The organism is Microcoleus sp. MOSTC5 (assembly GCF_036701825.1).
Taxonomy (GTDB): domain Bacteria; phylum Cyanobacteriota; class Cyanobacteriia; order Cyanobacteriales; family Microcoleaceae; genus Microcoleus; species Microcoleus asticus.
This window is the reverse complement of record NZ_JAUBRK010000035.1, coordinates 1-57,278: the sequence shown is the minus strand read 5'-3', so window position 1 is coordinate 57,278 and position 57,278 is coordinate 1. Positions and strand designations below refer to the sequence as shown.

Genomic DNA, 57,278 nt, shown 5'->3' with positions numbered 1-57,278 from the left:
AAACACAAATCGACCGCATTGATACTGTTGCTCAATCAGTTCAAGAGTCCGATTATCTTGATTCTAATTTTTGCTGCGGTGCTAGAGATTTTCCTTCAAGATGCGGCATCTGCCACGCTCATTCTGACGAGCGTCATTATCAGTGAGTTATTAGGGTTTTCGCAAAAGCGCGGAGCCTGGAACGCCGTCGAAAATTATTGGCTTTAGTGCAAGTTAAAGCAACTGTTTTGAGCAAGGGTAAATTGAGTCAGGTTATGTAAATCCGATCGATTTGATGGCAACGCTGGCGAACATTGGAGTGAGAATAATCCTTCCCTGGACACCTTTGGCAACCCGGCTCGGATTTCAACCGTTGCCGTTGAGTTTTGTGTTGTGGGGGCGATAGTGGTGTTTTACTTTAGTGCGGTCGAGAATGTAAAAGAAGTGTTTTACAGTCGCGTACAGTTTTAGTTGTTAATGCGAAGCAGTTATGACTTTGGACAACTGAGAAATGTAACGGTAATGTTCTAGACGTATAGTATTTTTAGCTTCATTTAAATTAAATTTCATTGTGTAATTTTTATATATCGAGGTTGACTTTTTACGCGATCGATCCAAGTTTGAATTGCTGGAAATCTGGTTAAGTCAAATCCGCCTTCGTCAGCAACGTGAGTGTAAGCAAATAAACCGATGTCAGCAATAGTATAGCGATCGCCCGCAAAAAACTCATTTTCTGCTAAATGCTGTTCCATCACCCCCAAAGCAGCATAACCCGGTGCTTGTTTTTGTTTAAGTGCTTCCTGATATTCTTCAGCTTTCCCTATCAAATACCAAAAACGAGAAGTAGCAATAAAAGGTTCGTGGCTGTACTGTTCAAAAAACAACCACTGCATAACTTGAGCGCGTTCAAATTTATCCGTGGGGAAAAACTCAGTTTCTTCGCTCAAGTAAAACATAATTGCATTCGATTCAAACAGAAATTTACCCGGTGCGATTTCTAACACCGGAATGCGGCAATTGGGATTTTTGACCAAAAATTCAGGTGTGCGGGTTTTTCCTTCGAGAATATTAATTTCTGTGCGATCGAACGCAATATTGAGCTGAGTTAACAGTAAGCGAACTTTATAGCAATTGCCCGAGGGCGAATACTCGTAAAGTTTAAACATGAGTCTTGAGAAGATTTTACGTTCTTAAATTATCTCATAAATTAGATAATTTAAACACGATGAGTTAACAGTTATTTGCTAAAATTATTTTGGCGATCGGTGGCGATCGCCAAAACCAGCCACTTCTGCCAAAGTATAAAGCGGCCGGCCCTTCACTTCCTCGTAAATACGCCCTATATACTGGCCCAAAATCCCAATACTAACCAACTGCACCGCACCCAAAAAGAAAACCGCCATCATCACAATTGTCAAACCCGTTAAGGCAGAATTTGGAGAAAAAAGCCGCCAATACAAAATCAAAAAAGCCATTAACACAGATACAAATGCCGCAAATAACCCCAGATAAATCGAAAGTCGGAGAGGAACTTTTGAAAAAGACACTAAACCGTTCATCGCCAAAGCAAAAGATTTACTGAACGTATACTTAACAGCGCCAGCAAAACGCGGATCGCGTTCAAACTTAACCGCCGTTTGTTTAAAACCAATCCAAGCGCGCAGTCCCCGAATGTAGCGGTTGCGTTCAGGCATCGCATTGAGTACGTCCACGACGCACCTATCCATCAAACAAAAATCTCCCGTATCTATCGGAATATCAACATCAGCAAGATGGCGCAAAATGCGATAATACATATAAGCAGGCAACCGCTTAAACCAACCTTCTTGACGGCGTTGAGTGCGTTGAGCGTAAACAACTTGATAGCCCTGCTGCCACTGTTCTACCATATCTATAATTAGCTCTGGTGGGTCTTGCAAGTCGCCGTCCATGATGACTACAACTTGACCGCTAGAAAAGTTTAGACCAGCAGTTACAGCTATTTGATGACCGAAATTGCGGGCCAAACTGAGGTAACAAATTCGCGAGTCTTTTTCGTGCAATTCTCGCAAAAGTTCGAGAGAGCGATCGCGGCTACCATCATTGATTAAAATTAATTCTACTGGGCCGTCCATTCGATCCATCACGGCACTAATTCGCCGATACAATTCAGCGAGATTTTCTTGTTCGTTATAGATAGGAATTACCAAGGAATACTTAGGTGTATCGTTCATTGCAGTTTCTGTTTAAAAATCGGCTTTTCAACCCTTAAATCAAAAGTTTCTTTTTCCCAAAACACGCTGGCTGCTTCACGAGAGAGGTTCGGCACCTAATTTCGCTCTTTGAGCCAGACAACAGCAGCCGACAAAATAGCAGCATACCAAAACTTATCTATTTTCTTAAATACGAAAAATAAAAGACACCATAAGACTGACGCACAGCGAAAATATTTGTTATCATAGATGTTTAGTCAGAGTATAAAAATTACAATCATAACCCATAGATTCCCAATTGCATGACAAATTCCAATGATCTTTGGCAAGCAAATCAAGACTTAAGCGAAGCTTGTCTGCAACATCCCTTTGTTAGAGGCATTGCTGACGGCAGCCTGCCCTCAAATAGTTTTGCATATTACATTGCACAAGACGCATTTTTTCTGGGAGCATTCGCTCGCGCTTACAGTATCGCTGCGGCAAAAGCACCCGACTGGGAGGGGTTTGAAATTCTCCACAATCTCGGCAGCGGTGTTTTAGAAGAACTTCGGTTGCATCAAGGATATGCAGGTAAATGGGGGGTAAACTTGCAAGAGGCAAAACCGGGAATTGCTACCCGTCGCTACACAGATTTTTTATTAGCGACCGCCTGGGGAAACGGTGTGGGTTTGACAGCAGCCGCGATGACTCCTTGCTTGCGGTTGTATGCTTTTTTAGGACAGCAGCTAGCTAAACCTAATATACCGGAACACGCCTTTAGCGAGTGGATTTCCACCTATAGCAGCCCTGATTTTGAGATTTTAGCAAAACGGCTGGAAAGTTTGGTCGATCGCTACGCAGAAGCTACGCCCGAAGTAGAAGCAACCTATCGCTACGCCATGCTGTGCGAAAGAGACTTTTTTCAGGCAGCTTGGGAAATAGAGTAAATTAAGTTTGTGCAAAAGATATGGAGAACTATCTTAAGCTACCTACGCCCACGCAGCAAATTTAACAGCCATGTACAGCAGGAATGTAGCAAATAATGTCATAACAGCATATCCCCAGCGAGGCTGACTACTCAACACTAAACCGAGTCCGATTGAGAGCGACACAATGCCGTAAGCGTATCGGTGAACCGATTGCAGAGCACCGGAGTTGATCAGTAGCGCTAAAGAGCAAAAACCGAAACAGAGGACTGTAATGCTCAGCCTTTTTCGCAAATACCACAACAAATAGCCACCGCCAAAAATCATCGCAACTTTACTAACAGCTTGCAAGCGGAAACTGAAAAAGTCCTTCAATATCTCCAACCAAGTAGGCTGAACCCAGGCTTTTTGGACGTAAACAAATGCTAAAGCATCTCCAAAACGAATAGCACAATATAAACTAAATGAAAAGAAACCGATAGCGCTAGCAAAACCAGCAGCATAAGCGAGGGGAGGTCTTTTTTCCCTCCAAGCTGTCAGCAAAAAAGTAGGTATCAGGGCTACTCCTGGCCCTCTAGTAGCAGTCGTCAAAGCTCCCCACAAAGCCGCCCAAATATACTCGCCCCTCTCAAAAGCTCGTAAAGCCGATGCTGTCAGGAACAAAAACAATCCTTCTGTGTATATGACAGTGCAAAATAGTGAGAACGGACACCAAGCTAGCACAGCAGTTGTCCGCCTTGCTGCACCAGCATCGTATCGCTCCTCCACCCAAAAGTAGACCAGCACTAAGGCACCCAGAAAGGCCAAACTATTGATGAGTACCCCTGCTAATTCCACTTGCATTCCCAGAGTCGTCAACCCACGCATCAGCAAAGGAAACAGGGGATAAAAAGCCACAGAATGGTGCTGCCCGTCATCTGCATAGCTGTAGCCTAAATTAGCGATTTGGACGTACCATTTACCGTCCCAGTGCGAAAAGAGTTCCCAGCCACTTGTGGGAAGGAAGCCACTGACAAAACCCAGAGGCGGCCAATTGTACACTGGCGGGTTCTGGCAGACTAAAGGAGCAATTACCTGCATCCCGATCGCAATTACCGATCGGCTCAGAAACCACATAGAACTTACAAAAATTAACCCGTCCCTGCTTTTGGAGCGCGGACGGTGCGGAATTACTTCTAGCCCTAAATCATTATTTGTCATGGCTAAAACAGCGCAAGACTCTAGATTTAAAATTAAAGTATAGTCCGCTGCCGAGTGCTCGCCAAATATATACGTAAGTACAGCGGTACTGCTAATTTTAACGTCCGAGTTTATTGGGAATCCCTTCGCAGCCGCCGGGAATAGTCTCTCTCGACTTCGAGCCACACCAAGCGCAGCAGTAATAGCGCTGCTCCTCCGACAGCCGCTTGACAGCGGTGAAATCAGCACGTTCAACCACAGCGCCGGTATGTTCGCCCGTTTGATAGTTGGGAAATTGGGTACGGCTGCGGGGGGATGCAATTTCTGCCGAGCCGTAGAACAATGCGGCCGCTCTCATGTCGGCGCGAGCGAGGTTGGCGTCGTACAAGACAGCGCGCGAGAGGTTGGCTTTGACTAAATCGCACTTGCTGAGATTGGCACGGACGAGGTTGGCTTCGCTCAAATCCGTCCACCGCAAATCGGTGCCAGCCAGGTCAGCACCCGCTAACATGACATTGAGATCGATAACGCGGATACCGTGATCTCTGTCTTCAGCGTAGCCGCCGTCCCCGTCAAGGATGGGGCGGCCTAAAAGCCGATCGCGCTTCAGAGGAGTAACCAATCTAGACTGCGACAAAAACCGCAGAATTTTAGCTTTACCTTCAGCATCTACACTGCTCATAATCGCAGCGGTGCGGCCTTCTGCGATCGCCCTTTCCTGCGGCCAGTCTTCCAAAAACCCTTGTTCGTCAAGGGCTAAGTCGGAAACCCCTTGAAAATAAGCATCGATCGTTTGCTGCTGCGTAATTCTGTTTTGCTGAATCGTCAAATCTTTCGAGATCACGTACTGCCGCCAAGCCACGTAAACGCCCAAAATCGCGATTAAAATTTGGCCCAAAGCGCCGATCAACTCGCCGAGAGCGCCGATGGCGTCCCAGTTGATTTGGATGTTGCGGCTTCCCGGTTCAGTATTAGTACCGCTGAGCATTAGCAAGCCCACAATCCCAGCTAAAAGCCCGAAGCAGGCGACGATCAGCGTGCGCCAAGTCGGCGGAATTACCTGCGCCCAGATTTTGCCCCAACTCGGCCACATCAGCCGCAGCGATATGCCGATCGCACCGACGGCACCAATTAAGCCCAGCCAAATGTTGTCATTGGCCAGCCCAAAAATCATCGCTGCGATCAACCCCAGCGTCAGCGCCGACGCCGACTTTTCAATAGTCGTTTGTTCCGGCTGCTGCGGCAATAAAACCTTGCGAGTTGCAGGCGGCGGCACCGGTTTTTCGGGTTCAGCAGTAGCGACGATTGTCCCTGATTCTGGTGGCACAGTAGGGCTCGCACCGTTCTGACTTTCTACAGTCACGTTCGATTCAGGGCGATTGGGTTGAGAAGAGTTGTTTTCTGGTGTCATGCGTTGAGGCAAATTCTAATTTTGGCCGGTCACTAAAACGATTTTAACTAACCAAGGAGGATTCTAGATAGTATTACCATAGAAATATCCACTAATTACACTCAAAGAGGTAACATACTATGACCCTGGTACTCCCCAATCTGCAAGCAAAACAAATGGGTCAAGTAATCACTACAATCACCGTCACGAATCGCATCGATCGAGTTATGGCTGAACGGGGATTTATTTCTGCTGAGGAAGTTCGTTCTGTTATGCTCGATAACGTTGTTGTCGATACCGGAGCAACTTTGCTTTCTTTGCCAGCTCGCATTATTAGCCAGTTAGGCTTAATACAAGTAGGAGAAAGAGATGTAGAAACATCAGCGGGCATAAAAAAGGGTCGAATTTTTGCCGACGCTCAAATTATTGTAGAGGGGAGAGAAGGGAGATTTGATTGTTTAGAGTTACCCGAAGGCGTTACTGCTGTTTTGCTGGGCGTGATTCCAATGGAAGAACTAGGCTTAGAACCTGATTTGAAAAATCGACGGTTGCGAGTATTGCCGATGAACAATCAGCAAACATATCTGATGGGTTAGTCGATCGGTGTTTACCGCAGCACAAACCTCTCGCCTGTGACTCCTATCATCTCCAGTCAATTACCAGCCATCAAAAATGTTTGTAGTGAGGACTGAATTCCTCATAAAAAATTGCTGAATAAATTCCTCATTACAAAGTAATTTTCTTTATTCTTGAGCGGTTATATATTATTAACTGCGTTTAAAAAAATCTATCAAAAAACTTGTTGTTTGGGTATATGTAAGTTTTTTGCCCTACCTCTAGCGAGCAGAATAAGCCTTGAGCAAATACACCCCAACCGTCCCAAACATCAAAACAACTAACCCTAAAAGTACCTCGATACTAAACCTTTGAGCATTGCCCAAAGCGACAAGAATTTGCTGCCGAACCACAAACGCCAACAGCCAGCAAATCTCCGCCTTCAGCCAAACCAAAAGGCCTCGCCCCAACAGATATTGCCGGCGAGCGTTCTCAGAAGTAATTGGTACGGGATAATTAAAAGTATGCGGATAGCGCGATACCGCAGTTAAAACCGCAAAAATAATGGCAGCCACCGCGGGCACGATCCAAATCGTCACCTTGTCGCCCCAAGCATCAGCCGGCCCCTCCAAGCCGAAATGAATCGGAATTCGATCGGGCAAAACCGCCCAAAACTGTACGATGAGTAAAACAGCCAGCAAAATCGCGATCGCAGCTAAAAGCTCTACCGCCACTAAAACAGGCGAAAGGCCCAGAGAAATAACCGGCCTTTGGTTTGGTGCGTTTCCAGTCATGGCTACTTAAAACTATAATTAAGATTGGAAATAATAGTATTGGTTCCAATTTCATTCCCCAACAGCTTTCGTTGGGGTTTCCAAACATCCCGCGAGGTTTTATGACGGCTCAGGTTTTGGTTGAAAAGAAAAAGTTAGAAAAACCGCCCCTAACCATACACACATTAGGCGATCGCGTCCTGCGGCAGCCAGCGAAGCGCGTCAAAAGCGTCGATGCAGAAATTCGGCAGCTAGTCCGAGAAATGCTGCAAACCATGTACAGTGCTGATGGCATCGGTTTGGCCGCCCCCCAAGTCGGAGTCAACAAACAAGTAATCGTGCTCGACTGCGACCCGGAAAACCCCGCCACACCCCCCATGGTGTTGATCAACCCCACCATCAAGGCTAGCAGCAGCGATGTCTGCATTTTGCAAGAAGGGTGTTTGAGCATTCCGGGAGTTTATTTAGAAGTCAAACGCCCAGAAGTCATTGAAGTGTCCTACCGCGACGAATACGGTCGCCCGCAAACCCTGATAGCAACAGAGTTACTGTCTAGGGCAATTCAGCACGAAATGGATCACCTCAACGGAGTGCTGTTTGTAGACAGAGTAGAAAACAAGCTCGCACTAACTGAAGAATTAGTCAAGCACAAATTTTCGCCAAAGGCAGTAAAGTCAGTATGATGGCAGGAACTCCTAAAAGTAGTTTATTGTTAGCTCTTTCGTGTATCGCCGCGATCGCAGCAGTCGGCTCCATCTTTGAGCTATCTTCGGGAGAAGCTCAACTCGGCAATTTAGTCACCGGGATCATCCTCGCCCTCAGCGTACCGCTAACAGGCATATTTTTCTATGCAGCCGTTCAGGATGCCAGAGCCAATCTATAAGCAGAGTCATTAGTTATTAGTCATTAGTCAGCAGTTATTAGTCATTAGTCATTAGTCATTAGTCAGCAGCTAACAACCAATAACTGTGGAATAAAGACTGCCCAAAAATAACATCAGCTAACAGCTTGCGAGCTCATGACCAATGACTAATGACTGAGGACTAATGACTCATAACTCATGACAAATGAAATCGGATTTCTGCGACAAGTGCCCGCTAAAGGCGCTGCGGGAGCGCCAGCGTCCAAGTACCAACTTTCTGAAGATGGGGAAGTGGCGATCGGACGCGATCGAAATTGTCAAATAACTTTAGAGTCGATCGCCCACGGCATGGTTTCCCGCCGCCACGCCGCAATCCGTCCGCTGACTCAGGGTACTTTGACGAGATGGGAAATTTGCGACCTCAACAGCGCTAACGGAACTTATATCAACGGGAAAAAGCTGCAAGGTTGCCAAACTTTAGAAACAGGCGATCGCATCAGTCTCGGGCTTGACGGCCCTGAATTCATATTTGAATCTCCCCTAACCCCTTACCCAACTAAACCTGAGTTCCCAGCAAAAAGTGGCAATTTTGCTGCTAGTGAAAAAGACACTCTCACTTTAACTCAATTATTCCCGATCGCCTCGACGGGCAAACAATTAAGCCAAAAAGCTTACTTATATCCAGGTATTGCCACAGTTATTGTTGTCGTGTCGATGTTTGTCGCCGTTGGAAATTCTGCAGCATTCAACTTGTTGCTGTCAGCTTACCTCGCCGGTGCGGCTTACTACTTTATCTATCAACTGTGCGGCAAACACAAACCGTGGTGGGTATTGCTTGGTTCGGCTTTAGCTACAGTCCTGATTGTGATCAGCCCCCTATTGATTGGATTTATATTAGTATTTAGAGAAATTTTGCCCGGCCGCCTGCCAGCCGAAGGCGAAGCAATCAGTTTTTTGCCTTTTTTGACCAGAATGTTTTTCGGGGCGGGTCTGATGGAAGAATTGCTGAAAGCCCTGCCCGTTTTGGGAGCGATGTTGCTGGGAAATTGGCTAAAAAATCCGTGGCGCGATCGAGTCGGCGTTTGGGAACCTTTAGACGGCATTCTGTTAGGAAGTGCCTCCGCAGTCGGCTTTACACTGTTAGAAACTCTGGGACAGTACGTTCCCAATGTCATCCAAAATGTCACCCTGCAAGCAGGCCCAGAAGCCGGACAATTAGTAGGATTGCAGTTGCTAATTCCCCGCATTTTGGGTTCCGCCGCCGGACACATGGCTTACAGCGGCTATTTGGGATATTTTATCGGTTTGAGCGCCCTCAAACCCAGAAAGCGCTGGCAAATTTTGGGCGTAGGTTATTTCAGTGCTTCCGCACTTCACGCTTTGTGGAATGCGTCAGGAGCAGCCAGCGTACTTTTGCTGGCTTTGGTGGGAGTTTTGTCCTATGCGTTTTTGGTAGCCGCGATTTTGAAAGCCAGGGCTCTGTCTCCGAATCGATCGCAAAATTTTGCAACTCGAATATTTTCTGAAAAGTGACTGCTGAGCGATTAATTGTTGAAGTGCGATCGCACCTCAAGCTGCCATTTTTTTCTTGTGTTTTAACCAGGTTAAACCTGCCAATGCTAAAGCTGTCCCCCCAGCAGTGAGAGGTTCGGGAACTGGTTCGGCTTCGGTATCCACTAGAGTGTAAGAAAACTCGCCATTGTAGAAATTTCTATCGGTTCGCTCTGTTCTACCGTCGCGGTTGGTCGTATATTGCTCGTAATACCCAAAAAACGCAGAGACCGGCGGTGCATCCAAATAAGGCACAGGGAATGTCTCGATAAACCAAGATATCCTGCTGTCCAGTATAAACCATACAGGCGGTTCGCCTGGATCTTGATAGCTTACTTCTGTGATCCAATCGTCGCCGCCGCTTGTATTCAGTCCGCGAAAATCCCCTTCATAAAAGAAAGCTGTAACCCCTGCCAAATCCTGGTATTCTTTGCTTGTTCGGAAAGTGTAACCGTAGAATCTTCCCTCGGAAATCGCAATTTCTTCAATTCCTATTCCTGTAAGGGAGGAGTTATCCACCTTCAAAAAACTTCTAGACCCAGGGGGGGAATAGAAGGCATTGCCCGCATCGAAAGTGTAGGTTAGTAAGGCGGCTTGTGCTTTGTCTACTTCTACCAATAACACAGATGAACACAAACTTAAAATTGTCGTAGCGATCGCGCTTCCTAATCTCGGCCTTTGTTTTTGACTCATTCTTTTCTTTATTAGGCGTTACGTAATTGTAATTTATTTGAGTGAGCGATCGCCCGTAATTATCCGCATTGTTAACGTCAATTTTTTATAATTCAAAGATTGCCAAATGTAAATAACCGAAGTAATACTGATGCGGCACCTGTAATATTTGTATAATTTATGATTTTCACTATTACTTTTGAACCGAAACCAGAAAAATGTTTGCTCGTAACCGCCAAATATTCCGACGGGTTTATGTTGTTGCGATGCTGCAGACGATCGCCCAGCTTTGTTTGCATACTTAATAAATTTTGTCAATACGTAATTTCCACAGATTTTACCCGGTATTCTGCCCTTGTGTATGAGTAGCTTCTGTTTAATTGCCTGACGTTATAATCCTAAAACTGAACTTAGAAATTCTTCACAAATAGTTTGACTGTGGTACTATCTGGATGGCTGTGAGTAGCTGAGGGAAGCCAAGGGGCTTGATTCCTGTGGTGGTGGAGGAGAATCCAGGAGTGCTAGATAGGATGTCATTGGGATACGCAAACGTTTTCGCCCAGCGAAGTCAACCTGAACCCCTCCGCATTGGGGTGATTGGGGTTGGCAATATGGGCCAGCACCACACGCGAGTTCTGAGCTTGCTAAAAGATATCGAACTCGTGGGTGTTGCAGACATAAATGTAGAGCGGGGAATAGATGTAGCAAGCAAATACCGGGTTCGCTTCTTTGAAGACTACCGGGATTTGCTCGCCCACGTAGATGCAGTTTGCGTCGCCGTTCCAACTCGCCTGCACCACGCTGTGGGGATGTCTTGTCTCCAAGCGGGAGTTCACGTTTTAATTGAAAAGCCGATCGCGGCTAGCATTGCCGAAGCCGAATCTTTGGTCAACGCGGCTGCTGAGGCCCACCGGATTTTGCAAGTGGGTCACATCGAGCGCTTCAATCCAGCTTTTCAGGAACTCGGCAAAGTGCTGAAAACTGAAGAGTTACTGGCATTGGAAGCTCACCGGATGAGTCCTTATTCCCAGCGGGCTAACGACGTATCGGTAGTTTTGGATTTAATGATCCACGACATTGACTTGCTCCTGGAATTGGCAGATTCCCAAGTGGTGAAGCTGACGGCCAGCGGCAGCAGGGCCTCAGATTCAGGTTATTTAGACTACGTGACAGCGACGCTGAACTTTGCTAACGGCATTGTCGCCACCTTGACTGCTAGTAAGGTGACGCACCGCAAACTCCGTTCAATCGTGGCTCACTGCAAAAATTCTCTGACAGAGGCAGATTTTCTCAACAACGAAATCTTGATTCACCGACAAACAACCGCCAATTACGTGACGGATTACGGTCAGGTGCTTTACCGTCAAGATGGGTTGATCGAGAAAGTTTACACCAGCAATATTGAACCGCTCCACGCAGAGTTGGAGCATTTTATTAATTGCGTGCGGGGTGGAAATCAGCCTTCTGTGGGAGGAGAACAAGCTCTCAAAGCTCTGCGGCTTGCGAGTTCGATCGAGCAAATGGCTCTCGACGGTCAAGCTTGGTATCCCAAAGAGCTAGAGTCTACTTTGCAAGTTAGCTAAATCGAGACAAATCGTGTCGTTTCCGGGTGCTTTTACAGTTTGGGTTTGTTGTTCGTTGAAGACAGTAACTGTTCCCATGCAACCGGATTCGATGTCAGTCGATTTGAGATTGTAGATTTTAGATTTTAGATTGACTCCACAGATCTATCTGGGGGCTTGATTTGTCGATTCGAGACTGTAGATTTTAGATTTTAGATTGACTCGATATCCCCATTGGGGGATTAAACTGTCGATTTGAGATTTGAGATTGCAGATTAGAGATTGACTCCACAGATGAATTTGGGGGCTTGGACTAAGGTTTAAATTTTTTTGCTCTCCACAATCTAATTCGGGGGCAAGTATCCGTTTTGGGGTTAAATCACGATTTGTGCCAAAAAAGAGCGACTATTTGACGACTGATGGTTTTGCTCACTAGCTGATTTCCTTGAGGACTCAGGTGAATGCTGTCTCGATACAAAGTTGGAATTTGCGCCGCACAATTGAAAATGGGAAGAAAATCTATGTAAGTAATTTTCTCTGTTTCCACGAGTTCGGCGAGACGCTCTCTAGCCTTGACTTCCCAGTCGCGAGGGCCCAGGTCGCCGAATTCGCCCAGCTTGGGCGTCACCGCAAGCAAAAACCGGACGTTGGCGGATATAGCTATTTTCTGGATTTGGCGAATAGCTTCTAAGTTGCAGCCGACTACATCTGGGCTTTGAGCTCCGGGTGCTGCTAATTGGCGAGCCGGCACTGCAGGTAACAGATAGCGGCTCAATAAATCTAGTGTGGCCGATCGGGGTTTGCGATCCGGGTAAGAGCGATCGCGGCCCACAACCTCCCCACAGGGAGCGGATGCAAACAAATCGTCCGTATTGAGCAGCAACACCAAAGCCTTGGCCCCAAAAACACCGAACCGCTTGGCGTAAGCAAGTTGATTCCTCGGCCCCCAAGAATTGGCTGAGGCGTTGAGAACTTCAAAATCTGAATAGTTGACTTTTGAAGCTAATTGTGCATCGCTCGCCAGATTCTGTACTTGCAGTCTCAACTGCCGAGTCATAATTTCCGAGATCGTATTGGTCTGATGTGTCCACCAACCGCCGTTGGCGACAGAATCTCCCAACAGCAAGACACGCAGAGTTTCTGGAGGGGGTATCGGGGCGATCGCTCCGGTACGCATCGAATACTCGTTAATCTCAATCCGGTTGCCCAAGCGGCGCACCTTCTGGTTGGGCGCCAACAAATAGCCGCACTCGGCATCGGCAATGTAAATCAAGGGATTGCCAAAACCCAGCAGCACCCGCAGCAGCACTTCGATTGCTGCCCACAATCCGGAGATGGCAGCCAAAATTATGAGAACAACTTTCACCACTTAACCTCGATAGAGAAGGAAAAACCCCTGCCGACACCAAGGTATAAAAAAGAATGCAACTGCACTCAAGCTCTCAAACCCGATTGTGGCCAGTCGATTTTAGATTAAAGATTAAAGCATTCACTCCACAGATGAATCTGGGATATCTCCCTAAAATCTCAACTTTTTTGCTTTACAGGATTCCTGTCTTGAAGCAAGTATCCGTCTTTGAGTGAAATCAGTAGGTCGCCCTTGGAAAATCTAAAATCTAAAATCTAAAATCTAAAATGTTATGGCTTAGGGGTTTGAGGCACTTGGCCGCCCGATTAACTCAACCGAATCGCCCCCGTGGATATAGAATTCTAGAATATACCGTCAAAATCCGCCGTCAGCCGTCAGTGAACTTGGTGGTTTCAGGAAAATCCGTGGACTTAAAACAAATATTCAAAACGCCGAATCCCATAATCGGTGTCGTACATTTACAGCCTCTGCCAACTTCTCCCCGCTGGGGCGGAAACCTCAAAGCTATTATCGGAAGAGCCGAGCAAGAGGCTACAGCGCTGGCTTCTGGTGGCGCAAACGGTATCATAGTCGAGAACTTTTTCGACGCTCCTTTTGCCAAAGACAGCGTAGACCCGGCTGTGGTAAGTGCCATGACTCTGGTAGTCGAGAGGCTAACAAATCTCGTGACGCTGCCGATCGGCGTTAACGTGCTGCGAAACGACGCCCACAGCGCGATCGCCATCGCCTCCTGCAGTGGTGCTCAATTCATCCGTGTCAACGTCCTCAACGGCATCATGGCTACAGACCAAGGCTTAATTGAAGGCCAAGCTCACCAGCTACTGCGCTACCGCCGGGAATTGGGCAGCGATGTCAAAATACTAGCAGACGTGTTAGTCAAGCACGGGCGACCTTTAGGCAGCCCCAACTTGACCACAGCCGTCCAAGAGACGATCGGGCGCGCTTTAGCCGACGCCGTGATCCTTTCCGGCTGGACAACTGGCAGCCCTCCCAATCTCGAAGACTTAGAACTCGCGAGTGCAGCAGCGGCGGGAATTCCAGTTTTCATCGGCAGCGGCGCCTCGTGGGAGAACATTTCCACCCTCATGCAGGCGGCTGACGGCGTAATTGTATCCAGTTCCCTGAAGCGAAACGGCCGCATCGAGCAGCCGATCGATCCGATCCGCGTTAGTCAGTTTGTAGAAGCCGCCCGCCGCAGCTTGTCACAGAAAGAACGCGAACAGGAAAACAGAGACGCTAATGGCTCAAGAGGGCCAACACCGGAACCGGGCAAAGTCAAAAGTAAAACGTAAAATGGGAAGGGGTAATCGGTAATCGGTAATCGGTAATAGCTGAAAACAAAGACCTAATAGTGAAATAAAGCACCAATTATCTATTCCCAATTATCAATTATCAATTCCCAATCACCAATGTCAAATTATCAATTCCCTTGATTCACGGCACGGAAGTCACATATACACGGATAGCTCTTTTTTTTGCTCTGACTTCTGACTTCTGAATTTTGACTTTTTCCTTCAATATCCATCCGTTTAATTTGTTAAATCCCGTACATTGCTCGTTGCCCAACTTCCTTCTTCTTTCAACGTCCCAATTACCAATTACCAAATCAAAAAATGATTCGCCGACGTTCAACCCCTTGGATTCATCGCTGGTCTAGGACTGTGATAGGAGCGATCGCAGCCATCGGCGTCGTAGAAACGGCCTATCTCACGATCGCTAAATTCACGACAGGCTCGGTCATTTGTCCCACCAGCGGCTGCGACAAAGTTCTCAACAGTCCCTATGCTACAGTCTTTGGCACAGTGCCTTTAAGTTTGTTAGGCTGTCTGGCTTACCTGAGCATAGCAATCCTGGCATTGGCTCCCAAAGCCGTCAATCCCAACACCAATAAAGGACTGCACTCTCAACTAGAAAACAAAACTTGGCAAGCGCTATTTATCATCACCGCTGCGATGGTAATTTTCAGCAGCTATTTGATTTATTTGATGGCTTTTGAAATTCAGGAACTGTGCATTTATTGCATCAGTTCCGCCGTATTTTCACTGTCGCTGTTTGTGCTGGTGCTAGTCGGGCGCGAGTGGGAAGATATCGGACAGTTGGTATTTACAGGCATTTTGGTGGCAATGGTGAGTTCGATCGGCGCCTTGGGACTTTATAACAGTGTCAACTCACCTGCTGCTTCTGTCTCTACCCCCGGAATTGTACCCCCTGCCGTCACTACAACCTCCGGCCCGGCACAACTTGCTTTGGCCCGCCACCTCAGACAAATCGGGGCGAAACAATACAGCGCTTACTGGTGTCCCCACTGCCACGACCAAAAAATGCTTTTTGGTAAAGAAGGTGCTGCGATAATCGATTACGTTGAATGCGATCCCAAGGGGCAAAATTCCCGCGCTGAAATTTGCCAAGCTGCTGCTGCGAATATTAAAGGTTTCCCTACTTGGGAGATTAAAGGTCAGTTTTATTCCGGGACGCAATCTTTGGAGAAACTCGCGGACTTATCGGGTTACACCGGCCCGCGCAACTTTCAAAACTGATAGAAAAAGTTTGAGATTATAGATGGCAGATTTTAGGTTTATTGCCAGGAAATATCCTGATTTTTAGCTTAGTTGATAGTTGTCTCGTGCTGCGAAATTAACCTAAAATTTCGCCTCTATAATCAATAAAAAATTAGTAAAAACTAGGTAGATAGCGGCGATCGCAAAAATCAAATACGCCGAAACCAGTGTTGCTAAGCTTTTTAGTTTTTAAGTGTGATTATGTACCTCATCTACCCAAGAACCTCTATAGCAACTGTGCCCGACGTTGAGAAAGTTCTTAATTGCTGAAACCATTGCCGTTGATAGCAACTTCGATCTTCCTTCTTCCTTCTTTTTACCCTGTCCTTCGACTTCGCTCACGAACCGCGACTTGCCCGCTCGCGGAGCCTAAGGGCCTTCAACATCTGCTATACACAAAAACTCAAGAAACCGGATTTCTGCTTCCAGACTCATTGTTGAAATCATATATTTTGGTTGAGCAACCCGGTTTATGTTGTTGCAGCCCGATCGCAACGAAAAATAAAAAATAAAATCTAAAATCGACTCGCCCGCACCGAAAAATCAAAAAATTGGATAATCTAAAAAATAAAAAATAAAATCTAAAATCGACTGAGCCGATAGTCCCGGAGATCTAAAAGCTATATGTAGTAGTAGCTTAGATGCTCGAAGAGCGAGGCAAAAATCCCGAAAATATGCTAAAAACTCTCAAAAAATGGCTCGATCGAGAACGCCGAGTATTGATTACTGCGAGTGCCGTTGCTGGTACGGTCATTGTAATGCGCTGCTTCGGCTTTTTTCAGGTGTGGGAATGGGCTGCTTTCGACTACTTTGTGCGCTGGCGGCCGGCCGAACCAATTGACTCGCGCATCGTCATTGTAGAAATTAAGGAAGCTGACTTGCAAAAATACGGCTACCCAATTTCCGATGCTGTATTGGCCCAATTGCTGAAAAAATTGCACGCTGGCAAGCCGCGGGCGATCGGCCTCGACGTTTACCGAGATTTGCCAACTCAACCGGGTAACGCCGAATTGCTCAACACTTTTAAAACTATTCCCAACTTAATCGGCATTGAGTTGATGCCAGACGAAGCCAGGTTCGGAGTTCTGCCGCCTCCGGTACTTGACAAGCTCGATCAAATCGGTTTCAACAACGTTGTCATCGACGCTGACTCAAAAGTGCGCCGAACTTTGCTCTATTCTTGGCCCGGAGACAGCGAAACTCATGAAAGTTTAGCGCTGACACTGGCTTTGCGTTACCTCGAAAGCGAAAAAATTTTCCCTCAACCAGCAACAGTCAATCCTCAATACTTGCAGTTAGGTAAGGGAGTTTTTCAGCCTTTTCAACCTAACGACGGTGCTTACGTTAGAGCGGACAGCCGCGGCTATCAAATTTTGGCCAACCTGCGCGGCGCGCGAGGCCGTTTCCGCACTGCATCGATGAGCGACGTGCTTTCTGGCAAAGTACCCGCTGATTTTGTGCGATCGCGCGCTGTCTTGATCGGCTCAACTGCCCCCAGCCTCAGAGACTTTTACCAAAATTCTTACAGCTCGGGTTGGTTTGCTCCTCCCCAGCAAATACCGGGAGTCGAGCTTCAGGCTCATTTCTTGAGCCAAATTTTAAGTGCAGCCCTCGACGGGCGCGGGGGGATCAATGTCTGGCCAGAGGTTGCCGAGTTGCTGTGGATTTTACTCTGGTCTTGGGCGGGAGCAAGTGTGAGTTGGAATTTGCGATCGCTGCGTCGATCGGTTTACTTTTTGTCAAGTATCAGTCTCGGTTTGAGTGCCTGTTTATACTTAGCTTTTTTAGCTGGTTGGTGGCTGCCGTTAATTCCTCCAATCCTCAGTCTTGTGGGTTCTGGTGCCGCAGTTGTGGGTTATCTGGCTCACTTGCAAGAAGAATTAAAACGGTCTAAAGAATTTTTACAATCGCTAATCGATACAATTCCCGACCCCATTTTTGTAAAAGATCGAAATCACCGCTGCCTTGTTTTGAATCAGGCATATTGTCGCTTTATCGGCTATCCTTTAGAAATTTTAACCTGCCGCACTGATTACGATTTATTTCCGCAAGCTGAAGCCGAGATATTTTGGCAGCAAGACGAATTAGTATTTCAAACTCACCAGCCGCGAGAAAATGAAGAATATTTTACTGACGCTCACGGAATTACGCATCTGATTGCGACTAAAAGATCCCTGCATAAAGATGCTGCCGGCAACCTATTTTTAGTCGGAGCAATCAGAGATATTACCGAGCGCCAACTCCGGGAAAATGCCCTAGAACGAAAAAATGCTGAACTCAGCCACCAAGCCGATCACGATGCTCTCACGGGTTTGCCCAACCGCAAAATGTTTTACGAATGCTTGCATCAGTCTCTCGAAAAAGCCTCCAGCAATCAGGAATTGGTAGCTTTACTATTTTTAGATTTAGATGGATTTAAGTCAATCAACGACACTCTCGGACACAATGTGGGCGATTTGCTGTTAAAAACTTTTGCCAGTCGGCTCAAAAAATCCTTGCGCGGCAGCGATACTATTGCGCGGCTGGGCGGCGACGAGTTCACAGTCATTCTGCCCGCAATTCCAGGTCGCGAGGAAGCTGCGAAAGTAGCTGAAAAAATTTGCTACGCCATCGTGCAGCCTTTCATTTTAGAAGAACATACCGTTTCTGTAACTACAAGTATTGGCATTAGTTTATATCCCATTGACGGTTCAGAGCCAGACATTTTAGTCAAGAATGCCGATGTTGCGATGTATCGTGCTAAGGAATGCGGAAAAAATCAATATCAATTTTTTAATTAATACCACTTTAAAACAATAATGCTACTGTAGGTAAACTCCAAACCACGATCTTCATCAGTCATTCCTAATTATTCAATTTTTTAATTTAAAATTCTCAATAATTCGGACAAAATTTGAGCGAGTTTTAGACCTCAAACCCTGATTCAGTCGTGGGGTGATATTATTTTAATATGTCCGATGTGCAGCTAGCTTTGAAAAAACAGCTCCTGAAACCGTAAGCCATGTAAACTTTTTGAAACCGTTCAAAAAAATGTCCAAAAAATTGAAATGTATAGTCTTAACTCGTATAGCCTGTCATCTGTCATTAGATAGACTTACAAAAATATGAAAATTTTTACAGCAAATTGCCGTTTCATCTAAATGTTACAAATTATTAAAAAAATCAAAACCTGATACTGGAAACCCAATTATAATCGTCAAAAAGCCTTAAATTAAACCATTTTACGTAAACTTATGAAAGTTAATTAAAGAAAATGTAAATATATCAGTGGAACTACGGAAATTGATAGATATAATAGGCGGTAGGGACGTGCATCTACTTCGGTGATTTGAATAAGGCTGTGAATAATATGCGTACTTTGATTAAGCTCACAACAACGGCAACTCTGGCTGCCTGCCTGCAAGTAAATACAGTCGGGACCGCAAATGCGGCTCGACTTGCCAGCAACTCCACTACCAACTTAACCAAAGATCGATCGACCTCCACAGTTGGGACAGTTACACCAACATCTAGGTTTGCAACTTACCAAAAATACGAACCAGCCCCGAACGGGAACCCCAAAAGTGACGGTACGGGGACGCGCTGACCCCCATTTTTCAATCTTCTATTCGCCCCGATCGAGCAGCAGATTTGTACCAATTGCAGTAGTGAATTAAGGTGTGCGTGCACCAATCCGGATCTGTGAGAGGATAGTCCACCCGGTAGTGACCGCCGCGGCTTTCCGTGCGAAACGCAGCACTTTTGACAATTAAGTAGCCGATATCCAATAAATTGCCAACTTCTCCCCAATTTCGCAAAATCGAGCTATTCTCCGCATCAGCAGGCGAAAAATCAATAATTTGTCCGGGCTGCAAATTATCAAGCGTTTGACTCAAAGGCAACGAGGCAAATTCTTGCCGCCAAATCTCAACTTGGACGATCGCACTTTCCAAATCGCGTTGTCCCCGGCAAATTCCCGCACTCTGCCACACCAAATTCGGCAATTCGACCCGCAACTTTTCTATCGCCTCAATGTCCTTTTCAGAAATCGATTTTTCTAAGATTTCCCCCGCCTCAAACTGATCTGCGAATGCCTCGGGCCTTCCACCTTCTAGCTGCAAAAGTCCCATCTGCGCCCCAAAAACCAGACACTCCAGCAGCGAATTGCTCGCCAATCGGTTAGCGCCGTGTACCCCCGTGCTCGCAGTTTCTCCCACCGCGTACAAACCCGGAATCGACGTTTGGTTAAATTTGTCAGCCACAATCCCTCCCATCCAGTAATGGGCAGCGGGCGTCACCGGCACCGGTTCGGAAAAAATATCAATTCCCCAATCAGCGCACACTTGAATAATATTCGGAAACCTGTAGCGCAGTCGATCGACAGCAATCGGGCGCATATCCAGCCAAACATGAGGCTCTCCCGTCTTCTGCAAGTGGCGGAAAATAGCGCGGCTGACAACATCCCGAGGGGCGAGTTCCCCGCTGGGGTGAGAGTCAAAAGCAAAGCGATATCCTTTACTGTCAACCAAATGAGCTCCTTCTCCCCGCACCGCTTCGCTAAGGAGAAACCGAGGCGCGCCCGCAGTGCTCAGCGCCGTCGGGTGAAACTGCACAAATTCTAAATCTCGCAGCAGCGCCCCGGCGCGCCAAGCAATTGCTACCCCGTCCCCGGTACTTACCGACGGATTGGTCGTTTGAGCAAAAACCTGGCCGCCGCCGCCTGTTGCCAGCACCACTGCCTGGGCCCGCAGCCACTTGACTCGCGAACCGCAAATCGAGCTAATCCCCTGACAGCGCCCGGTTTCGTCTAGCCACAGACTCAAAGCAAAGGCAGGAGATACGAGTTGAATGTTTTTGCGGTTCAATACTTTTGCTGTCAGCGTACTGATAACGGCTTTGCCCGTAGTGTCGGCGGCGTGGAGAACTCGGCGGCGGGAGTGGGCGGCTTCTAGGGTGAGGGCTAAATCTGGGCCGGTGCGATCGAATGCAACGCCCATTTTCACGAGGGAGTCAATGCAAGCTGAAGCTTCTTCGACTAAAAATTTCACCGCCTCCAAATCGCAAAGACCGGCTCCCGCAGCCAGTGTATCCTGAATGTGAAGTGCTGCTGAATCTTCAGGGGCGATCGCCGCGGCAATCCCTCCTTGAGCCCAATCACTAGCAGAAACAGGCAGGGTATTTTTATTGATCAAGCCCACCTGCAAATGCTCTGGCAGGCAAAGTGCCGTGTACAAACCGGCCGCGCCAGCACCTATTACCAATACGTCAAATTTGTCAGTCATAAGTCTGCCGCCAGTCGATTTTAGATTTTAGATTTTAGATTTTAGAATTGACTCCACAGATGAATCTGGGGAGTAGAACTAATGTCTGTCGATCGAGTCTATATTTTAGATTTTAGATTAAAGAATTGAGTATACAGATGAATCTGGGGAACCCGCTTATTTCAATCTAGGGAATTTTGGCAGGCTTTTTCCGAATAGTGGTTGAAAGTAAGTTTTGATAAATTAAAGGCAGAAGTCATCAGCCTCTAGAAAAAAAATCTTTTCTTTCTACCGAATGCCTTCTGCCAAATGACTTCTGCCTTTAAATGAGGCCCGCTGCTACCTAGTCGTAGAGACCATTATTTAATCTGGTGTCTCCTTCAATAAAGACTGATTCAACATCAGTTACGGTGAATTTGTCCAGGTTAGCTTGCAGCACTTTTTTCTGAGCTTCCGTCAAGTCTGAAATGTTGAGTACGTCCTCAACTTTTTCGTAAGGAGCATTCTTAATAATTACTCGAGCTAAAGTGGGATACAACCCTCGAAAGTCCCGAAAGTCCCGGACGGCGCTGTTGTTCAAATCAAGTTTTTTGCCGTATTCTGTGGCAAGCTTGTCATCGGCGCGATTGGTTCTAACCGGAGCTTCAACAGCTAGGAGCGAGGATGATGGCAAGACGATACGGCTCAAGGTCGCCGCGATCGCGCTTTCGTCTCCAGCCCATGCAAAGCAGCCCAGCACTAAGCCCAATACTGCCAATAGACGACCCAATCGTTTCATGAAGTTTTGTCTCCTAATTTCATACACAGCATTTATGTAGAGACTACCATTTTGCTTATGCAGTTTTTCAGATAAATCCGCAACACGTAGAGGGCTGTTATAAACTTTACATTAAGGTATTGACATCACGGACGATATATGATACCTCTGCCAATTTAGGCATCGCAGGCAATTTTTTAGAAGACCCTCCAAATTAACAGCTCGGACTGGCATTTTAAAGGGTTAATTTTTGCCCCCACCCAATTTTCTAGCTATCGAGAATTCTTTCCTTTCATTTTGAGAAAAGCGTTCAAGTCAGCATAAGTACCGCCGTAAGTCACGGTGGGAGTGTCGTAACCCTTCAAAGAAACTGTGTGCTGCTCGAAAGCGTCCTGGGCACCCAATTGCGTCAGGTATTTGTAGGTCGTTTCTCCCACAGCGATATCCTTGCCGAGTTGCTTGGTGCAAGATTCCAGGCGAAATGCTGCGTTTACAGTATCTCCCAAGGCGGTATAGTCCGATCGGTCGCTGCTGCCAGAATTTCCCACCATTGCATAACCGGTATTGATGCCGGCCCCGACTCGCAAAGGAAAAGGCAGGGGGTAACGGCTGCTGAGTTCGTCTGTTGCCTGGTGCAGTTCGCTCAAAGCTTGGCAAATTCGCATCATTTCCTCGCTGCTGACACCGCTGGTTTTGTGGAACCAGACGGCCATGATGGCATCGCCGATGTATTTGTCCACCCAACTGCCGTGTTCGCGAATGATCAGTCCTGCTTTGCGGAACCAACTGCCGATGACTTCTGAGAGTAGGGTTTCGTCTAGCTGCCTAGTCAAAATAGTAAAGTCTCGGATGTCCATTACCATGACGCTAATCAGGCTGCGCACCGTCAAAGTCGCCGTAAAATCGTCAGAGTCTGTGTCGTGTATTGGCTCTATCCGGTGGCCGCCGGTTGGGTTGTAGAAGTCCAATTCGGTTTGACCGAAAATAATCCGATCGCCATTTCTGAGAGTGACAGGAATACTGACGCGCCGCCCGTTGACAAAGGAACCGTTGCGGCTGCCCAAGTCGATCAGGTAGAACTCTCCTGTCTCCATTTGCTGTAACATCGCGTGATTACGGGAAATCCAGCGATCGGTCAGTACAAAATTATTGTCGTCGCTCCGCCCTACTGTCCAGCAATTGCTGCCGGAGAGCGGCAAGTAGCGATTGCCGCTTTTTTCTGTACGAAGTACCAAATGTGGATTGGCTTGCAAAGTCACCACAGCCCTAGAAACTACATCAAGTCAACCGATTTGAGGTTTTAAACTTAAAATTTTAACTTTACCGCGCCGCTTATAACTGAGATTGCTGCTAAAAAACCTCAAATCTGCCGTTCTCAAATCTAAAATTGTTTAGTCGATCGTCGATGCACCGGAACCATACAGGATTGCCGAACCACAATTCGATCGCCAGCGAAGGTAGTTATTGTTAGATCATAAGCGAAAGTGCCATATTTTTCACCCCAAAAATGTATCTGGGGAGTTAAATTTGCTGCTTTTTGCCAAAAATATAACTGTGTACCAATATTCTACCTAATGTCACGGCTCCCACTGCGAGCCAAGTTTTATTTATGTTGAGGGGGCGTAAAAAAACTGAAAAATGGCTCTCCGGCTCAGACCGATAATTGTTAAACACAAGGTATCTTTAAGATTTGTTGCTTAACTTCATGTTTTTGAAGATATCAACAAAGCCTTTTCCTCGCTGCGGCGGTCAATAAATTAGAAACACGAGAATTTTATGTTGTCGAAAAGAATTTTGCCTTGTCTGGATGTGAAAGCCGGTCGCGTGGTCAAAGGTGTCAATTTTGTCAACCTTCAGGATGCTGGCGATCCCGTAGAAATGGCTCAGGTTTACAATGATGCGGGTGCTGACGAGTTGGTGTTTCTGGACATTACCGCGACTCACGAAGACCGGGACATTATTATTGATGTGGTGTACCGCACGGCCGATCGAGTATTTATCCCTTTGACGGTGGGCGGCGGTATTCAATCCTTAGACACCATTAAAAGTTTATTGAGGGCGGGCGCTGATAAGGTGAGTATTAATTCGGCGGCGGTGCGCGATCCGAGTTTAATTGACAAAGCGAGCGATCGATTTGGCAATCAGTGCATTGTAATCGCGATCGACGCCCGCAAACGGCAAGATGCGGATAATCCCGGTTGGGACGTGTACGTGCGCGGAGGGCGAGAAAATACCGGCAAAGATGCGATCGCCTGGGCCAAAGAAGCCGAACAGCGCGGCGCTGGCGAAATTCTGGTGACAAGCATGGACTCAGACGGCACTCAAGCCGGTTACGATTTGGAATTAACCCGAAGCATCGCCGAAATTGTCGAAATTCCCGTCATTGCTTCCGGCGGCGCCGGCAACTGTCACCACATCTACGAAGCCGTGACACAGGGCAAAGCAGAAGCTGCACTGCTGGCTTCCCTGCTGCATTACGGGCAGCTCAGTGTAGGAGAAATTAAAACTTATCTAGCAAAATGTCAAGTTCCCGTGCGACAGCAGCAGCCATTAGTCATTAGTCCTTAGTCAGTGGGTGGATAGTCGGGCGCATCTCAATATCTTGCAACATTTTCAACAAACCGCTCTGCGGGTTCACTCCAGCGCTCTCTCACAGTGCAAACAGGCTAAATAAATCCGCCCCCACCCCACGATAAAACCCGTTACTGACATTGATACCGATATGTGAGGCGCATCCGAAGGCACTTATATAGATTTTTTTTGATTCTACACAAGTGCCTTCTACATAAATGTGTTCGGGCGACCCGCGCCAGTCATCTAGAAATATTCCCTGAGAAGGATTTCAAATCCCAGCTTTTTCAGCTAAAAATTATATATTAGCTCAAATTGAAAGAGAGCAACGGTGGCTTTCCTCAAACTTGAGTTAAAGATTGTGCAGAATTTGAGCGAGCTTCAGCCTGTTAACAATCTTAGCGATCAAAACTTCTAAAAACGGAGAAATTTTGTATGTCTTTTATCAGCTTTAACTTCCCTACCAAGCGTTTAGTTAGCACTTTAATAGCTGTTTGTTTTTGTGCCTTAATGTTTGTTTCTAATGCTTTCCCGGCTTTTGCCGTTACCAGCAGCCCCACCAAAGGTGAAGACCAACTTTTAGGGATTGAAAAAGCATCTCAAGAAGCTGCACTGAAAAAACCACTGTCCTTGGAAGAAACTCAAGAAAAAGCGAACAAAGGACCTAACGAAGTTCAGGGAGACGCTGACATTGAAAAAATGAAAAATCCTTCCAACACAAACGCTACATCCTTTGAACAACAAGTCAAAAAAGCTGTTGGTAAAATCAAAGACTAACTCAGCGCGAAGTAGTCAGCCGACAGTTGTCAGTATAAAAGATTAGGGACACGGCACGAAGCCGTGTCCCTTGAAATGTCGTATCCAATCTCAATTTAGGTCTTTTTTTAAGAATTGGTATCAGATTGAATAAAAAAGTGGAAAGGACTTGGCATCTTTCGGCTTTACGAACACTCTTTGCTGGGGCTGCAAGTGCAAGCTATCAAATTTTTCTCTCGTCAAATTAGCGTTTACTACTTGACCGTCATCTAAGGTTAATTCTACCTGAATTTCCCATCCCAAATGAATCAAGCGACTGATTCTTGCAGGCACTGTTGCACTATTTTCTGTAGTTTCAATTACTACGTCGTGAGGGCGCAAGAAAATCTCTGGGTGGGCTGAGTCAAAGCCGTTGTCTTGAAACATCCTCGAACTGCTGGGCAATACATTGACGGGGCCGATAAAACTCATTACAAAAGCACTAGCGGGATGGTCGTAAATTTCTGCGGGTGTGCCGACTTGTTCGATTTTACCTTTATTCATTACTGTAATGCGATCGGCAACTTCCATTGCTTCTTCTTGATCGTGCGTCACAAAGACTGTGGTAACGTGAACTTCGTCGTGCAGCCGCCGCAACCAAGCACGCAAGTCTTTGCGAACTTTGGCATCGAGAGCTCCAAAAGGTTCGTCTAGCAGTAAAACTTTCGGTTCCACAGCCAGGGCTCGGGCGAGGGCCACCCGCTGTCGCTGGCCTCCAGAAAGTTGCGACGGGTATCTATCGCCCAATCCTCCCAATTGCACTAAATTCAACAATTCTTCTACCCGCGATTTGACTTTCGCGGGCGGTGTTTTCTGAATTTCCATGCCGAAAGCGATGTTTTTTCGCACTGTCATGTGCTTGAATAGCGCGTAGTGCTGAAACACGAACCCAATTTTGCGGTCTTGGACGCTAGTATTGGTCGCATCTTGTCCTGTCAGCCAGATTTTGCCGGAGTCGGGCATTTCTAAACCGGCAATCAGCCGCAGCAGCGTAGACTTGCCGGAACCAGACGGGCCCAGCAATGCGACTAGGGAACCGGATTCAATTTCTAAGCTGACCCGATCGAGTGCTTGGAAACTGCCAAACTGTTTTGATACGTTTTCTACAACTATGCCCATAGGAAGTTCGGCAACGAAGCCGTGTACAAAATTTAACTGATTTAACGGATGGAGGTTGAGCTTCGAGCTTCGAGCGAAAAAAGTTAATCTCCGGTTTGGGGATGGGTTAAAGTAAGTTTTTTATAGCATGATCGCAGATCCGTTTGTTAATTTTAGGGTTTTGGCGATCGGTCAGTCGATTTTAGATTTTAGATTTTAGATTTTAGATTTTAGATTTACTTGCAGCTTTGAATCTCGAAGGTGGAACTTTGGTCTAAAATTTTGAACTCTCCAGGAAAGGAGTCGGGGCTTTGTATCCGTTTTTGGGCGCGGTCAAACACCCGAAAATTCACAAAAATGCACCTCCCAAACAAAACGACACAATTCTTTGCTCCCAAAGTTGGCGTTTGGTACTACAATGCAGCAAAAGTTCAAGCGTTTTTGACTTCAACGGCTGAGGGGATAAAGGAAAATGGGAGATGTTGGACGTGTGCCTGTAGGAATTATCGGCGCTTCAGGGTACGGCGGCGTGCAACTTGTGCGACTGCTGGCGGATCACCCACTGGCTGAAGTAGTCTATTTGGGTGGGGATAGCAGTGCGGGAAAACCTTTTTCCAGCCTTTATCCGCATCTGACTAACTGCATTGATTTGACAATTGAGGCGATCGACCTAGAAAAAATAGCGGCAAAATGTGAAGTTGTGTTTCTGTCGCTGCCGAACGGTTTAGCTTGCAAAATGGCACCGACGCTGATAGAAAAAGGCTGCAAAGTCTTGGATTTGTCGGCTGATTACAGATTTGAAAATCTGGAAACTTACAAAGCTTGGTACGGCGGCGAGCGATCGGACTCTGAACTGGCTGCAACGGCTGTTTACGGTTTGCCAGAATTGTATCGCGATCGAATTAAAGACGCTCAGTTAGTAGGCTGTGCCGGCTGCTACGTTACTGCTAGTTTATTAGCCCTGGCACCTTTGCTCAAACAAGGTCTGATCGTGCCAGAAACAGCAATTATCGACGCCAAATCCGGTGCTTCTGGGGGGGGGCGCAAAGCCGAAGTTAATCTCTTGTTGGCTGAAGCAGAGGGTTCTCTGGGCGCTTACGGTGTTGGCCGCCACCGCCACACGCCAGAAATCGAGCAAATTTGTGGCGATTTAGCCGGACACGATATTAAAGTTCAGTTTACTCCCCACCTAATTCCGATGGTACGGGGAATTCTGGCGACTGTTTACGCAACTTTGCGCGATCCGGGTTTGGTGCGGGAAGATTTAATCACGATTTTCAGCGCTTTTTACCGCAATTGTCCTTGGGTAAAAGTGTTACCGGCTGGGGTTTACCCGCAAACAAAATGGGCTTGCGGTACGAATCTTTGTTATATCGGCATCGAAGTCGATCCGCGTACTGACAGGGTGATTGTGCTATCGGCGATCGATAATTTAATTAAGGGACAAGCCGGTCAAGGCATCCAGTGCATGAACTTGATGATGGGTTGGGAAGAAACTTTGGGTTTGCCTCAATTGGCTTTCTATCCTTAATTGAGAATGGGTAATTGGTAATTGGTAATTTGGTCGGGGCGGGTTTACGAGATGATTGGTTTTTAGCCAATTATTGTGTGTAAAACCCGCCCCTTGTATCTACAGGATCTAAATTCCCGATCCGCGATGCCCATCCGATTTTAGATTTTAGATTGCTGATTTTAGATTGAAGTTACTAATCAATTCTTCAATCTAAAATCTAAAATCTAAAATCTAAAATTGCCCGATGCGCGATGCCCATCCGATTTTAGATTTCCAATTTTAGATTTTAGATTCAAGTTACTAATCAATTCTTCAATCTAAAATCTAAAATCTAAAATCTAAAATTGCCCGATGCCCAATTACCAATTATCCAGTGTTATTTTGGCCCGTAACCGATCGACCCAGCATAAATTGCCCGATCGCCCAATTGGTCTTCAATCCGTAACAAACGGTTGTATTTAGCCACCCGTTCGCTGCGACACAGAGAACCGGTCTTGATTTGGCCGGCGCGAGTCGCTACCGCCAAATCGGCAATTGTGGTATCTTCAGTTTCACCGGAACGGTGGCTGATGACCGATCGATAACTGTTCCGTTTACCCAGGTCGATCGTATCCAAAGTCTCCGTCAAAGAACCAATTTGATTCAGCTTAATCAAAATCGAATTGCTAGCTTTCAAATCAATCCCTTTTTGCAGCCGCGTGCGATTAGTAACAAACAAATCGTCACCCACCAATTGAACTTTGCTGCCCATTTTCTGCGTCAGCGCTACCCAACTGTCCCAATCGTCTTCATGCAAACCATCTTCAATGGAAACAATCGGATATTTTCCGGCCAAACCATCCAAATAATCGATTAATTCTGCTGGCGAATGAGCCACACCGTCGTAAGTGTACTGTCCATCTTTGTAAAATTCGCTAGCAGCAACATCCAAAGCCAAAGCAACTTGTTCACCTGGCTTGTAGCCAGCTTTTTCAATAGCTGCAATCAACAAATCCAAAGCTGCTTGATTGGATTTAAGATTAGGCGCAAAACCGCCTTCATCACCAACACCAGTCAGCAAACCCTCAGCTTTTAAGACTTTGCTCAGGGATTCAAATACCTCTGCACCCCAGCGCAAAGCTTCTTTAAAAGATGGCGCACCCACAGGGACAATCATAAATTCTTGAATGTCCACATTATTGTCGGCGTGGGCGCCGCCGTTGATGACGTTCATCAAAGGCACGGGTAAAACGTTAGCTAAGGGCCCGCCCAAGTAGCGGTAAAGGGGGATCCCTAAAGTCTCGGCAGCCGCCTTTGCTGTGGCTAAGGAGACTCCGAGAATGGCATTTGCGCCGAGGTTGGACTTGTTGGGGGAACCGTCCAAGTCAATCATGGTTTTGTCTACCAGCGCTTGGTCGATCGCATCCAGATTAGCCAAAGCGGGGGCAATTTTGTGTTCGACGTTAGCGACGGCTTTCAGGACTCCTTTGCCACCGTAACGTTTGTTGTCCCCGTCGCGGAGTTCGTGGGCCTCAAAAGAGCCTGTAGACGCGCCGCTGGGCACTTGTGCGAGCCCGACAACACCGTTAGCTAGGTAAACTTCAGCTTCAATGGTGGGGCGGCCGCGGGAGTCGAGGATTTCTCTGGCTTTAATAAATTCGATCGCAGTGTCTAGCATATTAAGGATTCCTGACTTTACTCACGGTTTGATGACATTTGGCAGTCTGTTGGCTTTCCGACGCTGACTGCTGACGGGTAATAGAGTACGCGATCCCCAGAATTATTGCTGCACAGTTCAAAATATTTGCGGATTTGGGCAGTTAGGTGTCAATAAGTTAGGCTTGTTGCACAATGACCGATGGCAATTTTGATATTAATTTAATTTTTTTAACCGCAAATTCACGCAGATTTTCTAATTGAAACCTTTGTTAAAATCAGAATGTCAACAAAGTCAATCAAAAAAGGAGAAAGCTAGGATGTCAGAAACAACTCTCGGAGAAATTAGAGCATTAGCTGAAGACTCCGACCCAATTATTGCCGATCCCCCCAACATTAGATTGCTAACTGGGCCATTAAATCCTGGTAGCGATCCCAACTTTTTTGACCTCACTGCGAACGACGATATAGTTCTATTAGCAAATGGAATCCTCCGCAACACTCCCGGAGGTTTGCGGGCCTTAGCCGGCAACGATTTCGTCAGAGGTTCCGGTGGTGCAGAACTGATGAACGGCAACAGCGGCATAGATACTTTAATCGGAGGTTGCGGCAACGATACTATTCGCGGCGGTCAAGATTTTGACATACTTTACGGAGAATGCGCCAACGATTTAGTCAGCGGAGATCAAGGCGATGACTACGCTTATGGAGGCACGGGCAATGACTTTATTCGCGGCGGTAAAGGGAATGATGCTTTAGTCGGAGACAGTGGAAACGATACTCTAATCGGTGATGCTGGAATTGATAGAGTTTGGGGAAAAGAAGGCGCAGATTTGTTTGTCATCAAAAGAGAAGCGGGAGCAACATCGCGGGAAATTGGTTCGGATCAACCGCCTTCAGTTCCCAATTTTAATACAGAGGAAGTACCCGCAGATTTTATTCTGGATTACAATCCAGCTCAAGGAGATGTCATTGGATTAGCTTCCGGGTTAACGCGAAATGACATTGTTTTGACTGAAAAGTTTTTAACAATTGGTGATGCCAGAGATTACGATAGCAATGGCCCTTTTCCTCCGGGACAGCCTCGAACCGCTGATTTTAGAATTTTAAATACTAAGGCGACGGTGATTAGGGAAGCTAGTAGCGGAAATATTCTGGGTTTGGTGAAAGATGTGTCGCCGGCTCAACTTCTGTTTACCTCTGTGTCTGAAAGCTCGATCGCCCTGGGATAATCCTCTGAGGTTTATAGTAAGAACTAAAGTCCTCTATCAGAACTTTAGTCCTTACTACAAAAAATTTTATTCCTTTCCAAGTTGTGCATTTCAAGACCAAAAATCCGCCACATCATATTCCATTTCGCTGAGCATTTGCCGCAGTAGAGGTAAGCTCAAACCGATCACATTCGTGTGACATCCTTCGATTTGTTCCACAAAAAAGCCGCCTTTACCTTCCAGTGCAAAACAGCCTGCACAGGCGAGGGGTTCTCCGGTAGCGACGTAGGCCGCAATTTGGCGCGAGGTAACTTCCGCAAAATGAACTTTTGTAACTTGACAGCGAATGAGCGATCGCGACCTTGCCTCATCAAAGTCATCGAATCTAGTATCAATTAAAGCATGACCCGTATATAATTCGCCAACCTTACCGCGCATTTTCTGCCAGCGCGAGATTGCTTCTTCCGCATCCTTCGGTTTGCCGTGAATTTCGCCATCTATGAGCAAAATTGAATCGCATCCCAACACCAAACAGGATTTGGGATTGAGGATTTGCGGGTGAGAATTAGCCAGCAAAAACTTAACTACAGCCTCAGCTTTTCCCGATGCTAAAACCTGCACTAATTTAGTGGCATCCCTCATTTGTATTTGCCCTTCATCAAAGTCGCTGGGGCAAATCACAGCTTGAATGCCAGCATTTTCTAGCAGGCGGCGGCGCGCCGGAGAAGCTGAAGCTAACACAAAAGTTGGAATTTTCATAATAAGTTAAGAAGGAAGAAGGAAGAAGGAAGAAGGAAGAAGGAAGAAGGAAGAAGGAAGAAAAATAAACTATTCCCCATCCCCAAGGCACTGCGCCCTATTCCCCATTCCCAACTACTTTTTAACCTAATAAACAGAGAAAGATTTAACGACTTTCTCAAAAGCTTCTTTTACCTTTGGCCAGCGTTCTTCTGTAGTGGAAACGTTAAGCGTAAAAAGTTTGCCGCGGCTGACTGCTACACTCGCTAAGTTGTGCCGTTCTTGGTTTGGCAACTTAACGGCGTATTCTAAAATGTAATAGTTTTTCGATCGCGATTCGCGAGCTTCTGCATTGACTAATTCAGCTTCGCGGCCGGAATCACTAGGGGCGATCGCACTTTTGCTGAGCTTGTATCCCACATCCGTCGGCGTTCCCAAATCCGCCAGAGTTTTGTCCTTGGGGACTGGACTGATTACCACGCTGACGTTCTCGGTTTGCTGAATCAAATCGCGGAACACCACATCAGGCCCGTTAGAAACCGCGATCGGCAGCCAGCCGTTAGGATAGAGAAATTGATAGCCGTCGCCAGTATCAACGTAGCTTTTGAGTCCGGTGACTTTAGATACACAACCGGTCAAGGTGAGGCTCAGAACAACCAGAAGTATTGCCGCAATTCGTTTGAGCATTATTTTTACGGGTAGGCTAACACTAAAATATTTAATTTTAATTGTCTCACCAAACCTTGCCCCTAAAAATAGTTAAGCTATGCTCGCCGTTTGTGTACCGCCCGCGAGGCATAGCCGTATAGTCTAATTTTTAACAAAATCATTACAGGTGAGTCAGCCAGCTAATCAGTCCGTGCTTGGTAGAAATTTCTAAAGCCAAGAGAGAAACAAAACCAATCATGGCAAGGCGGCCGTTTAAGCGTTCTGCGTAGGGGGTGAAGCCGGTGCGGGGTTCGTCATCGATATATACTGTCGGTTCGATCGCAAAATTGTTCATTTTGCCTTGGTCGTCCAGCATTAAGCCTCTGTTAGTCATGTTTGTTTCCTAAATTGCGTTTTGTCTACTGTAAATAAATGTAACAGACTTGTGAAGATATGTAAAGGATTGTGAGGTTTTTTTTTAAAAAAACCTCAATATGACACCATTTTTAAAAAGAAATGCAACTGTCGGCAAGCTCTAAACCCTTATAGAATCAGTCTTTCCCAAATCTAAAATCTAAAATCTAAAATTTAAAAGGGTATGACTGTGGACAGTAGACTCTGGGTCCCGGAGGGGGGAGGATAGAGTTGAGAGGCGCAAAAGTCGATGGTGTGTGGCAAATCCAGTCTGGGTTTGACGAAAATTGTGGAACGGAGGAAAAATTTATGCGGGCCAGTCTGGAAATGCGGTGGTTTTATAGCGGTGCGCTGCCAAAATCGATCGCTCAATGGTTTGGAAGCGACAGTCTCGGCGGGTATCTTTCACCTCCCGAAGAGCGGGAAGACATATATTTGCTAGTCCCTGGCTGCGACTACTTGGGAGTGAAGCTGCGCGGGAAAACATTAGAGGTAAAGTGGCGGCAGGCAGAGTTGGGGGCGATGCAGTTCGGCAACCGCTGGGAAGGCAAAGCCGAGAAGTGGCTGAAGTGGGTATGTGCTGACACGATGGCCCCGGTACCGGCGGATATTATGGCGACAGGAAAGTGGGTGGGAGTCAGGAAAAAGCGAGCGCAGCGTCTTTACCAAGTTTCGGCCCCTGGTTCCGTGATGTCTGTGCCTGTGGAAGCCCCAATTCCCCAAGGTTGCACCGTGGAACTTACTCAGTTGAACATTAACGGCAGCGCGTGGTGGACTTTGGGATTTGAAGCGTTTGGCAGCGAAAGTTCTTTGACAGAAAGCCTGCAAACAGTGGCTACTTGGACTAGCAAGAGCTATCAGGCGCAAAAGTTGAAAGCTGAGGATTCTTCTGCTTATCCGATTTGGTTGGGCAGCAAGTAATATCAAATCCGGCTTTAATAATACCTCCTATATTGTTTAGTCCCTGTCTGCTGGGACGACAGTTTTTGTAGACGCGGTTTCAACCGCCGAGTCTAATCGAGGGGGTTTCTCACTATTCCCCCTCTGTTCCATTCTCCCCTTCTTTCATTCTCCCCACTCTGCCAGCAGTTCTCAGAATTTGACAAGCTAAAATTGCCGCCCCAAACCCGTTATCAATATTCACCACACCCACACCAGCCGCACAAGAATTGAGCATAGTTAAAAGAGGAGCAATCCCGCCAAAACTCGCGCCGTAACCCACACTCGTCGGCACGGCAATCACCGGACAATCTGCCAAACCCGCAACCACACTCGCCAAAGCACCTTCCATACCCGCAACCGCAATCAACACATCAGCATCAGCAATTACGTGCCGATTGCTCAGCAAGCGGTGAATGCCGGCAACTCCGACATCCCACAAACGTCGCACCTGAAAACCGCAAAGTTCCGCAGTAACTGCTGCCTCTTCCGCTACAGATAAATCCGCCGTTCCCGCACTGATAATAGTCACAGTACCCGGATGCTGCGGAGTTGGGAAATTAGCAGCAGAAATTGCACAAATTCGAGCCTTTTGGTAGTAGCACAAATCGGGTATTTTTTGCTGCAATTGCTCGAAAACTTCCGGTTCAATTCGCGTCGCCATCACCGCAGAATTTCGCCCGCGCATCGCCTCGATAATCTCAACAATTTGGTCTGGCGTTTTCCCTGGGCCCCAGATTACTTCAGGAAAACCCGTTCTTAAAGTACGGTGGTGATCAATTTTTGCAAAATCCCCCACTTGTTCAAAGTCAAAATACTTTAATTTATCTAAAGCTGCGATCGGGCTCACATCGCCGGCGGCCACAGATTCGAGTAACTTCTGTAAAATTTCAGGTTCCATTAATTAATGACTGATGAATTTGACTGCTGACTGCTATAGATTGCTCCGGGCGGGTTTATTTATCGGATCGGTCGATCGCACATACCCTGGTAAAACCCGCTCCTACAGACTAATAAATGCTGAGTGCTGAGTGCTGACTAATAACTATTCTGTTATTTTCAGCTCGTACAAATTCCAGAAAGCACCGCCGAGGGCACTGTAGCGAATTCCCGAAATGCGATCGCGCACCGCCTCAAAAGTCAGCGGATTCACCATATAAACAAAAGGCACTTGTTCAGCTATAATCCGCTGGGTCTCCCCATAAAGTTCCTTGCGCTTCGCCTCATCAAGCTCCTGGGAAGCCTTCACATAAAGGTCATCGATTTTCTGCTCCCAGTCGTACACTTCCCAACCTTTAATCGGCGGTTCTCCGGCTTGCGGCCCCTGGTTGAAACTGTGCAAAGTCCCATTGACCGACCAAATATTGTAGCCGCTGTGCGGTTCAGTACCTCCCGTAAAAGCGCCGAGGTAAGTATCCCAATTCCGCGTCAACCGCAGCTTTTCCACATAAGTGTTAAAACTCAGGAACTGTGTATCAACTTGCATCCCCAGTTTGCCTAAATCTTGCTTAATTTGCGTTCCCATTTGTTCCCGAACTTTTTTACCCGCAGCCATCAACAAAGTAAATCGGACTTTATTGCCCTCCGCATCCAATAATTGACCCTCATTATTATATTTGAAACCAGCACTTAACAGCAACTCTTTGGCTTTTTGCAGATCGTAACTGTAAGTTTTCAATCCCTGTTCTGGGGAAAGGTAGAATGGACTTTGCGCCGGAATTGGGGAATGCAGCGGTGCCCCAAGTCCGCGATAGATATTGTTAGTCATGGCGGATCGGTTGATCCCGTAGGCGATCGCCTGCCGAAATTCCTTAGTCGCGAACCACCGAGACTTAACCGGGTCTACAAACGGCTGATTTTGAGCATTGCGCCCCTTATTCAGATTGAAACACATAAACACGCTGCCAGTATCCGGACCACCGTTGAAGACCGTATATTTGCCGCGTTTTTCCTCCCGTTTCAGCAGCGGAAACACTTCCGGCTGCACGTCCAGAGTATCCAAATCGCCAGAGCGAAAATTCAGCAGTTGATTGTCAGTATTTTCGATAATTTGCCAAACTATTTGCTGGATGTAAGGCTGAAGGTTTCCCTCAGCATCTTTGCGCCAAAAATACGGATTTCGTTCCAAAACAACGCGCTGATTAGGAGTATAGCTCAGCATTCGATATTGACCGTTGCCGACAATTTTTTGAGGATCAGTATCCGTGTCCCAAGTAGTCAGGAATTTAGGTTTGCCATCTGCATCTGTATTCTCTACAGATTCCTGTAAAATATGAGCTGGTAAAATAGGGATTCCCCCAGCATATCTAATAAAAGGAGCAAAGGGTTCGGCAACGGAAAATTCAACGCGGCGGCTGTCAATTTTTTTGACTTTTGGGAATTGGCGACTCATGCCCACCCTCAGAGTATCTTTCAAACCGCTAGGAATTTTGTCATTGAAATAAACTTTTTCATAGCTGAAGATAATGTCATCAGTAGTCATCGGTTCCCCGTCCGACCATTTCAAACCCTCTCGCAGGGTGAAGACAATCTTTTTGCCATCTTTAGAAACCTCCCAGGACTCGGCTAAACCGGGTTCTAGGTTCGATGTCAAGCCGTTTTCGTTGATCAATCCCTCGTACATATAGCCAAAAACGCTGTATGCAGATTGATTTAGGGGGTAGTTAAAGGTGGCCGGGCCGCTGGGGGTGGGAACGATGAGTCTGTTTACTAAGTTCGATCGGGCTGGAGTGCACGCAGACAGAGTTATAGTGGCAATTGCCGCCAGTACAATCGCCAGCCAGCGCAGTTTTGAATGTAGCATCATAGAAATTTTCATAATTTTTTAGTTTACCACCTGCGTGCAACTATGACTGAGATTGTAACCAACCGAGAAAGTCTTCAGTGCGCGAAAAATACTTGGTTATCCCGGCTTCTAGCAAAGCATCTTGAACTTCTGGTACACTAAATTCTTTTGTATTATTGCTCAAAAACACCTTGACTTCATGAGTGTGTAAGCGTGCGTGATTCAAGATGCAGTGGAGAATCAAATTGTCTGTCGGGTCTTCTTCAATAAAAATTGTATTCAAGCTTTCTCGCAGTGTATCTGCTGTTAGTTCCATCATCTCCACATTGTCAGCCAATAATTCAAGAGCCTCAAAAAGACGTACTTTAATATTATTGAGCAATCCTTCATTTTCATTCAAAGACTCTTCTACATGGAATAAAAGAGACTTAGCATAAGGCGAAGTAAGATCGCGCTTTAGCTGGCTAATTTGTTTTTTCTGTTCATCTGCAAAACGGTTGCGGCGCTTGATATCGTCTTCTAAAGCCGAGAGAGCTTCCATGCAGCAAATAGCAGGTATGGCAATGCGGACTGATGTTGGTACACTCAGTAACAAGTTATTGGCATCAGGATCGCGCCCTGTAGCAATACTCATCAAAAAGTTAGTTTCTATATATAAAAGCGGCACCAATTTCTACCCCTGACTGTGTTGTTCCACCTGCTAGCAACGGCAGCAAACCGATTGCTGCTATCTGTTCCGATGCTGGTGGAATCTCAGACTTCCAATTATAAGCTAAGTCACGCAACCATGCTTCAATCAGCCTAGTTAGGTATGGCTCAAATATCCGCTGTTCGCCTAATTTTGAGTCATAATAGTGGAGGATGTCAGCCGTTTTTAACGATAAAACAGCTTCAGACAAAACAGTGCCGTCCCATTTAAAAACGATGATATTTTCGAGATTGACAATCATAGCATAAGGAATTACCACCTTTTTTTCTGATAGTTTTGAGAGCAAATGTTTTATTTGTTCGAGGGCGCGATCGGTAATCCTCTGCTTTGCTGCCTTTTCTTTAGCTTGATTAATTTTGACCTCGATTAGCGCGACTATGCGATCGTCCTTATCCAACGCGATAATATCCGCGTCTATGGGTAACTCTAAATCCAAGGTTTCAGTTTGCATGGTTTTGCTCTTCCTAAAACGTAGATTAAAGTTCTATTTTAGCACTAACAAAACTACAGCATAGGCTGCAATACCTTCTTCTCTCCCCACCGGCCCTAACTTTTCGTTTGTAGTAGCTTTGATGCCGATTTGGTCTGGTTTTAATTGTAGGACAGTAGAAAGCCGATCGCGCATTTGCTCAATATGCGGTTTCAGCTTTGGACGTTCCGCCACCACCACGGAATCAATATTGCCGATTTCCCAGCCTTTATCTAATATTAACTGATTGACTTGTGCCAGCAATACGAGACTATCAGCCCCTTTCCATTTCGGGTCAGTTGGAGGAAAATACAGGCCGATATCTCCTAAGCTGAGAGCTCCGAGCATCGCATCCATGATAGCGTGGGTAAGTACGTCGGCGTCGCTGTGTCCTAATAAGCCTAATTCGTGGGGAATGTTCACGCCGCCGAGGATGAGGGGGCGTTCTGGAACTAAGCAGTGAATGTCGTAGCCGTTGCCGATGCGGATGTTCATGTGAATTTAAGGTTGGGGAAAAGCCGACACTAGACAATTATTTTACATTCAGTCTGGAGATAAGTAAATTTTGGCGTTGGTGAACTGAGGTGTGATTTTGCTCTCACCGCTGACGGAGGCAGGTCGAAGAGCGTTCAAATCAGAGTATCTAAATAATTCTTGATTATGGAATGGGAACCTCCTCGAATTTTAGGAGCGTGAATTAGTAAACGAATTGAATCTTTGAGAATTTATTCGTATTGAGAATAACAAAGATATTTTCTCTTCAATAGCTCCAGATCGTCTCTGAGTCTTGTATTTTCACCTTCAACTGAAGTCATATAAGTTTTACCGATGATTGAGTGACCATCTGGAATAAACATTGTATAAACTTTCAGGCAATTTGTGACATAAAAATAGCATTTTTATTTTTCAACATCCCATCAATGTTTAAATGTTTGGGCATCATGGTCTCCTACAGCCCCGGCTAAAATATCTGCTTTGAAGTGGTCTACTGCTATCCACAACCAGACGCAAGTTTTTTTTGAGCCAATAAATGTTTCTAATTCATCTAGTTCTACGACAAGAGAGAATTGTGTCTGGACGGACAATATTTCAAAAGTTTGAAAAGCGAGATCCCTTTTTTGGCACGCTACATATAGTGTGCTTGCGTAAGTCCTGTATGTGTTAGTTTATCGATCGTCCCAAGAACCCGATCGCCTCCTCAAATCTACTTATTCCCTAGATGGCGAAGAAATCGTCCCCGGCTTTACTCTCGCGATTGCCGAGTTTTTTCAGAAACTGGCTTTTTCAGGAAAGTGCGATGTAATATATCTAAATGGCTAGGTAAATTTTGGACATGAATTTGGCTGAGTGCGATAATGAACAAGGCTTGAAAAAAAAATGTAGGTAGTAAAATATTCAAACAGGAGTGTTATTATGAAAATTCAATCTATCAATTTAAAGTATTTTAAGAAATTTAAAAATAAAAAATTCGACTTTACCGATCCAGAAACTGGATTGGCACGAGACATTATAGTTTTAATAGGGATGAATGGGGCGGGAAAAACAAGTATTTTACAGGCAATAGCCGCAACACTGGGAGTGGCAACAGGGAGGTTGCAGAAACTTCCTGACTTAGAATGGGCAGGATTTAACTATGAATTGCTGGGGAGTAATTGGGCCAAGTTTGAACCAGAGGTTACTCTACAAGTACAATTTTCGTCTCCAGAGATCCAGGCGGTTCGTGAGTTCCAACAAAAATTGCAACATATAGGTCGCAATTTACCAGTTCCTCCTGCTGAAAAACATATTGTGGATCTTAGATGGCAAGGTGAGAGTGTTCAAGCAAACACTGCGAATGAATTGTTTCAATTTAAAGGACGGGAATATGCTAAACAACTCCGTCGAACGGAAGGCTTTCAGGTCTTTGAGCGAGTTGGTACGATTTTTTGGTACACAGAGCAGAGAAATTCAACCAGCTTAACTCCTGAAAATCCGGATGGAAAAGTTGAAATTACCTATGATATGCTACGCGATCGCCTTTCAAAGTTGCGGCAGTTTCATCAGGATGTTGACAGGGGAAGAATTCAGCAATTCCGCCCTGGACAGAAGGACATATATGCTGAAATTGAGCAAGCTTATAAAGCTGTTTTTCCAGAACGTAGCTTTGAGGGGCCTTTTCCACGAGAAGGGATCGATGACATTCTGAGCGAACCCTGGTTTTATCTATACGATAACAGGAACCTGTATGAGATTTCTGAGATGTCTGGGGGCGAACGCGCTATATTTCCGATGCTGATGGATTTTGCTAATTGGAATATTCATAATTCGGTGATCTTGATTGATGAAATTGAGTTGCACTTACATCCACCACTGCAACAAGCATTGTTGAGAGCTTTGCCTAAGTTAGGCAAAAATAATCAATTTATCATTACAACTCATTCTGATTACATAGAGCAGCTAGTACCCGAAGCACACATTGTTCGTGTGGAGGTGTAACTATGAGTGTTGTTAGCAGTGGAAAAATTATTTTTTGTGAAGGGAAACCAAGCAGCTTAGACTATAGATTGCTTACTAGAGTAGTCGATAGCCTACCAGGTGATAGATGCACAATTGTCCCTGCGGGTAGTAAGTTTGGATTCTCAACCTTTGCCGAGGGCTACTTTTCAGGGAAGACAGCGGTTAATCAGAAATACATCGTTTTTCGAGATCGGGATTTCGATGTTCAGCCAACTCCTAACTGCGGATTACTCCAACTAGATAATAGATCGGGTAATAAACCCTTTGATTTAAGTTATCGCACTTGTGTTGAAAATTACCTCTTAGAGGCTGATTTGATTGACACCTATTGGACAGAAAAGTACAATGAAAAGCAGGGAAATCCAGCTTCTAAGTGGGGACATCAAAATTCACCAGAAGTCGATCGCATTTCAGAATCGATTGAAACTAGCGCCAGGAACCTGCAAGATTACCAAGCTGTAAGATGGGCATTGGGTGACTTGGTGAACATGAGTACAGCACGACAACAACTCAAAACTACATGGACGGAGAAAGGTAAACTACCTGAGTCATTAATTTTGCAAGACTGCAAAAATCAAGCGTTAGAATTAGTTAATCAATTTAGACTGGCAGTTGAATCAGTTACACCGGAAAAATTTGAAGATAACCTTGTTTCCTATCAACAACGGTTTAACCAAGAAGAATTTTGGACAGAGAAGCAATACTTAATCTGGTTTAATGGCAAGGATATTCAAAAAGAAATACAGAGACAAGACTCTAAATACATTTCTCTAAATTCATTTTTCGATTGGGCAATTCGGAAGCTTGACATTAATCACCATCCTGATCTTATCGAATTAAGGACAAAAATAGAGCAGCTATAGCAGAAGGAAGAAGAAAGAAGGAAGAAGGAAAAAGGATGTCGATAAAAATATTTTTCCCCAAACAAAAAGCGCCCCTATTACTAGGAGCGCTTTTTGTTAATCAAAAGCTAAAACTTAGCCGTTGATAGAAGGAGCAACCATTGCTACGGGAGTTGTCTCACCAGCAGCCAAGTCGAGAGGGAAGTTGTGAGCGTTGCGCTCGTGCATGACTTCCATACCCAAGTTAGCGCGGTTGATCACATCAGCCCAAGTGTTGATGACACGACCTTGAGAGTCGATAATCGATTGGTTGAAGTTGAAACCGTTCAAGTTGAAAGCCATCGTGGAGATACCCAAAGCGGTAAACCAGATGCCGACTACTGGCCATGCACCTAACAAGAAGTGCAAGGAACGGCTGTTGTTGAAGGAAGCGTATTGGAAAATCAAACGACCGAAGTAGCCGTGGGCTGCGACGATGTTGTAGGTTTCTTCTTCTTGACCGAATTTGTAACCGTAGTTCAAAGATTCGGTTTCGGTTGTTTCGCGAACCAAGGAAGAGGTAACTAAAGAACCGTGCATGGCTGAGAACAAGCTACCACCGAAGACACCGGCTACTCCCAGCATGTGGAAGGGGTGCATCAGGATGTTGTGCTCGGCTTGGAACACGATCATGAAGTTGAAGGTGCCAGAGATACCCAAGGGCATACCGTCTGAGAAGGAGCCTTGTCCGATGGGGTAGATCAAGAATACTGCGGTGGCTGCTGCAACTGGTGCAGAGTAAGCTACGCAGATCCAAGGACGCATACCTAAGCGGTAGGACAGTTCCCATTCACGACCCATGTAGCAGAAAATGCCGATCAGGAAGTGAAATACTACCAATTGGTAAGGGCCGCCGTTGTACAACCACTCATCGAGGGAAGCTGCTTCCCAGATTGGGTAGAAGTGCAAGCCGATGGCGTTGGATGAAGGAACAACTGCACCTGTGATGATGTTGTTGCCGTACATCAAGGAACCTGCTACTGGTTCGCGGATGCCGTCGATGTCCACGGGAGGGGCAGCGATGAAGGCGATGATGTAGCAGATGGTGGCGCTCAGCAAGGTGGGAATCATCAAGACGCCGAACCAACCTACATAAATGCGGTTTTCGGTGCTGGTGACCCAGTTGCAAAACTGATCCCACAGGTTGGCGCTTTCGCGCTGCTGTAAGGTTGTTGTCATTTGTTTATGATTGCTTTATTGATTTGTCAATGTTCGTGACGGGTTTGTGTTCCGCCATGTAAATAAATATAAAGCATATTCTAAGGTTTGTAAAGTATTTTAACAACAGATTAACTGATACAAGTTATAAGGTTAAGTTATCAATATGAGGAAAGCTGGATAAATGGGCAAGAATGCACAAAAAAGTAGGGAAAGCCTGGAAGCGCGTCGCCTTCAGGCATGGAAATATTAAGATACAGACTTTTGCTGACTGGGTATCATAATCAGAGCCCAATAGGGAACTTCAGCGGGATCGACATCTACGATCGCCCGAATTCGCTGATTCGGCATAGTTGCGCGTTCTATATACAGTGCTCGATCGAACTGTCCCAACTCAATCAGCACGTCCCGGACTTTCGCAAAATGCCGGCCCAGCTTAATAATCACCGCAGCATCAACAACCGCCAGCCGATCGCGCAAAACCTCAGCATCCAGCGTCGCAGGCATAATACTTAACACATCGTTACGATAAGTCAGCGGCACTCCCAACGCAGCCGCACTCGCCATTGTCGAAGAAATTCCCGGCACAACTTCAGTCGTAAAAGTCGCCGACAAACGGTTGAATAGATACATAAACGAGCCGTAGAGAAAAGGTTCGCCCTCACACAATACCGCCACATCCCGTCCCTCGCTGAGGTGTGCCGCAATTTTCTCCGCAGCAATATCGTAATAAGGTTGAGACGATCGCGTCGGACTAAAAGGCAGCGGCATCGGAATCTCAATTTGCTCCGGGCGCAGATAATCTGCGACGATCGCCCGCGCCAGCACCTTACCATTTTCCATCGCCGGATAGGCAATCACCGGCACCGATTGCAAAATCCGATAAGCTTTCAAAGTAATCAACTCAGGATCGCCAGGCCCAATACCCAAACCGTACAATTTACCAGTAGCCTCAGTCATAATTCATCCTTTTTCGCTAACGAATTCACGGCCGCCGTTGCCATTGCACTGCCACCGCGTCGCCCGTGCAACGTAATAAATGGCACTCCCCGACTGTTGGCGGCCAGTTCGGCTTTGGATTCAGCAGCCCCCACAAATCCTACCGGGAAACCCAGAATTAAAGCCGGTTTGGGTGCTCCGGCATCCAGCATTTCCAGCAGTCGGAACAAAGCAGTCGGGGCATTGCCAATTGCCACAACCGCACCCTGCAAGTTGTCCAGCCATAAATCAAGGGCCGCGGCCGATCGAGTATTTCCCATTTGCCGCGCCAACTCCGGGATTTCGGAATGCCAGAGGGTGCAAATCACCGCATTGTCAGCGGGAAGGCGTTTGCGAGTGATGCCTTCGGCCACCATCCGGGCATCGCACAGGATGGGCGCACCTGCAGAAAGGGCCTGGCGTCCGCAGGTTGCGGCCCCGGGGGAAGCTGCTAAATCTGCAACAATATCGGTCATGCCGCAACTGTGAATTAGTCGCACCGCTACCGATTCTAAATCGGGCGGCAAGGTTGACAAATCTGTTTCGGCTCGAATTGTGGCAAAGGATTTGGTGTAGATTTCTGTTCCATCTCGAATGTAGTCAATCATTGTTTAAAACTGCTATAGGAAGTTTGTTGGATTTGTGAAATAGATTTTTTGAATTAACCGCGAAGATGGAAAGGACGCGAAGAAAGATCGAGAGATATAGAATAGAAATGATTAAAACTTGTCAGTTTTAATGGAATCTTTTTTCACTTTAAATTCCCATTTTCGGTGTTCAAAAACTCCTGCAATTGGTCGATCGCCTGCCGATCGACAAACTCACCAAATGACTCCAAAGGCTCTCGAAACCGCTGATATACCTGCAACATTCGCTCGATCGCACCGGGCATCTCGGCGGCACTAACCGCCGGAAAAATTGGTCGCCCGAAGGGCAAATCTTTTCTACCCGCATAAATCTTGTAACCTTCGATCGCCTCGTGTCCTCGCTCAATCTGAATTCCTACCAGCGTGATATCAATTGGCCGGTGCTGGGCGCAGGACTTTTCGCAACCGCTGAAATGAATGTTAATCGGCAGGTCGATCGTCAATTTTTGCGCTAAATCCCTCGCCATTGCTAAGGCGTGACTTTGAGTATCTGTCGCCGCCGACGCACAGCCGCTGCTGCCGGCACAAGCCACCAAGCACGAATCTAGGCGAGTCGCCGATGAGTGCAATCCCAAATCGGCAACTTGCTGTTTTACCTCAAAAAGCTGGGAGTTGGGGATGTCAGAAATCAACAGATTTTGCCACGGCGTAAGTCTCAGGGTACCGCTGGCTAGATTTTGGGCTAAATTTGCCAAATTCCGCAGTTGTTTTGATTCTAGCCTACCTAGGGGCAGTGCAATTCCCATGTAGGAGAAACCGGACTGTTGCTGAGGATAAATGCCGAGATGTCGGTGATTGGGGATGGATTTTTCAGATGAGGCGATCGATCTTCGCTGCACTACAAACGGTAAATTCCTCTCTACCCTTTCTAAATAAATTTCAGCGCCCCAATCTGCCAGCAGGTGACGCAAACGCGGTTTTTTGCCATCAATTCGAGACCGATTTTTTGTGTATTCAAGATAGGTGCTAGCGAGGGCGGCTAATACTGAAATACATTGCGATTCTTGGATTAAAATTCCTGTCTCGCCGTTTAAATGCAGCCGAAAAACGATTTCTGATTTTGCCGATCGCCCTTCAGCAGCTAATAAAATATCGTTGCGTAAATCGCGAATCGAAACCGATTCCCCCCCGTCAAAGCCAATACTGAACTTAGGCGAAAGTTCCGACAATTCGGGATGCGTTTGCAGGTAATCATCCCAAGCTTTTACTAGCGGGCGAGTATCGAGTAGTTGCTGTCGATCGATCCCTGCTGTCGGACTTGCCATAATATTGCGAATCGGGTCAACTTCAACGCGGCTAGATGCCAATCCCAATTCCAGCAAATCTTGCCAAAGTTCATCAGAAACTGGCGAATTCAAGTCTCGAATTTGCAAATTCGCCCGATTCGTTACTTGCAAACAACCGGTACTGTATCGATCGACCAAATCCGCGATCGTCCGACACTGCTGCGCGTTTAAAATTCCCCCCGGAATCCGCATTCTCGATAATATTCCGTCTCGGGCGCGGGAACCGTAAAATAAACCAGGACAAGTCGGCAATTCACTCAAAGCTAACAAAGAAACTCCTCCCCGTGCGACGCAGGGAATCTAAAGTAAACTCCTGAAATCGGCATTCTGACTTTGACAGTTGCGGCACAGCGCCGGAATTGCACCGGACTTTCCCGCTTTCAGGTTTAAGAAATCTATCACAAGTCGATCGGCATCAGCCAGATCGATCGAGTTTCTTAACAAATCTCCGGGCGAGCTCGCCTGTTAGGGGGGAAATTCGTTTTATTGTCTTGCTGATCCCTAAACAATTTTTTATAATCTATAATCGAAGTCAAAATCACTCTAAGAGTGCGCGACTTCTAACTTCGGCTATAAAACCTGCGATCGCGTTATTTATGACAATTGAAGAATTGCAAATCAAACTCGCAGATATCAATCACCTTGTTGAGACATTCCAAACATCAGTAGCTTTGGAAAAATACTACTCGGATGACACTGTGATGATTGAAGGAGATGGTACGATTACTAGCGGCAAAGAAAACTGCCGCCAAGGAAGAGAAATCTTTTTTCAAGAAATGTTAGTTGAGTTTCGAGAATCAAAATTAATTAGTCAAGACATCGCTGTTTCAGCCGATAAAAATTATGATTTTGTAGTAATTTCCAATTGGTACAATGATTACACCGTTAAAGTTGAAGGTCAAATCATTGATTCCAAAAGCAACCAAATTTCGATCGGCTATTGGAAAGATGGTTTGGTAGTCAAGGAAAGTTACAACTATCGAGTGATTACGGTGGTTTAGCGCTGTTTGTTAATTAGAGTTACGCAAAACCTGCAGAAACCGGGTTTTTTGCCTTATCTGCGCGCGATAACCAAGTATTGTAAAAAAAACCGGTTTATGACTACCTGTGCGTCCTGGACTAATATTGATAGGTGCGATCGTTATTGAACCTGAGAAAAATAATTCGCATGATACTTGAAACTCAGAGATTGGTGTTGAAACCGATTGTAGAGAGCGACCTCAACACGCTCCACGGAATATTGACTAATTTTTATGTGAGGAGATATCTATGTGACGGCGAAATATTGTCGCTGCAACAAGTGGAAGAAATGCTGGCCGAGAACAAAAAGCTTTTTGAAGAAAAGAAATTCGGTTTGTGGTTTATCGAGACAAAGAACGATCTAGAAACTATTGGATTTGTTGGTTTGTGGTATTTTTTTGAAGAAGCACAGCCGCAGTTGCTTTACGCACTGCTGCCGAAAGCACTTAAAAAAGGATATGCTACTGAAGCATCAACCAAAATATTGGAGTATGGTTTTAATGAACTTGGCTTGGACTATATTGTCGCAAGCTGCGATCGCCCAAACATTGAGTCGCTTAAAGTCGCAGAAAGACTTGGAATGAGGCAAGTAGAAGAAAGAATTATGAATGGAAATCCGATATTATTCTTTAGAATCGATAAGTAGTAATTAGCAGTAAGGATTCAATGCACAAATGGCTTTCGGTGGTGGGGATTGGCGAAGACGGACTTTCGGGATTGAGTGCGATCGCCCGTTCCCTACTCGATCGATCTCAAGTCGTTGTCGGCGGTGCCCGTCACCTAGCAATGCTACCAACGGACGACACCCGCGAACAATTGGTCTGGGCTTCGCCGATACAAGCAACAGTCGATGAAATCATCCGCCGCCGGGGACAGCCTGTGTGCGTGCTAGCCAGCGGCGATCCGATGTGTCACGGTATAGGCGTCACGCTGTCGCGCCAGATTCCTATTTCGGAAATGACTGTAATTCCCGCTGCATCGGCTTTTAGTCTTGCTTGCGCCCGTCTGGGCTGGGCTTTGGCGGATGTTGAGACTTTCAGTTTGACAAATCGCCCGATCGCATCGATCGCCCTTGCTTTGTCGCCGGGGGCGCGATTGCTGGTTTTAAGCGCAGATCGACACACGCCGGGAAAGGTGGCCCAATTGTTGACACAGCGGGGGTTTGGCAGCAGTTTGATGACCGTGTTCGAGCGGATGGGAGGGAACTCGGAACGGCAGATCGAGGGGGTAGCAGCAGCCTGGAAGGGAGCGGATTTGGCTGATTTGAACACGATCGCGATCGGCTGCAACTGCGATCGCGAAACCCTACTTTTTCCCCGAACTGCGGGTTTGCCGGATGCTGCTTATCGCCACGACGGACAACTTACCAAGCAGGAGGTTAGAGCCGTTACTCTGTCAGCGTTAGCACCGATTCCGGGAGAGTTGCTTTGGGATGTGGGGGCTGGCTGCGGCTCGATCGCGATCGAATGGATGCGGAGTCATCCTCGGTGCAGGGCGATCGCGATCGAACGCCACCCAACTCGGCTGCAATACATCGCCGAAAATGCCTCTACTTTCGGCGTTCCCGAACTCAAAATCGTTGCGGGAGAAGCGCCGGAAGCCCTGACAGATTTGTCTCAACCGGATGCCATTTTCATCGGCGGCGGTGTCACCGCAGAAGCTGTGCTGGAAACTTGCTGGAATGCTTTAGGTGAAGGCGGCCGATTAGTTGTTAATGCGGTGACTGTTGAGAGCGAGTTTAAAGTTTTGCAATGGCACGATCGTTATGGCGGGGAACTAATTAGAATTGGGATTCAGCGAGTAGGGGCGATCGGTTCTTTTCAGGGTTGGAAACCGCTTGCACCGGTGACTCAGTGGGCGGTAGTTAAAAGGTAAAGTAAATTATAGTCAAGCTTAATTGACAATACTTAGGACAGTTGTAGATTTGATCGAGTGTCCGAAACCCCAACTAGCTATATGGTGGACTATTTTTTCTTTCGTTTGAGTAAGAGTGCTAAGTTTCAAAAAATGCGTTAAAAATGGCAGGGCTTCCTCGCGATCGGCTTACAGGGCCGTTAAAAAACTGTCCGAACTATTGAATTGACAAACTTAAGTATTTCACTACCGCCGCAGAAGTGGTCTTCTTACACCAGACAAACATCCCAACTTGTTATTGCGCCGGACTGTTTGAATATCTCTGGTCTACCGTGGTAAAATATTCGCATTTGCTTAACTTCAGGTTAGATTGATAGCGCCAGTACACTTGTACTATGTGCTACAACCCGGTAGATGCTACATATCTAACTATCGTTGGAGCCGACAAGCGAATGATTTATTCAGTGAGCTGAAAAGCTGACGATTGCGGATAAAGTGAGTTTTGTACCGCAATTTGGGGTGGGGACAGTAGTTTCGAGATTGCCTGTCAGTATTATTCATTTGGTTAATGTCAGATGTTACATCAACTCATTAGTATCGTTGGTTCTGAAGTTATTAAGCTCATTACGGGTAAATTACTTACAGAAAACCAAATTAAAAATATTAGTAACCATGTAGTAGGCCAGTATTTTGCTGACCTGTTTCCCACATCGGAAAATGAGGCAGAAGCGGAAGAACGCATAACTTTAGCTAGGATGCACATGACGGAAGCTAGCAAAATAATTTCAAGTTTGCAGGGTGATCTTGAAAGGCAAGCTAACCAACTTGATTTTTTAGGAAAGGAGATCGATCAGAAAAAACTAATAGCAGAAAGATATGCTGTTCTTGCTCAAACAAATCAAGAGGCATTCTCTGCATTTAAGATGGAGATGGAAGAAACTCTTAGAAAAGAGTTGAATATACAAAATGAAAAGGGTAAAACCATAAGGCGAACCGTATCATTCGCATCTTGGTCAATCTCCTTGGTGATTGGTGCTTTTTTAGGTGCATGGTTTCAAACTCAGCTAGATCCAAAAGTTCAATCTCCACAAAGTCAGCCTCCATCACAAATTTCGAGATAAACTGAATTTTGCTAATCGGTACAGAATTATACAGCAGTGCGAGCGGGATGTTCGCGTTCCAAGAATATGTCGGTAGACTCAATCAATTTCACAACAAAAAGGTTGGGTTTCCTTTCGTCAACCCAACCTATCAATTTAATTAAAATTCAGGCTTTAGCCTTGATTCACCACAGTCGGTTTTAAACTTTCCTGTGACTTCGATCGATCTAAACCATTTTGAACTTCCACAGATTCCTTAATCGGTTTCCGGGCTTCAATTAAACTCAAAGCTTTGTTGACACTTTCAGGTAAAATCACGACCAAACTGCCGGCCGGCGCCTCATCTAAAGCCTTGTTAACAGCGGTTGTTTCGTCGAGAATCAACTCGTATTCAACTTGAGATTTGTTTGCGGTTCCTGCAGAAATCGCCTCTGCAATTCCCTGGCAAATTAACTGTGCCACAACACCGGGTTCTCGCCCGCGCCGATCGGCATCTTCCTTCACAATAATACGATCGAACATCTCGGCCGAAAGTTTGCCCAGCGTGACAAAATCTTCATCTCGCCGGTCTCCGGGGGCGCCGACAACCCCGATCCGCATTCCCGGCCAATTCAGCACGAAACTGCCCAAAGCCTTGTAGCTGTGGGGGTTGTGGGCGTAGTCGAGCAAAGCGTGATAGCTGCCCAATTTAAACAAATTCATCCGTCCGGGAGTTTGACCCACCGATGCTTGGAAGCTTGACAAAGCCGATCGAATGTCTTCTATTTTCAATCCTTGGGCAAAAGCCGCCAAACAAGCTGCTAAAGCATTGGCAATCATAAACGGCGCGCGCCCGCCCATCGTCAGCGGCACGTTCACGGCTTGCTCAATTCTCAGCGTCCAATCACCTTTCAAGATCGACAAGTACCCGTTTTCGTAAATCGCTGCCAGCCCGCCCGCAGCGGTATGTTTGGCAACCAGTTCGTTGTCCGGGTTCATCGAAAAATAGGCAATTTGAGCCTTGACACGCTGCGCCATTTGTGCTACCAGTCGATCGTCTGCATTCAAAACTGCATAGCCTTTGGGCATTACCGACTCAACGAGGACGCTCTTGAGTTTGGCGAGCTGTTCCACCGTGTCGATGTCGCCAATTCCCAAGTGATCGGCCGCGACATTCAATACGACGCCGACATCGCACTGATCGAAGCCGAGGCCCGATCGCAAAATTCCGCCTCTAGCCGTTTCCAGCACCGCTACTTCTACAGTTGGGTCAGACAAAATCAATTGAGCACTCTGCGGCCCGGTATTGTCTCCGGTTTCTACCAAATAATCGCCGATGTAAGTGCCGTCGGTAGTCGTGTAGCCGGTAATCTGACCGGTCTGCTTGACAATGTGGGCAAGCAGGCGAGTGGTTGTAGTTTTGCCGTTGGTTCCCGTTACGGCTAAAATCGGCACCCGGCTGGGTTGAGGCGAGGGGAAGAGCATATCGAAGACGGCGCCGGCCACGTTGCGGGGTAAACCTTGACTCGGGGCGACGTGCATTCTGAAACCAGGTGCTGCGTTGACTTCGACGATGACGCCGTTGACATCGCGCAGGGGTTGGGAGATGTCGGGAGTTACTACGTCAATGCCGGCGATGTCCAAACCGATAATTTTGGCGACTCTGGAAAACAGCCAGACGTTTTCCGGGTGGATTTCGTCGGTGCGATCGACCGCAATTCCACCGGTACTCAAGTTTGCTGTCGCGCGCAAAAATACTCTTTCGCCGGCGGGCACTACGGAGTCCATCGCGTATCCTTGTTTTTGCAACAAATCCAGGCACAATTTGTCGATCGTGATCCGGGTGAGCACGTTGTCGTGTCCGTCTCCCCGCTGCGGGTCGCGGTTTACTTCTTCAATAAGCTGTTCTACTGTAGACCTGCCGTTACCCACGACGTTAGCGGGGACTCGTTCTGCGACTGCTATGACTTGCCCGTTGACTACCAATACTCTGTGATCGCGGCCGACGTAATAGCGCTCGACAATCACGCTTTTTGTTTTTGATGCCGCGCTGGCTAAGTCGTAGGCTTCTTCTGCTGCTTCCCAGGAATTGATGTCGATCGTAATGCCGCGGCCGTGGTTGCCGTCTAGGGGTTTGAGGACGATCGGATAACCGCCGACATCTTCGATCGCCCCGCGCAATTCGTCCAAATAATTAATCACCGTTCCTCTAGGAACCGGCACGCCGGCGCTGCCAAGGATATTTTTAGTACCTTCCTTATCGCAGGCTAGTTCTACCCCCAAAACTCCCGTGCGGTTGCTTAGAGTTGCCTGAATCCGCTTTTGGTGAACCCCGTAGCCGAGTTGAATCATAAACCGGGCGCTCAAAGGTATCCAAGGAATGCCGCGAGCTTCTGCTTCCTTGATCAGTGTTTCCGTGCTCGGCCCGAGTGCGGCGGACGCAGCAAACTCTCTAAGGTCTCTCAAATCTTGGACTAATTCTGCTGCTGGATAAGTGCCTGTATCGGCAATGCTCTGGCACATCCGCACGCCCGCCCGGGCGGCATAGCGACCTGCTTGTTCGTGTTGATACTCGATTACTACTTGGTAAATGCCTGGGGTCGCAGTCTCGCGGGTCCGACCGAACCCGACAGGCATTCCTGCCATTTGCTGAAGTTCTAGGGCTACGTGTTCGATTACGTGTCCCATCATTGTGCCTTCTCTGACACGTTGCAGGAAGCCTCCCCTATGGCCGGGAGAACAGTGATGCTCGTCCAAACTCGGCAGCGCGGCGGTCAATCCTTGGTAGAAGCCAGGAATTTCAGATGTGGTTTTATCTGCCAACTCTTCTAAATCCAGACGCATCAGGACGAGTTTGTGGCGTCGGATGCTCCAGTAGTTGGGGCCGCGTAAGGTCTGGATTTTAAGTATTTTCATGACAGTTAGAGGGGTATGGGGCGCGAAATCTTATAGATAATTGAAGCATTTATTCAATTTCGATCTAGATTGCTCGATCGACTGTTCGCAGCGAACAGTTTGGGACTGAATTTCCAGTTATGGGCGACCCAATTGAAAATTCATCTCCCAGCGATCGGCTAGAAACAAGTACAGGTCAATGTCACGCAAAAACTAGAAGCCCGAAGGTAGAATTTTCTGTGATTCTGCCTTCTGGCGTCAGCCGTGGCTGCTTCGCAATCTATTATATTGTTGTATCCATGATTCGGCCGGAATGCCGCCTAGTGTCTGCCGAATCAATGAGAAGATATTTTCTGCGTTAGTTGGCTGTGCGGCATTCGGGTGGCCAGCCAGACTCGGAACAGGCTGCCGATGGCATTGGTTTGCCTAGGGGCATATTGTAGCAATCTCCGTGACACAGAACGTGCAAGCGCATATTGAACAAACTTAAGGGTTCTGTCGCTCCTACCAGAGACTCATTGGTATAAAAATTTTCCCTAGAATCAACAATAGTCACAGTGCCTTTACCGAGAATTTTCATAGTATCGTCTCCCTCAAACAAGGCGCAAGTGTCTTCGTCAATACCAATAGCGATGCGATCGGGATGGCAAGCCACAGCCGACAGCAAGCGAGCCATGCGGTTACGGTTGTGAAAATGTTGGTCTACGATGATCTCAGGAATAATGTTAAGTCCGTTTGCCATGTCTACTAAAGAGCGGTTCGGTGACGCGCCACTCCCGCCGCCGGCAATCATGTGATATCCCATCACCGCAGCACCCGCGCTGGTACCGGCGAGGGTAATCTTGCCTTCGAGAGTTTCTTTGCGAATTTTCTCCATCAGCGGGGTGTCCGCCAGCAGTCCGCAGAGCCTCAGTTGGTCGCCCCCTGTGATGAATACGCCCGTACAATCTTCTAAGTAATCTTTCCAGACGGGGTTTTCGGCTTGTTCGCGTTCGCGGATGTCCACTACTTTGACCGCGCTAACGCCCATTTCGTCAAATATAGTGCGGTAGCGGTTGCTAATTCCTTCGGGATCGCGCGAAGCGCAGGGAACGATCGCCAGTCGAGCGTTTGCACCCCCAGCGCGGCAAAAAAAAGTATTCAGAATCTCTCGCCCGTGAACTTTGTCTTCGGCTCCCCCGATCACCATAATCGAGGTTTTTGTGCGCTGGGGAATATTGTGATCGAGGGCTTGAGATGTCAACTGCTGCATGGTGTGTCTTCCTCTGTTGGATGTGAAATTCAATTTTGCCGTGGCTGTGGCTACAATAGGGCTTTTTAAGAATAAATATTTGTTTGTGCCAGCGAGGTGCGATCGCCGATATCACCTCGCTCGCTGTTGTTTGGCGGCGAGTTTACTTGCAGTCGCTGTCATGAAAAACTGATTATTGTTGTACAAAACGGGGCCGCCGACAAAGGAAGAGAATTTAACTTGCAAAAATTCTCAGAAATTATAAGAAATTATAAAGAATAAAGCAATTACTGAAAACTGAACTCCCTCTAAGGGTCAAACTAGAGGTGATGTATCAATAAATTTCAATAATTGTGCGATTTGACGTAGTTACCTTATTTCCAGAATTTTTCCGGGCTCCCCTGGAGTCGGGACTGATGGGCAAAGCCTTAGCTAAAAAGATTGCTGAGGTGAATTTTGTCAATCCCCGCAATTTTACCACAGACAAGCACCAGCGAGTCGATGACGAGCCTTACGGGGGCGGAGTGGGGATGCTGATGAAGCCGGAACCGATTTTTGCTGCGGTGGAGTCGCTGCCGGTTTTGCCGCGGCGGGAGGTGATTTTGCTGACTCCCCAGGGGGAACCGATGCAGCAGGAGATGTTTCGGCAGTTGGCGGCCGATCGCGATCAGTTGGTGTTGATTTGCGGTCATTATGAGGGTGTGGACGATCGAGTGCTGCATTTGGTCACTCGCGAAGTGTCTTTGGGGGATTTTGTGCTCACGGGGGGCGAAATTCCGGCTTTGGCTTTGATTAATGGGGTTTTGCGATTGCTGCGGGGAACTGTGGCGAAGGAAGATTCGCTGAAGTTTGAGAGTTTTGAAGACGGACTTTTGGATTATCCGCAGTACACTCGACCGGCGGATTTTCGCGGATTGAAGGTGCCTGACGTGTTGTTGTCTGGTAATCACGCAGAAATTGCTCGCTGGCGCAGGGAACAGCAAATTGAAAGAACTCGATCGCGCCGACCGGATTTGCTAGCGGATTAGTTAACTCTTGACTATTAATAGTCTTGGTTGAGCATCGTATTTTTGACCGACTCAATTATGCTAAACAATCAACTTTTGTGCTGTGGGGCGATCGCTTTTTTGATAGGCGGTGAATTTACTGTAAATATAACGGCTAGCAGTAGTGGTAAATGGTAAAATATGAACCGGAAAGCTTTGGCAAGAAGCAGCGGAGGAAGGAGCAGCGCGCGATCGTCTTCTTCTAGTTCTAGTTCCAGTTCCAGTCGCTCTAGCATTACCTCGCCTAGCCGTTCTAGTTCTTCTAGTCTTTGTAATCCTTGTAAAAACAGATCGTCTGGCATTTTTTCTAGTTTTTCTAGTTCTTCTAAAAACAGCGATAGGGATAATCTGCCCGTTACAGTATTCGTGACGTTCTTCAACAGTTTCCTCGATCGCCCGGTATTCATCTGGAGTAAAGCGAGTCTTTTTCGGTTCTGGAATATTTGGCGGGTTGGTTTGAAATAACCCCGATCGCACTTCCTAAATAGTTAGACATTAAATAATTATGGCTTACAGCTAGATAGTTTTCTTAACCCAGAGCCGTGTTCCTTTCCCTTCAAATTCCATAAAAAACTCTCCATGCCTTTGTGCGCTTCTGCTTCACAACCGCTAAATTCTAGCTTTTTTTTTACCTCTGACACTCAACTGCTTTGTAATGGATGTATAATAATGCAAAGCAAAAAGTAGATTAATTGCAAAAAATACCAAAGTTAACACCAAGGTAAAGAAAGACGTAAACGACAGTCGGGAAGTCATCGTAAATATTGCCAAAATGATTGAGCAAAGCCCAAAACCGGAAGCAAAAGAACTTAAAAGCAGCAACCGCACCTTAGACATAGTTTAATTTAAAAATTCTCAGTAAAATACACTTGTGGCAGCTAACGATGAGTGCCGAATGATACTTATTACTATATAGCGGAATTGATCTGTTGCGCCAAGGGCAAAACGGCTGCTTTCCTAAAAAGGTTTGAATTCTACAGAAAAATACAGCCCGCGCTCTTGTAAACTCCTCTGGCTCGACTTAATACCAATCAAAGGAATTCCCCAGCCTCCGCGAGCATTCCACCTCTCACGGTACTGCCACCGCAGGCCCAATCCCACTGACAGCAAAGTATTCGCTTCCAGAGTCGCCCTTGCCCCGCTATTTGTCCAAACATTGCCCAAATCCACAAACGGCGTCACCTGCAAAACTCCTTGTTTATCGCCGGTGCGCAAAATCGGATACCGCAACTCGGCTGAAGCAAAAATCCCGCTATCGGCGAGCAAAGCATCCTGACGGTAGCCCCGCACCGTATCCGAGCCACCCAAACCAAATTGTTCGATCGGCAAAAGCTCTCCCCCAGCCAACTGCACCTGCGATCGCACTACCAGCAGCGTCTCAGGAGTCAACAACCGCACGTACTGCAATTGACCCCGCCACGCCAAAAATTCACTGTCAGGCCCGCTGCTGCTCACTGTAGCGCCAAATGCTCGCACTCCCAGACTGAACTGCGATCGCACCGCCAAGACATCTTTCTCTCCCCTCTGGGTAAAATCCTGAAACAGCCTCAGCGCCAAAACCCGACTCCTAGCCGGATCATCCGCTCCCGGCGATAGCGGAAAATCCTCTCCCAGCAAAGATGTATCGCTTTCTCGCCTGCCAGCAGCGATACCGATGGCGATTTGTCTTCTCGGATTTTGCACGATCGGCTGCCGGTAAGTCAACTCATATCATAAGTGCGGCTCGACGCCTCAATATCCAGAGCGTCAAAGGGCGGTCAGGCGATATTGCTTTTGCTCCGGCTTAGCTGAAAACTTACCGTACCGTTGCGGGGATTCACTGGCAGCGTATAACTAAAATCTATAGCGTTGCTGCCTTTACTATTTGTATAAATCAAACTCGCACTATCTCCCAAACCCAACAAATTAGCTTCCCGGACTTGAGCTTTGCGCCGCCACCTCCCCACACTCGGAGAGCAAGAATTGTCACTAAAAATCTCAGCTTGGAACGTTTTTGCCTCTTTGACTCGGACTAACAGCAAATTAAAACCCGCACGAGAACCCGCTTGCAGTTCGGCTGAGATATTTGCGACTTGCCCGCTAAGTTGCAGCAGTTGCATAGCTGACCCTATGCGGTGTTAGTTCAACGGGCCTCGGGTTGAATCGGCTAATCAGCTTCTGACGTAGTTAAGATTTAGCCGCCTAGTCCCGACTACATTGATTACTTTCTAGCTTGCCTTCTAGCACTAATATCCTCACAACTGAGCCTGCAAGCGTTGGCGGTCCAATCAGCGCTCCAGATGTGATATAACCTTTGCTGATGTAGAGTGGGCTCGCAGTAGAACGGGCTTCCAGCAATTCGGCGAAAGTGAGCGGGCGGCCTACAAAGTCTTTGAGTAAAGCGTCTAATTCTTCGTTGCTAAAGACGGTGCTGCCAACTACTTGAAATCGATCGACCTTTATCGTACCCGGAATGTTGGGCAATTCTGCTGGCTGTGCCGGCGCGGGAACAGCAGGCGACAAAAGCTGTTCTGCCGGAGGCAGGGGCGCTGGTTCTGGGAGGGGAGGCAGATTTCGCGGCAGCGGGTTGGGAATGGGAAATTATTGTCTGTTTTCTCCTCGGTTCGGCAACTGAGCGACAGTTTCAGGGGCCTGAGTTTCAGTCGCTCCATCAAACTCCCGGATGTTGTTTTCGGGATCTTTACTGTCTCTATCTAATTCAGAACCCGAGTATAAATCACGAAGCCGATCGCGATCGTCTGCTGTTTCTTGATTGGGTAAATTATCATTAAAAATTGGCGCTTGCACCCCTGAGTCGGCAGCAAGCATCGACTCGCCAACACTTTGAGCTGCTAGCGGTGCGCGACAAATACCTGCAATTGAAAAACCAAGTGCTAATGCCTTGAAAAACTTGATTTTACAAAAGCCTCTAGAAGGTTGCACGGGCATGACAGACTCGTCATATTTTATAGTTATTTGCACTTACGCTCGGGCGCGGCCGGCACAATTGCAAGGAATAAAGTTACTCTATCACTTTTTTTAAAGACTTAATTAATTAATTAAACATAAAGATAGTTGACAAAACCGCTGTTTTGTGTGGTAAGCGATTCCTCAAAAAAACTCCGACCTCCCCAAGCTAGCGCTGTAGGTCGGCGGAGAATTCTATCAAACCTGCGATCTGAGAAATAGGTAAATTTTGATAGAGCAAGACTTAATTACCAAATAGTTCGCTAAACTTATTCACTGTTAATCGCCCTTGAGGAAGTTTTAGTATGTTTGCCGTCAAGTAAGCGCTCAAATTAAATAACGCCGAAGCGACCTTGATGGCAAAACACGCAGGATTCCGGCGCGTAGTATTTAACTTTGGGTTGAATTTACGGACTCAAATGTATGGCGAGGGGAAATTTACAGACTCAAAGATACTCAACGAAGTTAAAAAAGTTCTTACCAACCACGTCAAGAAACAACCTGAATTCGGCTGGATGAACCAGTTGTCTAGCCGAGTTTATCAAAATGCTTTGATTGATTTGAAAGATGCTTTTAGCCGATATCGCTCTGGAAAAGCAGGTCATCCGAAATTTGCTAGGGCGTCGGTTCAGTATTAGGAGTTGACAAAAAAGACTGAAAATGATATGTGAATTGAGAAGCCTGTTAAATTC

At 46.7% G+C, this 57,278-nt stretch carries 55 protein-coding genes, 3 pseudogenes and 1 riboswitch (1 of these 59 running past the window's edge); of the genes and pseudogenes, 25 read left to right on the top strand and 33 right to left on the bottom strand.

Going from position 1 to position 57,278, the window contains the following annotated elements:
* Positions 1–207: pseudogene (locus tag QUA54_RS34505) on the top strand (cation-transporting P-type ATPase); its annotated part reaches 48 nt to the left of the window's first position; the annotation flags it as partial.
* A 338-nt stretch (positions 208–545) separates the two neighbouring features.
* Here the strand turns inward: QUA54_RS34505 and QUA54_RS19875 are convergent.
* On the bottom strand, positions 546–1,145 hold the full coding sequence (locus tag QUA54_RS19875) for a glutathione S-transferase family protein (RefSeq protein ID WP_333415975.1): 600 nt from the start codon (positions 1,143–1,145) through the stop codon (positions 546–548).
* An 84-nt stretch (positions 1,146–1,229) separates the two neighbouring features.
* Positions 1,230–2,192 (bottom strand): glycosyltransferase family 2 protein, encoded by a 963-nt coding sequence (locus QUA54_RS19870; RefSeq protein WP_333415974.1) that lies wholly within the window; start codon positions 2,190–2,192, stop codon positions 1,230–1,232.
* 281 nt (positions 2,193–2,473) lie between these two features.
* On the opposite strand from QUA54_RS19870, the gene QUA54_RS19865 reads away from it, so the two are divergent.
* The gene (locus QUA54_RS19865) at positions 2,474–3,097 is read left to right on the top strand and encodes a TenA family protein (protein ID WP_333415973.1); all 624 of its coding nucleotides are present in this window, start codon (positions 2,474–2,476) and stop codon (positions 3,095–3,097) included.
* Between the two features lie 42 nt (positions 3,098–3,139).
* On the opposite strand, the gene QUA54_RS19860 is transcribed toward QUA54_RS19865, so the two are convergent.
* On the bottom strand, positions 3,140–4,276 hold the full coding sequence (locus QUA54_RS19860) for a mannosyltransferase family protein (RefSeq protein WP_333415972.1): 1,137 nt from the start codon (positions 4,274–4,276) through the stop codon (positions 3,140–3,142).
* 97 nt (positions 4,277–4,373) lie between these two features.
* Complete coding sequence (locus QUA54_RS19855; protein WP_333203262.1) at positions 4,374–5,666, bottom strand: pentapeptide repeat-containing protein; 1,293 nt, start codon at positions 5,664–5,666, stop codon at positions 4,374–4,376.
* A gap of 119 nt (positions 5,667–5,785) precedes the next feature.
* Here QUA54_RS19855 and QUA54_RS19850 point away from each other — a divergent pair, with 119 nt between their 5' ends.
* On the top strand, positions 5,786–6,241 hold the full coding sequence (locus tag QUA54_RS19850; protein WP_333415971.1) for an aspartyl protease: 456 nt from the start codon (positions 5,786–5,788) through the stop codon (positions 6,239–6,241).
* A gap of 240 nt (positions 6,242–6,481) precedes the next feature.
* Here QUA54_RS19850 and QUA54_RS19845 read toward each other — a convergent pair whose 3' ends face one another.
* The gene (locus tag QUA54_RS19845) at positions 6,482–6,994 is read right to left on the bottom strand and encodes a DUF1648 domain-containing protein (RefSeq protein WP_333415970.1); all 513 of its coding nucleotides are present in this window, start codon (positions 6,992–6,994) and stop codon (positions 6,482–6,484) included.
* A gap of 101 nt (positions 6,995–7,095) precedes the next feature.
* Here QUA54_RS19845 and def point away from each other — a divergent pair, with 101 nt between their 5' ends.
* The 3 genes from def to QUA54_RS19830 all read left to right on the top strand — a co-directional run bounded on the left by def (position 7,096) and on the right by QUA54_RS19830 (position 9,368).
* Positions 7,096–7,656: a peptide deformylase gene (gene def, locus QUA54_RS19840; protein ID WP_172189246.1), complete on the top strand. Its 561-nt coding sequence runs from the start codon at positions 7,096–7,098 to the stop codon at positions 7,654–7,656.
* The gene (locus QUA54_RS19835) at positions 7,656–7,856 is read left to right on the top strand and encodes a hypothetical protein (protein WP_281363548.1); all 201 of its coding nucleotides are present in this window, start codon (positions 7,656–7,658) and stop codon (positions 7,854–7,856) included. The genes def and QUA54_RS19835 overlap by 1 nt, the downstream gene beginning before the upstream one ends.
* 177 nt (positions 7,857–8,033) lie before the next feature.
* On the top strand, positions 8,034–9,368 hold the full coding sequence (locus QUA54_RS19830) for a PrsW family glutamic-type intramembrane protease (RefSeq protein ID WP_333203268.1): 1,335 nt from the start codon (positions 8,034–8,036) through the stop codon (positions 9,366–9,368).
* Positions 9,369–9,404: 36 nt separating this feature from the next.
* On the opposite strand, the gene QUA54_RS19825 is transcribed toward QUA54_RS19830, so the two are convergent.
* Positions 9,405–10,079 carry a PEP-CTERM sorting domain-containing protein gene (locus QUA54_RS19825; RefSeq protein WP_333415969.1) on the bottom strand — a complete coding sequence of 225 codons (675 nt, stop codon included), beginning with the start codon at positions 10,077–10,079 and terminating at the stop codon, positions 9,405–9,407.
* A 509-nt stretch (positions 10,080–10,588) separates the two neighbouring features.
* On the opposite strand from QUA54_RS19825, the gene QUA54_RS19820 reads away from it, so the two are divergent.
* On the top strand, positions 10,589–11,641 hold the full coding sequence (locus tag QUA54_RS19820) for a Gfo/Idh/MocA family protein (RefSeq protein WP_172192820.1): 1,053 nt from the start codon (positions 10,589–10,591) through the stop codon (positions 11,639–11,641).
* A 358-nt stretch (positions 11,642–11,999) separates the two neighbouring features.
* Here QUA54_RS19820 and QUA54_RS19815 read toward each other — a convergent pair whose 3' ends face one another.
* The gene (locus QUA54_RS19815) at positions 12,000–12,986 is read right to left on the bottom strand and encodes a GDSL-type esterase/lipase family protein (RefSeq protein ID WP_333415968.1); all 987 of its coding nucleotides are present in this window, start codon (positions 12,984–12,986) and stop codon (positions 12,000–12,002) included.
* 407 nt (positions 12,987–13,393) lie between these two features.
* Between QUA54_RS19815 and btpA the strand changes: the two genes are divergently transcribed.
* The gene (gene btpA / locus QUA54_RS19810) at positions 13,394–14,281 is read left to right on the top strand and encodes a photosystem I biogenesis protein BtpA (protein WP_333191813.1); all 888 of its coding nucleotides are present in this window, start codon (positions 13,394–13,396) and stop codon (positions 14,279–14,281) included.
* 142 nt (positions 14,282–14,423) lie between these two features.
* Here the strand turns inward: btpA and QUA54_RS19805 are convergent, their stop codons facing one another.
* Positions 14,424–14,621 (bottom strand): hypothetical protein, encoded by a 198-nt coding sequence (locus QUA54_RS19805; protein ID WP_333415967.1) that lies wholly within the window; start codon positions 14,619–14,621, stop codon positions 14,424–14,426.
* On the opposite strand from QUA54_RS19805, the gene QUA54_RS19800 reads away from it, so the two are divergent.
* From QUA54_RS19800 to QUA54_RS19790, 3 genes are all read left to right on the top strand, one after another.
* On the top strand, positions 14,603–15,526 hold the full coding sequence (locus QUA54_RS19800; protein ID WP_333415966.1) for a vitamin K epoxide reductase family protein: 924 nt from the start codon (positions 14,603–14,605) through the stop codon (positions 15,524–15,526). The two genes, QUA54_RS19805 and QUA54_RS19800, sit on opposite strands and share 19 nt — an antisense overlap.
* A gap of 662 nt (positions 15,527–16,188) precedes the next feature.
* The gene (locus tag QUA54_RS19795) at positions 16,189–18,327 is read left to right on the top strand and encodes a CHASE2 domain-containing protein (protein ID WP_333415965.1); all 2,139 of its coding nucleotides are present in this window, start codon (positions 16,189–16,191) and stop codon (positions 18,325–18,327) included.
* Between the two features lie 569 nt (positions 18,328–18,896).
* Complete coding sequence (locus tag QUA54_RS19790; protein ID WP_333415964.1) at positions 18,897–19,133, top strand: hypothetical protein; 237 nt, start codon at positions 18,897–18,899, stop codon at positions 19,131–19,133.
* 10 nt (positions 19,134–19,143) lie between these two features.
* On the opposite strand, the gene nadB is transcribed toward QUA54_RS19790, so the two are convergent.
* The 3 genes from nadB to QUA54_RS19775 all read right to left on the bottom strand — a co-directional run bounded on the left by nadB (position 19,144) and on the right by QUA54_RS19775 (position 22,806).
* Positions 19,144–20,808: an L-aspartate oxidase gene (gene nadB, locus QUA54_RS19785; RefSeq protein WP_333415963.1), complete on the bottom strand. Its 1,665-nt coding sequence runs from the start codon at positions 20,806–20,808 to the stop codon at positions 19,144–19,146.
* A gap of 322 nt (positions 20,809–21,130) precedes the next feature.
* Entirely contained in the window at positions 21,131–21,565 is a 435-nt protein-coding gene (psbU, locus tag QUA54_RS19780) for a photosystem II complex extrinsic protein PsbU (RefSeq protein WP_172191957.1), read from the bottom strand.
* A gap of 251 nt (positions 21,566–21,816) precedes the next feature.
* Positions 21,817–22,806, bottom strand: a complete 990-nt coding sequence (locus tag QUA54_RS19775; protein WP_333191785.1) for an adenylate/guanylate cyclase domain-containing protein — start codon at positions 22,804–22,806, stop codon at positions 21,817–21,819.
* A 514-nt stretch (positions 22,807–23,320) separates the two neighbouring features.
* On the opposite strand from QUA54_RS19775, the gene hisF reads away from it, so the two are divergent.
* The gene (gene hisF, locus QUA54_RS19770) at positions 23,321–24,112 is read left to right on the top strand and encodes an imidazole glycerol phosphate synthase subunit HisF (protein WP_333191787.1); all 792 of its coding nucleotides are present in this window, start codon (positions 23,321–23,323) and stop codon (positions 24,110–24,112) included.
* Positions 24,113–24,550: 438 nt separating this feature from the next.
* Positions 24,551–24,892 (top strand): low temperature-induced protein, encoded by a 342-nt coding sequence (locus tag QUA54_RS19765; RefSeq protein ID WP_333415962.1) that lies wholly within the window; start codon positions 24,551–24,553, stop codon positions 24,890–24,892.
* A gap of 120 nt (positions 24,893–25,012) precedes the next feature.
* Here the strand turns inward: QUA54_RS19765 and QUA54_RS19760 are convergent, their stop codons facing one another.
* Positions 25,013–26,029, bottom strand: coding sequence for a sulfate/molybdate ABC transporter ATP-binding protein (locus tag QUA54_RS19760; protein ID WP_333415961.1), 1,017 nt, complete (start codon positions 26,027–26,029; stop codon positions 25,013–25,015).
* Positions 26,030–26,480: 451 nt separating this feature from the next.
* Between QUA54_RS19760 and argC the strand changes: the two genes are divergently transcribed.
* On the top strand, positions 26,481–27,539 hold the full coding sequence (gene argC / locus QUA54_RS19755; RefSeq protein WP_333191790.1) for an N-acetyl-gamma-glutamyl-phosphate reductase: 1,059 nt from the start codon (positions 26,481–26,483) through the stop codon (positions 27,537–27,539).
* A 358-nt stretch (positions 27,540–27,897) separates the two neighbouring features.
* Here argC and eno read toward each other — a convergent pair whose 3' ends face one another.
* A complete protein-coding gene (eno, locus tag QUA54_RS19750) occupies positions 27,898–29,178 on the bottom strand; it encodes a phosphopyruvate hydratase (RefSeq protein ID WP_445301569.1) in 1,281 nt (426 codons plus the stop codon).
* Between the two features lie 298 nt (positions 29,179–29,476).
* Here eno and QUA54_RS19745 point away from each other — a divergent pair, with 298 nt between their 5' ends.
* Positions 29,477–30,388, top strand: coding sequence for a calcium-binding protein (locus tag QUA54_RS19745; RefSeq protein WP_333415960.1), 912 nt, complete (start codon positions 29,477–29,479; stop codon positions 30,386–30,388).
* Between the two features lie 90 nt (positions 30,389–30,478).
* On the opposite strand, the gene QUA54_RS19740 is transcribed toward QUA54_RS19745, so the two are convergent.
* The 3 genes from QUA54_RS19740 to QUA54_RS19730 all read right to left on the bottom strand — a co-directional run bounded on the left by QUA54_RS19740 (position 30,479) and on the right by QUA54_RS19730 (position 32,147).
* On the bottom strand, positions 30,479–31,126 hold the full coding sequence (locus tag QUA54_RS19740; RefSeq protein ID WP_333415959.1) for a nucleoside triphosphate pyrophosphatase: 648 nt from the start codon (positions 31,124–31,126) through the stop codon (positions 30,479–30,481).
* A gap of 126 nt (positions 31,127–31,252) precedes the next feature.
* A complete protein-coding gene (gene psbP, locus QUA54_RS19735; RefSeq protein ID WP_172191939.1) occupies positions 31,253–31,792 on the bottom strand; it encodes a photosystem II reaction center PsbP in 540 nt (179 codons plus the stop codon).
* Between the two features lie 142 nt (positions 31,793–31,934).
* A complete protein-coding gene (locus QUA54_RS19730) occupies positions 31,935–32,147 on the bottom strand; it encodes a chlorophyll a/b-binding protein (RefSeq protein ID WP_172191937.1) in 213 nt (70 codons plus the stop codon).
* A 251-nt stretch (positions 32,148–32,398) separates the two neighbouring features.
* On the opposite strand from QUA54_RS19730, the gene QUA54_RS19725 reads away from it, so the two are divergent.
* On the top strand, positions 32,399–33,088 hold the full coding sequence (locus QUA54_RS19725) for a hypothetical protein (RefSeq protein WP_333415958.1): 690 nt from the start codon (positions 32,399–32,401) through the stop codon (positions 33,086–33,088).
* 112 nt (positions 33,089–33,200) lie between these two features.
* Here QUA54_RS19725 and larB read toward each other — a convergent pair whose 3' ends face one another.
* The 6 genes and pseudogenes from larB to QUA54_RS19695 form a co-directional block, all read right to left on the bottom strand.
* Positions 33,201–34,007, bottom strand: coding sequence for a nickel pincer cofactor biosynthesis protein LarB (larB, locus tag QUA54_RS19720; protein ID WP_333415957.1), 807 nt, complete (start codon positions 34,005–34,007; stop codon positions 33,201–33,203).
* A 144-nt stretch (positions 34,008–34,151) separates the two neighbouring features.
* Positions 34,152–35,912 carry an ABC transporter substrate-binding protein gene (locus QUA54_RS19715; RefSeq protein WP_333415956.1) on the bottom strand — a complete coding sequence of 587 codons (1,761 nt, stop codon included), beginning with the start codon at positions 35,910–35,912 and terminating at the stop codon, positions 34,152–34,154.
* 40 nt (positions 35,913–35,952) lie between these two features.
* Positions 35,953–36,525: a PIN domain-containing protein gene (locus QUA54_RS19710; protein WP_333415955.1), complete on the bottom strand. Its 573-nt coding sequence runs from the start codon at positions 36,523–36,525 to the stop codon at positions 35,953–35,955.
* 7 nt (positions 36,526–36,532) lie between these two features.
* A complete protein-coding gene (locus tag QUA54_RS19705; protein WP_333415954.1) occupies positions 36,533–37,051 on the bottom strand; it encodes a hypothetical protein in 519 nt (172 codons plus the stop codon).
* 33 nt (positions 37,052–37,084) lie between these two features.
* Positions 37,085–37,564, bottom strand: coding sequence for a 2-C-methyl-D-erythritol 2,4-cyclodiphosphate synthase (gene ispF, locus QUA54_RS19700; protein WP_333415953.1), 480 nt, complete (start codon positions 37,562–37,564; stop codon positions 37,085–37,087).
* Between the two features lie 163 nt (positions 37,565–37,727).
* A pseudogene (locus tag QUA54_RS19695) lies at positions 37,728–38,127 on the bottom strand (IS1 family transposase); the annotation flags it as partial.
* Positions 38,128–38,227: 100 nt separating this feature from the next.
* Here QUA54_RS19695 and QUA54_RS19690 point away from each other — a divergent pair.
* The 3 genes from QUA54_RS19690 (at position 38,228) to QUA54_RS19680 (ending at position 40,428) form a co-directional block, all read left to right on the top strand.
* Positions 38,228–38,389, top strand: a complete 162-nt coding sequence (locus QUA54_RS19690) for a hypothetical protein (protein ID WP_333415952.1) — start codon at positions 38,228–38,230, stop codon at positions 38,387–38,389.
* A 93-nt stretch (positions 38,390–38,482) separates the two neighbouring features.
* Positions 38,483–39,544: an ATP-binding protein gene (locus tag QUA54_RS19685; RefSeq protein WP_333415951.1), complete on the top strand. Its 1,062-nt coding sequence runs from the start codon at positions 38,483–38,485 to the stop codon at positions 39,542–39,544.
* A 2-nt stretch (positions 39,545–39,546) separates the two neighbouring features.
* Positions 39,547–40,428, top strand: coding sequence for a hypothetical protein (locus tag QUA54_RS19680; protein WP_333415950.1), 882 nt, complete (start codon positions 39,547–39,549; stop codon positions 40,426–40,428).
* A 114-nt stretch (positions 40,429–40,542) separates the two neighbouring features.
* On the opposite strand, the gene psbA is transcribed toward QUA54_RS19680, so the two are convergent.
* The 4 genes from psbA to cobG all read right to left on the bottom strand — a co-directional run bounded on the left by psbA (position 40,543) and on the right by cobG (position 44,785).
* Positions 40,543–41,625, bottom strand: a complete 1,083-nt coding sequence (gene psbA / locus QUA54_RS19675) for a photosystem II q(b) protein (RefSeq protein WP_172186093.1) — start codon at positions 41,623–41,625, stop codon at positions 40,543–40,545.
* Positions 41,626–41,853: 228 nt separating this feature from the next.
* A complete protein-coding gene (locus QUA54_RS19670) occupies positions 41,854–42,564 on the bottom strand; it encodes a precorrin-2 C(20)-methyltransferase (RefSeq protein WP_333200701.1) in 711 nt (236 codons plus the stop codon).
* Positions 42,561–43,190 (bottom strand): precorrin-8X methylmutase, encoded by a 630-nt coding sequence (locus tag QUA54_RS19665; RefSeq protein ID WP_333415949.1) that lies wholly within the window; start codon positions 43,188–43,190, stop codon positions 42,561–42,563. Before QUA54_RS19665 ends, QUA54_RS19670 begins: the two co-directional genes overlap by 4 nt.
* A gap of 143 nt (positions 43,191–43,333) precedes the next feature.
* The gene (gene cobG / locus QUA54_RS19660; RefSeq protein ID WP_333415948.1) at positions 43,334–44,785 is read right to left on the bottom strand and encodes a precorrin-3B synthase; all 1,452 of its coding nucleotides are present in this window, start codon (positions 44,783–44,785) and stop codon (positions 43,334–43,336) included.
* A 42-nt stretch (positions 44,786–44,827) separates the two neighbouring features.
* A riboswitch (adenosylcobalamin-variant (AdoCbl-variant) riboswitch) is annotated at positions 44,828–44,907 on the bottom strand.
* A 204-nt stretch (positions 44,908–45,111) separates the two neighbouring features.
* Between cobG and QUA54_RS19655 the strand changes: the two genes are divergently transcribed.
* The 4 genes from QUA54_RS19655 to QUA54_RS19640 all read left to right on the top strand — a co-directional run bounded on the left by QUA54_RS19655 (position 45,112) and on the right by QUA54_RS19640 (position 48,510).
* Positions 45,112–45,516 carry a hypothetical protein gene (locus QUA54_RS19655; protein ID WP_333415947.1) on the top strand — a complete coding sequence of 135 codons (405 nt, stop codon included), beginning with the start codon at positions 45,112–45,114 and terminating at the stop codon, positions 45,514–45,516.
* A gap of 167 nt (positions 45,517–45,683) precedes the next feature.
* Positions 45,684–46,181, top strand: a complete 498-nt coding sequence (locus QUA54_RS19650; RefSeq protein ID WP_333415946.1) for a GNAT family N-acetyltransferase — start codon at positions 45,684–45,686, stop codon at positions 46,179–46,181.
* Positions 46,182–46,201: 20 nt separating this feature from the next.
* Entirely contained in the window at positions 46,202–47,410 is a 1,209-nt protein-coding gene (cbiE, locus tag QUA54_RS19645; protein ID WP_333415945.1) for a precorrin-6y C5,15-methyltransferase (decarboxylating) subunit CbiE, read from the top strand.
* A gap of 554 nt (positions 47,411–47,964) precedes the next feature.
* Positions 47,965–48,510, top strand: a complete 546-nt coding sequence (locus QUA54_RS19640; RefSeq protein ID WP_333415944.1) for a hypothetical protein — start codon at positions 47,965–47,967, stop codon at positions 48,508–48,510.
* A 153-nt stretch (positions 48,511–48,663) separates the two neighbouring features.
* Here QUA54_RS19640 and cphA read toward each other — a convergent pair whose 3' ends face one another.
* Both cphA and QUA54_RS19630 read right to left on the bottom strand, forming a co-directional pair.
* Positions 48,664–51,384 carry a cyanophycin synthetase gene (gene cphA / locus QUA54_RS19635; protein ID WP_333415943.1) on the bottom strand — a complete coding sequence of 907 codons (2,721 nt, stop codon included), beginning with the start codon at positions 51,382–51,384 and terminating at the stop codon, positions 48,664–48,666.
* A 337-nt stretch (positions 51,385–51,721) separates the two neighbouring features.
* Positions 51,722–52,615: a cyanophycinase gene (locus QUA54_RS19630; RefSeq protein ID WP_333415942.1), complete on the bottom strand. Its 894-nt coding sequence runs from the start codon at positions 52,613–52,615 to the stop codon at positions 51,722–51,724.
* Positions 52,616–52,947: 332 nt separating this feature from the next.
* Here QUA54_RS19630 and trmD point away from each other — a divergent pair, with 332 nt between their 5' ends.
* Entirely contained in the window at positions 52,948–53,622 is a 675-nt protein-coding gene (trmD, locus tag QUA54_RS19625; RefSeq protein ID WP_172192804.1) for a tRNA (guanosine(37)-N1)-methyltransferase TrmD, read from the top strand.
* Positions 53,623–53,690: 68 nt separating this feature from the next.
* Here the strand turns inward: trmD and QUA54_RS19620 are convergent, their stop codons facing one another.
* The 5 genes from QUA54_RS19620 to QUA54_RS19600 all read right to left on the bottom strand — a co-directional run bounded on the left by QUA54_RS19620 (position 53,691) and on the right by QUA54_RS19600 (position 56,601).
* Positions 53,691–54,020 (bottom strand): hypothetical protein, encoded by a 330-nt coding sequence (locus QUA54_RS19620; protein ID WP_333415941.1) that lies wholly within the window; start codon positions 54,018–54,020, stop codon positions 53,691–53,693.
* Positions 54,021–54,597: 577 nt separating this feature from the next.
* Positions 54,598–55,344, bottom strand: coding sequence for a ShlB/FhaC/HecB family hemolysin secretion/activation protein (locus QUA54_RS19615; protein WP_333415940.1), 747 nt, complete (start codon positions 55,342–55,344; stop codon positions 54,598–54,600).
* Between the two features lie 53 nt (positions 55,345–55,397).
* Positions 55,398–55,739 carry a ShlB/FhaC/HecB family hemolysin secretion/activation protein gene (locus tag QUA54_RS19610; RefSeq protein WP_333415939.1) on the bottom strand — a complete coding sequence of 114 codons (342 nt, stop codon included), beginning with the start codon at positions 55,737–55,739 and terminating at the stop codon, positions 55,398–55,400.
* Between the two features lie 82 nt (positions 55,740–55,821).
* Entirely contained in the window at positions 55,822–56,142 is a 321-nt protein-coding gene (locus QUA54_RS19605; protein ID WP_333415938.1) for a POTRA domain-containing protein, read from the bottom strand.
* 78 nt (positions 56,143–56,220) lie between these two features.
* Entirely contained in the window at positions 56,221–56,601 is a 381-nt protein-coding gene (locus tag QUA54_RS19600) for a hypothetical protein (protein WP_333415937.1), read from the bottom strand.
* Positions 56,602–56,927: 326 nt separating this feature from the next.
* Here QUA54_RS19600 and QUA54_RS19595 point away from each other — a divergent pair.
* Positions 56,928–57,224: pseudogene (locus tag QUA54_RS19595) on the top strand (helix-turn-helix domain-containing protein); the annotation flags it as partial.
* Positions 57,225–57,278 lie beyond the last annotated feature (54 nt).

Coding starts and splice junctions, on each gene's coding strand:
- QUA54_RS19875 (WP_333415975.1), bottom strand. CDS start 1,145: ATGTTTAAACTTTACGAGTATTCGCCCTCGGGCAATTGCTATAAAGTT.
- QUA54_RS19870 (WP_333415974.1), bottom strand. CDS start 2,192: ATGAACGATACACCTAAGTATTCCTTGGTAATTCCTATCTATAACGAA.
- QUA54_RS19865 (WP_333415973.1), top strand. CDS start 2,474: ATGACAAATTCCAATGATCTTTGGCAAGCAAATCAAGACTTAAGCGAA.
- QUA54_RS19860 (WP_333415972.1), bottom strand. CDS start 4,276: ATGACAAATAATGATTTAGGGCTAGAAGTAATTCCGCACCGTCCGCGC.
- QUA54_RS19855 (WP_333203262.1), bottom strand. CDS start 5,666: ATGACACCAGAAAACAACTCTTCTCAACCCAATCGCCCTGAATCGAAC.
- QUA54_RS19850 (WP_333415971.1), top strand. CDS start 5,786: ATGACCCTGGTACTCCCCAATCTGCAAGCAAAACAAATGGGTCAAGTA.
- QUA54_RS19845 (WP_333415970.1), bottom strand. CDS start 6,994: ATGACTGGAAACGCACCAAACCAAAGGCCGGTTATTTCTCTGGGCCTT.
- def (WP_172189246.1), top strand. CDS start 7,096: ATGACGGCTCAGGTTTTGGTTGAAAAGAAAAAGTTAGAAAAACCGCCC.
- QUA54_RS19835 (WP_281363548.1), top strand. CDS start 7,656: ATGGCAGGAACTCCTAAAAGTAGTTTATTGTTAGCTCTTTCGTGTATC.
- QUA54_RS19830 (WP_333203268.1), top strand. CDS start 8,034: ATGACAAATGAAATCGGATTTCTGCGACAAGTGCCCGCTAAAGGCGCT.
- QUA54_RS19825 (WP_333415969.1), bottom strand. CDS start 10,079: ATGAGTCAAAAACAAAGGCCGAGATTAGGAAGCGCGATCGCTACGACA.
- QUA54_RS19820 (WP_172192820.1), top strand. CDS start 10,589: ATGTCATTGGGATACGCAAACGTTTTCGCCCAGCGAAGTCAACCTGAA.
- QUA54_RS19800 (WP_333415966.1), top strand. CDS start 14,603: ATGATTCGCCGACGTTCAACCCCTTGGATTCATCGCTGGTCTAGGACT.
- QUA54_RS19795 (WP_333415965.1), top strand. CDS start 16,189: ATGCTCGAAGAGCGAGGCAAAAATCCCGAAAATATGCTAAAAACTCTC.
- QUA54_RS19790 (WP_333415964.1), top strand. CDS start 18,897: ATGCGTACTTTGATTAAGCTCACAACAACGGCAACTCTGGCTGCCTGC.
- nadB (WP_333415963.1), bottom strand. CDS start 20,808: ATGACTGACAAATTTGACGTATTGGTAATAGGTGCTGGCGCGGCCGGT.
- psbU (WP_172191957.1), bottom strand. CDS start 21,565: ATGAAACGATTGGGTCGTCTATTGGCAGTATTGGGCTTAGTGCTGGGC.
- hisF (WP_333191787.1), top strand. CDS start 23,321: ATGTTGTCGAAAAGAATTTTGCCTTGTCTGGATGTGAAAGCCGGTCGC.
- QUA54_RS19765 (WP_333415962.1), top strand. CDS start 24,551: ATGTCTTTTATCAGCTTTAACTTCCCTACCAAGCGTTTAGTTAGCACT.
- QUA54_RS19760 (WP_333415961.1), bottom strand. CDS start 26,029: ATGGGCATAGTTGTAGAAAACGTATCAAAACAGTTTGGCAGTTTCCAA.
- argC (WP_333191790.1), top strand. CDS start 26,481: ATGGGAGATGTTGGACGTGTGCCTGTAGGAATTATCGGCGCTTCAGGG.
- eno (WP_445301569.1), bottom strand. CDS start 29,178: ATGCTAGACACTGCGATCGAATTTATTAAAGCCAGAGAAATCCTCGAC.
- QUA54_RS19745 (WP_333415960.1), top strand. CDS start 29,477: ATGTCAGAAACAACTCTCGGAGAAATTAGAGCATTAGCTGAAGACTCC.
- QUA54_RS19740 (WP_333415959.1), bottom strand. CDS start 31,126: ATGAAAATTCCAACTTTTGTGTTAGCTTCAGCTTCTCCGGCGCGCCGC.
- psbP (WP_172191939.1), bottom strand. CDS start 31,792: ATGCTCAAACGAATTGCGGCAATACTTCTGGTTGTTCTGAGCCTCACC.
- QUA54_RS19730 (WP_172191937.1), bottom strand. CDS start 32,147: ATGACTAACAGAGGCTTAATGCTGGACGACCAAGGCAAAATGAACAAT.
- larB (WP_333415957.1), bottom strand. CDS start 34,007: ATGGAACCTGAAATTTTACAGAAGTTACTCGAATCTGTGGCCGCCGGC.
- QUA54_RS19715 (WP_333415956.1), bottom strand. CDS start 35,912: ATGATGCTACATTCAAAACTGCGCTGGCTGGCGATTGTACTGGCGGCA.
- QUA54_RS19710 (WP_333415955.1), bottom strand. CDS start 36,525: ATGAGTATTGCTACAGGGCGCGATCCTGATGCCAATAACTTGTTACTG.
- QUA54_RS19705 (WP_333415954.1), bottom strand. CDS start 37,051: ATGCAAACTGAAACCTTGGATTTAGAGTTACCCATAGACGCGGATATT.
- ispF (WP_333415953.1), bottom strand. CDS start 37,564: ATGAACATCCGCATCGGCAACGGCTACGACATTCACTGCTTAGTTCCA.
- QUA54_RS19685 (WP_333415951.1), top strand. CDS start 38,483: ATGAAAATTCAATCTATCAATTTAAAGTATTTTAAGAAATTTAAAAAT.
- QUA54_RS19680 (WP_333415950.1), top strand. CDS start 39,547: ATGAGTGTTGTTAGCAGTGGAAAAATTATTTTTTGTGAAGGGAAACCA.
- psbA (WP_172186093.1), bottom strand. CDS start 41,625: ATGACAACAACCTTACAGCAGCGCGAAAGCGCCAACCTGTGGGATCAG.
- QUA54_RS19670 (WP_333200701.1), bottom strand. CDS start 42,564: ATGACTGAGGCTACTGGTAAATTGTACGGTTTGGGTATTGGGCCTGGC.
- QUA54_RS19665 (WP_333415949.1), bottom strand. CDS start 43,190: ATGATTGACTACATTCGAGATGGAACAGAAATCTACACCAAATCCTTT.
- QUA54_RS19655 (WP_333415947.1), top strand. CDS start 45,112: ATGACAATTGAAGAATTGCAAATCAAACTCGCAGATATCAATCACCTT.
- QUA54_RS19650 (WP_333415946.1), top strand. CDS start 45,684: ATGATACTTGAAACTCAGAGATTGGTGTTGAAACCGATTGTAGAGAGC.
- cbiE (WP_333415945.1), top strand. CDS start 46,202: ATGCACAAATGGCTTTCGGTGGTGGGGATTGGCGAAGACGGACTTTCG.
- QUA54_RS19640 (WP_333415944.1), top strand. CDS start 47,965: ATGTTACATCAACTCATTAGTATCGTTGGTTCTGAAGTTATTAAGCTC.
- cphA (WP_333415943.1), bottom strand. CDS start 51,384: ATGAAAATACTTAAAATCCAGACCTTACGCGGCCCCAACTACTGGAGC.
- QUA54_RS19630 (WP_333415942.1), bottom strand. CDS start 52,615: ATGCAGCAGTTGACATCTCAAGCCCTCGATCACAATATTCCCCAGCGC.
- QUA54_RS19610 (WP_333415939.1), bottom strand. CDS start 55,739: ATGCAACTGCTGCAACTTAGCGGGCAAGTCGCAAATATCTCAGCCGAA.